Below are 57,671 nucleotides of genomic sequence, written 5' to 3'. Positions count from 1 at the left end.
GATTACAAAGCCCTGCCAACACCCCAGTGGCGACCTGCCCGGTTCCGGCCGCCGTCCACCGCACTCGAGGCCGCCGTCTGCGACGCCTTCGCCCAAACGCTCGGTATCGAGCGAGTCGGCCTCGACGACGGCTTCTTCACCCTCGGCGGCAACTCGCTCGCCGCGGCCACGCTGGTGGCGCGGCTGGCGGAGTCCACCGGTGTCGATGTGCCGGTTTTGTGGATCTTCACCGATCCGACACCCGAGTCGCTGGCCCGCCGCATCGACACCGGCCGCGACGGGCTCGACGAGCAGGACATCGGCGAGGCGCTGTCCGTTGTTCTGCCCTTGCGCGCCGCCGGAACCGAACCGCCGCTGTTCTGCGTCCACCCCGCCATCGGATTGGCTTGGGGTTTCAGCGGACTCGTGCAGCACCTGGATCCCGACCGCCCGGTGTACGGTGTGCAATCTCCGGCATTCAGCGATGCCACCGCGGAGTTCGAGACGCTCGACCAACTGGCCGCCCGCTACGTCCGAGAGATCCGCGCTGTCCAGCCGCACGGCCCGTACCACCTGCTCGGCTACTCGCTCGGCGGCACCATCGCGCACGCGATGGCGGTCCAACTCCGCCGCGACGGCCAGTTCGTCGCCACCCTGGCCATGATGGACACCCGCGTCGTCACCGCCAGTACCGTCCGCGTACCAACTCCTACCATCGGGAAGCTGCTCGCCGAGTTCGCCGGCCTCGACGTGCCACCGGGCCAGGCCGATCTCACCGCCGCCGCCGCGGCCGAGCTGCTGCACCGGCAAGGCGGACTGTTCACCGCGGTGACCCCCGAGCATCTCGTGCTCCTGCACGAGGATTACACCCAGCTCGTCGACCTCACGTCGAACCATAGGCCGACGCCATTCGACGGTGACCTGATCTACTTCAGTGCCGCCGCCCACACAGACGACGGCCCCTCCCCGGCCCTCGCATGGAACAACCTCGTCACCGGTCGGATCGCCGAGCACCACATTTCGGTCCGGCACGAGCGGATGATCGAACCCGAGTCGCTACGCGCGATCGGATTCGTCCTCACCGAGCACTTCCGCTCCAGCCCACACCACCCCAACGGAGTCCCCACCCTTACAAGGACAAGCCGATCATGAACACCTGCCGAATCGTCGGGTCTCGCTCCGGCGTTGAGCCAGTCAACCTGTTCGCTCCCGATCCAGCGACTCCTGACGCCGCGCACCCTCGCGCTGCCGAATTACGTAGGTGGACTCGCGAATACCTGTGTCAGCCGCATCCCGATCTCGGCCGAACCGGTCCGGTCTGTCCTTACACCAGCCGGGCCATCACAAACTGCTTCCTGTGGGCCGCTTTCATCGAGGGTCGTGCCATCGACGCCGAGGTGCTGACCGCGGTCGTCGACGATCTGTACGACCTGTTCCCCGCCCTGCCACCCCGGGACGAACCCGAGTCCAGGCTCAAGGCTGTCCTGGTGGTCTTTCCGGACCTCACCGAATTCGAAGACATCGACGCGGTTCAAATCGAACGCAAGTCCAGGTTCGTCGAAAAGGGTCTGATGCTCGGTCAGTTCTATCCGGGGTGCACCGCCCCGGGGTTACACAACCCGGACTTCCCCGCACTCGACGCGCCATTGCCCATGCTCGCCGTCCGCTGTATGGCCCCCACCGACTTCCCATTCCTCAACACCCGCCATGAATGGATGGACTCCTACCTCAAACTCTTCGCCCCCGCGATCCCCAAATTCATCACCAGCACCATGTCCGACAAACTCACAGAGACAATCGAGGACTCGGACGGAACTCACTGAGATCGAGTCCGAGACAAGCCAACCGAGCCGTGGCGTGATGACAGCCCTGATCAGTGCGACGATCAGCTCGACGTGGCAAGGAAAGGCGTCGTAGATCGTTCCGCGGCGGGCGCGTATCCAGCAGACCGAAAGAAGCCACCGCGCCGAACGGCGTAGCGAATCGCGGTCGACCCGTTCGACGATCACCATCGCGCACGGGTGGGTGTGTTGATGGCTTCGGCCATCCGGACTGCCTGGCGGGTGGGTGCCACGTCGTGAGTGCGGATGACTGCCGCCCCTTTGGTGACCGCGGTGACGGCGACAGCGAGCGAGCCGGCGAGTCGTTCGCCAGGGTCGGAGATGCCGAGGATCTCGCCGAGGAAGGATTTGCGGCTGGCACCGACGACCACCGGATATCCGGTGTCGGCGAGGACATCGATCATTTCGAGGAGTGCCAGATTGTGGGCGGTGGTCTTGCCGAACCCGAGTCCGGGATCGATGAAGACCTCTGGGACGCCGAGGCGCACACCGTTCTCGGCGTGCGCGCGCAGCTGGTGGGTGACCTCGGTGACAACATCGTCGTAGTGGGGTGCCAGTTGCATGGTTGCCGGTGTGCCACGCATGTGCATCGCGATCCAGCCGACCCCGAGATCGGCGGCAACCGGTGCCAGGGTCGCGGAGACGTCGTTGATGAGCCGGGCGCCGGCGTGAACCGCGGCGCGCGCGACCTGCTCATGCCGAGTGTCGATGGAAACGAGGCACTCCCCCGACAGTGCTTCGATGACCGCGCAGACGCGCTCGCATTCGACCTCGACGGGGACTTCGACGGCGCCGGGCCGGGTCGATTCACCCCCGATGTCGATGATGTCGGCCCCTTCCGAGAGCATCCGGTGTCCGTGTCGGATGGCGTCGCAGGGGTGGGTGTATCGACCGCCGTCGTAGAAGGAATCGGGGGTGAGATTGAGTACCCCCATGAGTCGTGCGTGAGCCATCGGTCAACCGGCTTTCTGTGTGGGATGCGTTGCGCGGAGGGCACTGTGGACGGGTAGCGGTGGCCCGATGCTGTTGAGCCGGTCCAGGATTCGCGCCTTCGCTAGGGCCTCGGCGTATTCGCCGTGCGGTGTCGAGTCCCAGGTGACGCCTCCGCCGACGCCGTATTCACTGATGCCGCGGGCACGGTCGTGGACAAGGGTGCGGATGGCGACGCTGAAACGAGCCTCGATACCGTGGTCACCGGTGGGCGCGATGATCCCGATGGCCCCGCAGTACAGTCCGCGTGGTGTGGTCTCGAGCTCGCTGATGATCTCCATGCTGCGGTACTTCGGCGCCCCGGTGATCGATCCGCACGGGAACAACGCGGCGAAGACGGCCTCGAGACTGGTCTGGGCCGGCACATCGGCGGTGATCTGCGATGTCAGCTGCCACACCGTTTCGTAGGGTTCGCTGTCGAACAGGGACCGCACACGAATGTTGCGGGCTCCCGGAATCCGGGCCAGATCGTTACGCAGTAGATCGACGATCATGAGGTTCTCGGCGCGTTCCTTCGCGCTGGACGATAGTTGTGCCTGCAAGGCGGCGTCTTCGGCAAGATCCCGTCCTCGGGGGGAGGTTCCTTTCATCGGGCGGGTTGTGACCCGACCTTCGGTCCAGTGGAAGAACAGCTCCGGGCTGGCACTGAGGATCACATGCTCGCCGGTATCGATGTAGGCACCGTAGGAACAGGTCTGTGCATCGAGCAGATCGGCGTACACGCCGGTGAGGTCACCCGACATCGTGGTGCTGATCCTGGTGGTCAGGTTGGCCTGATAGATCTCGCCCGCGTCGATGTGCTCACGTATCGCCGTGACCGCGGCGTGGTAACGCTCGACGGGATCCGCGATTCGCCAGTCCCCGACGCGGTACCGTCCACCCGCGAGCAGGTGCGAATCAGCGCTCGTGACATGAGCCGGTGGCACCGCGCCGAACCAGCACAGCGGCATTCGGCCTCCCTCTCCAGCGGAGCCTCGGACGTGCAGGGCGGCGTCGAACGCGGGAGCCGCCTCGTAGGACACGAACCCGTAGACCCAATTCCCGCCGCGGGCCAGTTCCTCAGCACGGGCTACCGCAGGTCGGACCGCGTCGAGCGTCTGCGCGCTGATGACGGTTCGCCGATCGTGGAACACCGTGCTTCGTCCGCTCCGGCGGTCGTCGAAACGTGCGACACCGAACGTCGATCGCTCGGGAGTATCAGCCACAGGTTTGTTCCTCATCGTTTCTCTCAGCCCGGATGCGTATCTCCGAGCGTGGCCGCGGGCGACACGGATACGAAGTGCCCGAGTGACGACCCCGACGCCTGGTGTGAACTGACAATGTCGCCGTTGGACCAGGCTGCGCCGGTTCGCCTGATCTCATTGGGCTACAACAGATCCCAGAACTGGCCCTACATGTTGGCGACAACCGACCGGGATCGAGTCCGAATCTGAGGAGCAGCGGTGACCTCGTAACCCAGGTTGGTCAGCACCTGAGTCGTCGCCTTGGCGAAATTGAGGGTGACGAAGTGCAGGCACGGCGCACCTTCATCGATCAGCCGCTGCGCCATCTCGGTAGCAATCTCGATGCCTACCGCGCGCACCGCCTCATGATTCTCCTGCGGGCCGTCGCCAGCGGCTTTGTGTAACCGCTCCAACACCGTCGCGGGCAGGTCACGTCCGGATAGTTCAACCGCACGCCGCACGGTGCGCAGCGAGGTGATCGGCATCAGTTCGGGAATGATCGGTTTCGCGCCCTCGACCGGATCGTAGGCGATGACGCGGTCACGCAAGCGGAGGTAATGCTCGATGTCGAAGAACATCTGAGTGATCGAATAGTCCGCTCCGGCGCGGAGTTTCGCGGCCAGGAAGGCGGTGTCGGTCTCCAGGTCCGGGGAGCGGTGATGGCCCTGTGGGAAGGACGCCACACCGATGTTGAAGTCACCGAGATCGCGCACGATTCGAACCAGTTCCTCGGCATAGGTGACACCGGCCGGGTGCTTGTGCCACTCCCCGAGCGGATCTCCGGGTGGGTCCCCGCGCAGGACGAGGATGTCACGGATACCGTAGTCGGCGTAGGAACCTACCAGCGTGCGCAATTCGGCCACGCTGTGCCCGACCGCCGTGAGATGCGCGACCGGCAGCAGTGTGGTCTGTTGAGCCAGTTGACCGGTGATGCGGGCGGTGCGGTCCTTGGTGGAACCGCCCGCGCCGTAGGTCATCGATACGAATGCCGGATGCATGCGCTCGAACTGCCTGACGGTACGCCACAACCGAGCCTCGCCGTCGGCGTCGCGGGGCGGATTGAACTCCACGGAGAACGGTACGCGCGTCGTGGAATGGGTACGCAGATTCTCCACGACCGATCGAGCTGCGGACGCGGTTCGGATAGTTCGGACGGCTTGGTCGGTCACCGTGCGGTCCCCGGAAAAAAGTGCATATTGGCCTCGGGCTGGTAGGGAAGCGTCGCAATTCGGGGACGCCCGCCACGCGGGCGCCCCGAACCACGTCAGCGCAGCGCTCGGGCCGCCGCGACGAGGTTGCGCAGCGAGGCGATCACCTCGTCATTGCGGCGGGTCTTCAGTCCGCAGTCGGGGTTGACCCACAGGCGTTCGGCCGGAACGGCTTTCAGCGCCTGCGCGAGCGATTTCTCGATCTCCTCGGAGCCGGGCACGCGCGGCGAGTGGATGTCGTAGACACCCGGCCCCACGCCCAAATCGAAGCCCGCCGCGTTGAGGTCGTCGAGCACCTCCATATGCGAGCGCGCCGCCTCGATCGAGGTGACGTCGGCATCCAACCCGGCGATCGCCCCGATGACCTCACCGAACTCCGAGTAGCACAGGTGGGTGTGGATCTGCGTGGCATCGGCGACACCGGAAGTAGCGAGGCGGAACGCGTCGACCGCCCAGTCCAGGTAGGTGGTCTGGTCGGCCTTGCGCAGTGGCAGTAGCTCGCGCAGTGCGGGCTCGTCCACCTGGATGACGCCGATTCCGGCCGCTTCCAGGTCCACCGTCTCGTCCCGTATGGCCAGTGCGATCTGCCTGGCGGTGTCGGAAAGCGGTTGATCATCGCGGATGAACGACCACGCCAGGATGGTGACCGGGCCGGTGAGCATGCCCTTGACCGGTTTACTGGTCAGTGACTGCGCGTAGGTGATCCATTCGACGGTCATGACCGTCGGGCGCGCCACATCGCCGTATACGATCGGCGGGCGCACACACCGGGTGCCGTAGGACTGCACCCAGCCGTTGATCGTCGCGGCGAAACCGTCGAGTTGCTCGGCGAAGTACTGCACCATGTCGTTGCGCTCGGGCTCACCGTGCACCAGCACATCGAGACCGATTTCCTCTTGCAGCGCGATGACTTCGGCGATCTCGGCACACATCCGCTTGTCGTATTCGGCCTGGTCGATCTCGCCACGGCGAAGCTCCGCACGGGCCACCCGGATGCGACTCGTCTGCGGGTAGGAGCCGATCGTGGTGGTCGGCAGCAGCGGCAGCTTCAGCCGTTCCTGCTGCACCGTACGACGCTCGTCGGCCGGAGCGCGGCGGATGGCGTCCGCGCCCAGCCCCGCCAGCCGCTCGCGCACCGAGGCGACGCGTAGACGCGGATCGGCCTTGCGGTCGGCCACTGCGGCGCGAGCGATCGCGAGAGCCTGCGCGACAGGGTTCTCCCCCTCGGCGAGGGCGGTGGCCAGCACCCGGACCTCGGCGATCTTCTCCTGCCCGAACGCCAGCCAGCCACGCAGTCGCTCGTCCAGATCGGTCTCGGAGTCGAGGCTGTACGGGACATGCAACAGCGAGCACGAGCTCGACACGGCCACCGACACACCGGCCTCGCGCAGCCCGGTCAGCAGCGGCAGCGCGTGGTCGGGGTCGACCCGCCAAATGTTGTGACCGTCGACCACGCCCGCCACGATCAGTTTGTCCGTGATCGACCGAGCCACAGCCACATCCGCGTCCTGACCGGCGACCAGGTCGAGCGCGATGCCCTCGATGCCGGTCTCCGCCAGCACCGGCAGCGCCACGCCCAGTCGGCCGAAGTAGGCGGCTACCAGGATCGACGGGCGAGCCGACACCTCCGACAACCGCTGGTATGTGGTGCGCACTGCCGCCAATTCGGTCTCGGTGAGATCGGTGACCAACGACGGCTCATCGATCTGAACCCATTGCGCACCGGCCTCGGCGAGCAGGCCGAGCAACTGCTCGTAGAGCGGCAACAGATCGGGCAGACGGTTCAGCAGATCGCTGCCGTCGACCGACTTGGCCAGTTTCAGGAAGGTGATCGGGCCGACGATCACCGGACGAGCCAGCACGCCGAGCTCCAGCGCCTCCTTCAGTTCGGCCAAGGGCTTGTCCGGATGCAGGGAGAAGGCCGTGTCCGCCGCGAGTTCGGGCACCAGGTAGTGATAGTTGGTGTCGAACCACTTCGTCATCTCGAGCGGAGCGACCTCGGCATTGCCTCGGGCCGCGGCGAAGTAGCGATCCAACTCGTCCGCGATCCCGGACACTCGCTCCGGCAGCGCGCCCAGCAGCACGGCGGTGTCGAGCACCTGGTCGTAGTAGGAGAACGTGCCCACCGGGACCGAATCCAGCCCGGCGTCGCGGGCCGCGGTCAGCTGGGCGGTGCGCAGGTCCGCCGCCACGGCGTGTAGGGCCTCGGCATCGACACGACCGGCCCAGTAGGACTCGGTGGCGCGTTTGAGCTCCCGGTTGGGGCCGATGCGCGGGAGCCCCAGTACGGTTGCGGTAAAAGTCTTGTGCGGGTTCGACATTGATGAGCTCCATGGTCAGCAGCAAGGACCGCCACCCATATGAAGCGCACGCTGATGGAGCCCATGAAGCATCGTTCCCGTGCCCGGGTCCACTCGGCGTAGCGCCCAATCCACGAGGCGACGACCACCGGATACGGCGTATCCGGTACAACGGGCAGGTCTTCGGACTCGTGGGCATCGACCCGAGAATGGGTCTGCCCCGGCGCTTCGTGGCCCGGGCTGGTCCTACCGACCGTCGCTTCCCAGGCATGCGCCCAGTGCGGGTGACGGCTGTCGTTCCCACTTACCGCTGCGGGACAGTCCCGGATTTCCACCGGGTTCCCTCTCACCCGGGCGGTGTGCGAACACCACCGGGCTTCGACGCCGTCGGACGGATCAGGGGCTCCTCGACTCCGCCTCCGGCGAACCAGCTGCACCGACGAATATAGCCACCAAGGATCGGATCGCGAAAGGCAGCCCAGCTCACACCGAGGATCGGGACTTCGGACGACGCTCTTTGGTAAGGGCGAGCGTCACTCGCGCGAGGCGCCCACCGGCCAGACCACGGTGACCGGAATTCCTCGGGCGCGGGCCAGCTCCAACCCCACCTCGAGATCGAAGGTCGCGGCCAACCGCATCAACACCGGGATCGTGAGCGGGCGCTGATCGTTCCGAGCAAGCCGGCCGTTCGGGTCGGTCTGCGTCCATAGGCGGTGAGGTGGCGCGGTGGCCGGTATCGTTCCCCGCATGTCCCCCGTGTCCGTCCTGGCCGCGCGCCTGCGTGGTGCGATGACAGGCGCGGTGGCGGGGGCAGCGGCACTCGCGGCGCACGGCATCGGCGGCGGGATGGTCCCGACAGGTAGTTCGCTGGTGATGTTGGTGGCCGGATGCGCCGCGGTCGGTGTCGTGGGTGCGGGGCAGCCCGGTCCTCGGTTGTCGGTGCTGGTCGGCCAACTCGGTGCCGGCCAATTGATCGGCCATATCGCGTTGACGGTGGCCTCTGGGCACTCCCATCCGATGGTATCGACACCAACGATGTCGGCCTGCCATGTCGTATTCGCGGTCGTCGTCGGTATCACACTGTCGATAGCCGAACGCCTGATGCGGACGGTGTTGTCCTCGGTGTACCGGTGGCTGGCGCTGCTCATCGGCCGGGCCCGGACCTGTACGGGTCGACCGTGCGTCGCGATGTCGGCACGAAATTCGGTTGCCCGTGATCTTCTGCTCGGGTCGGGCTCGGGCAATCGAGGCCCGCCGATGACCGTGGCCGCCGTTCGAGGCGGCTCGGTAGGCCGTGCAGCTCATCCCGATTGGCAGCCGGTCTCCGCTGTCTCCCGCTGATCGAGTCGGTTCGGCCGAAATTCTTCGCGCGCGTTCGGTTGTCGTTGCAGACATCCGAATGTCGGTGTCCGCTACGCATCTCGAATTCCGGTCGACCGGATCCGCCCAGTCGATCAGATGCGGTGCGGACGTGTTCGTCACGGCGGCTGCGTAACACCGCCAGAGTCCGTTCGGCGCGCGACGCCGGAGGACTTCAGTTTCATTCTGCCCGGAGAGGGCTTGGGTTCATGTCTTCCACAACTACCGACTTCGGCGATCCTGCCGAATCACCAGCCGATCGCGATGGTCTCGACGAATCGGCCGATACGGCGACGACCTCCACCGACAATACGGCGACCGATTCCGCCGACGGCTCCACCGCGAAATCGTCCGTGACCGAACGCGCGCTCCCACGCAGCTGGCGACCGCTGGTCCTGCGACTGCATTTCTACGCCGGTGTGCTGGTGGCTCCGTTCATCCTGATCGCGGCCCTCACCGGCGGCCTCTACGCGCTCGCGCCGACGATCGAGAAGTTCGTCTATTCCGATGAGCTCACCGTCGAATCCACGGGCGCCGCCGCGCTGCCGCTATCGCAGCAGGTCGCCGCGGCCCGAGCCGCCTACCCGGATCTGACGGTGAGCGCGGTACTTCCGCCATCCTCCTCGACGACCTCGACACGTGTGCATTTCATCGACCCTGGCTTGGGGGAAGAGCAATTGCGGGCGGTGTTCGTCGACCCCTACACCGGCGCGGTATCGGGTAGTGAGACTTCGTGGTTCGGGTCGCTACCGTTCAGCACCTGGGTCGATGTCCTGCACCGCGACCTGCACCTGGGCGAATTCGGCAACCTCTACAGCGAACTGGCCGCCTCCTGGTTGTGGGTCGTCGTGCTGGGTGGGCTACTGCTGTGGTGGGCCAAATACCGCGGTGACCGGGTCCGTGGCCGACGAGCCCGAATCATCGGCGTCGACAGATCGGTGCGGGGACGAGCGCGCACGCTCAACTGGCACGGCGCGTCCGGACTATGGATCGCGGCAGCCCTGCTGTTCCTTTCCGCCACGGGCATCACCTGGTCGCCCTACGCGGGTGAACATGTGACCGACCTGCGCGCTGCGATGTCGTGGCAGCGACCCCAACTCGACACCGCCCTGGGCCACGACGAGACGAGCACCGACGGTTCGCACAGCGAACACGGTGCCGCGCAACCCGGTTCGGTCGATATCTCCGGTATCGACCTCGATCGAGTCGTCGAGATCGCGGACCGGGCCGGGGTCGCGGCACCGGTCGAGATCACCCTACCCACCGAACCAGGACAGGCTATCGGTGTGGCCGAGGCTGCGAAACCCTACCGGCTCACCACCGACTCCGTCGCGATCGATCCGGGCACATCACAGGTCACCGGCAACGTCGACTACAACCGCGACTATCCACTGTTCGCCAAACTCGCCGACTGGGGAATCCGCGGACATATGGGCATCCTCTTCGGCCTGCTCAACCAACTCCTGCTGCTGGCCATCGCGCTCGTACTGGTCACGGTGATCGTGCGCGGCTACCGCATGTGGTGGCAACGCAGACCCACCCGCGGCTCGGCGTTCGCACTCGGGCGGCCGCCCATACGCGGCGGTATCGCACGAGCCCCCGTGGCTGGCATCGTCGTACTGGCCATCGTCGCGGTCGCGGTCGGCTGGTTCCTGCCACTGCTCGGGATCTCGCTGCTGGTATTCCTGACACTCGACATCGCGATCGGCGCAGTCGGGCGAAGGGCGGCACGATCGGCTCCAACAGCCCAGGTTCGGTAGGGACTTGCCCGGCAGGAGGTTGGCGTATTGGTCGATTCCACCTCCGGACACCTTTTGTCGGTCATCCTCCGCAATTTTGCAAAGGATGCATTCTCTTTGGGTCCGGAGGATGTCCGGACACTGTCGATCTGCGAATTTGCGCAGGTAGCAGCGTCATTGGTGTGCCGACTGTGAAGTGGCGGCGCCGATGTCCGCTGCCGACTCAGAGTGCGGTAGCCAGCCATGCGCGCGGTGAGCATCCCAGTCTTTGTGTGAACGCCCGCGAGAACGCCGGAGGGTTGGCGTAGCCGAGTTCGGTGGCGGTGCGGGCAATCGAGGCGCCGGCGCGAAGCCGGTCCTGGGCGACCGTGATCCTCCATCCGGTCAGGTATTCGGCGGGTGGCTGGCCCACCAACTCTTTGAACCGGGCGGCGAAGGAACTGCGGGACATGCGTGCTTCTTGCGCCATTGTGGCGAGCGTCCATGGCTGCCCCGGTGACTCGTGGATGGCGACGAGTGTGCGGGCGAGGCGTTCATCGGCGAGCCCCGTCAGCAGGCCGGTGGGCAGGGCAAGCTCGTCGGCGTGGTCGAGAATCCAGCGGAAGAGCTGGATGAGGACGACTTCGAAGAGCCGATCGGCCAGCACTCGTTGGCCGCAGCGCAGATTGTCGATCTCGGCGAACAGTAGATCGAGTGCTGGTTCGAGGGTGCTGACGGCGTCCAGCGGGAGCACGATCACGGGAGGGAGCGTGCGGACGAGAGGGTGGGTCGGGCCGCCGTCGAAGTCGAGTGTCGCGCAGGCGAAGTCGGAGTCCTCGGTGGGTGCGTTGTGGAAGGCATGTTCCAGCGGGCGTGGGTAGAACAGCAGGCTGGGCTTGTCGATCCATCGCTTTTCCAGCTGACCGCTGACGCCTCGGTGTGTCACTTCCATCTCGCCGTGTCGGAGTACGTGGAGGAAGCCTCGTCCCGGTTGTGCGTCAAAGGTCGTCACGCCACACAACGGTCCGGTATGGAACAGGCGGGTCCGCACCCGGAACTGTTCGAGCAGAGGCGAGAGCCGGTCGAGGGAGGACACGGAACAAGCATGCCGGACGATATGGTACGAATTCAAGATGATATGCATTAATTCGTCCAAGTGATCCTGACAGTCTGAGAGTGCGTCGCCCGCCGGGAACCTGCGGGAGTCGTCATTGGAATCACGACTGAAGGAATGCCCATGTCTCTTGTCCCCCTTGCCGAGCGCGAGTCCGCGACCGGAACCGTCGAGGACCAGCTCGATCAGATCCATGCCGCGTTCGGCACCGTGCCCGCGATGTTCCGAGCCGTCGCGAACTCGCCTGCCGCTCTGACGAGCATGTGGGCTTCGTTCCGCGCCTTCGGCGGCGGTGCTCTGGGGCCGGCGCTCAGCGAGCAGATCGCCGTGGCCGTCGCCAACCGCAACTCCTGCGAGTACTGCCTGGCCGCGCACACCGCCCTCGGACGCAAGGCCGGGGTGAGTCGTGAGGCGCTGGAGGCCGCGCAGACGGGCGACTCCGATGACCCTCGGACTGCGGCACTCCTGGGCTTCGCGGTGAAACTGGTGGAAGAGCGCGGCCAGGTCACGGCAGAGGACGTGCAGGCGCTGCGTGATCAGGGCTGGAGCGATGAGCATATCGTCGAGGTCATCGGGCAGGTCGCGCTCAACCTGTTCACCAACTACATCAACATCGCCCTCGCAGTCCCGGTCGACTTCCCCACGGTCGGTCTGCGGCGGGCCGGCTGATGTTCCACCTGGTGCCGACGCCGGCCAGGAGCACCCATCCCGCCTACGTCATGGCGTGATGACAGCCCTGATCACGGCGTCGTAGATCAATTCCGCGGCGGGCGCGCATCCACTCGGACGTGCGCCCGCCTCCTCGGGAGTCGCAACCAGCCCGACCGCCCCAGCGGTTTGGGAGTCCCAACTACCAGGAATCCCACATGATTTGAACCGCCGTCGCCACCCGCTGCGTTCCGTTCGAGGACCTCGGCATCCTCCGGCCGCTGCTCACCGACACGGCAATCCGGCACTTACGCCAGTAGCCAGTATGAAGGCGCTGTCGGGAGCTTCGTGGCCGACAAGTATACGGAAACACAGTGGCGCGGAGAGGGTTTCGATGACTTCGCGAGCGTCTACATCATCAGGTATTTCGCTACGCTCGATGGTCCTGAGAGCTTCGCTCGAAGCGATCCTTCCAGAAGCGCTGGCGCGCGGTTTCGGGTTGGCGGTGAGGCCCCTGATGGTCAGCCCGCCGCGCCCGCCATGAGTAGCTGGTGTAGTGCGCCGTCCACATCCTCGCGCTCGCCGAAAAGCCGCACCAGCAGTGCGCGTTCGGCCGCGCCGTGCTCCGCGGCCAGCACCAGTTCCAGTGCGGCGTCCCGCGCTCCGACGCCCGATTCCTCGGCCAGCGACACCACGATGTCGGCTGCGCTCTCCCTGGTCCACACCCCGGGAATCGCGGCCGCGACCTCGCTCGCGGGCGGGGCGGCGCCACGATACCAGTGGGCACCCTCCCACCAGTAGCAGAAGGAGAGCAGCCCAGACCCGGCGCGCGGGTTGAGCAGCGGGTTCGCCACCCACCCCGGCGCGCCCGCGTACAGATCCGGCATGGGAGCGCCGGCGTTGTAGACCGCGTCCAGCACCGGGTCGTTCCATACTCCGCCGGAGAGCACCGCCCGGTCGCCAGGGACCAGCCACAACGAGGAACCGCTGCGCTCGGCGCCCTCGAACAGGCCGAGCGCGGGCAGCACTCGCGGCCCCCACGGAGATCCGGCCGCCACGAACGCCGCGGCGATTGCCGCCCAGCGCATCGCCAGCAACGGCAGCGCGGGCAATGTCGTCTCGATTTCCGGGGTGAGCGTGGCGGTCCGGGCCAATGCCGCCGCCTGCTCGGTGGGCCGGGACTGTCGGTCCTCGTGCCCGATATGGGCCGCCAGCCAGACCGGGAGCCGTGCCCGCGGAAACGCCTCCAGGTCGGCCCGATACACCTCCGGCGGGAAGAGGTGGTCGTCCGGGAAAGGCTCGGCGCCGAAGTCGTGCTCGTCACCGATCTCGCCGGATGCCGACGCCATCACCAGGTAACGCCACCACGGGCCACCGGGCAGGGCGGCCGATGCCTCGCGGTGTCGCCGGACCAGTGCCAGCACCTCCTCGGAGGGCAACACTTGGGCCGGATGGCCTTGCTCGTCGGTGAAGAAGACCGACGCCAGCTCCGATACGGCGGTCAGCGCGAACACCGCCTGCATCTCGTGCCAGCCGGGCGGGGCGAGCGCGATCAATTCCTCGGCGATCCGGCGGCTCGCCACGTCGGCGAGCGGCGACTCGGAATCGGCGGGAAGCGAATCCTCTTCTGCGGTCATGAAAAGCGGCACCTCCTCGATCGGGCCCGCACGCTACCACTCGGGAGCGAACGGCGCCGGTGCGGCGAATTCGTTTGCCCGTCATCGCGAATTCAACTGTCTGCGTTCTAATCCCACGACATCGAACGCCGAGAGGAGAGCTGCGGTGAGCAATCCGGCGGGGCGGTTGGGAGCCGCCGCGGTGCAGCGATGACGATTCACATGCCCGAGGGGTTGCAGTGGCTGGCCTGGGTGGCCGGAACCACCTGGCCGGAGGGCGACGAGGACGCCGCATGGGCGGTGTCGGAAGCATGGAAGACGGCGAGCACGGAGCTGACGGCTCTGCTCGCCGATATCGATGCGGCCAAACTGGCCACCATCGAGGCCTATTCGCAGGGCGAGGGCGGTCCCGCCATGGGCGCGCGCTATGACGCGCTGCGCACCGGCGACCACTCCATCGAGGCGTTGGCGGAGTTCATGAGCACCGTCGGTGACAGCACCTTCGATATGGGCACCGAGATCCAGGCCACCAAGATCACCGTCATCGTGACGCTGGCCTGGCTGGCGCTGGAGATCCTGTGGGCCTGGCTCTTTCCGCCCACCGCGCCCGCGGTTGAGGCGGCCGCGATCACCACCACGCGCTCCTTCCTCAAGGTGTTCGAGGACTTCGTGCAGAAGGCGATCACCAATCTCGCTGCACGCCTGGGTGCTTCGACCGCCAAGCGGCACTTCTGGACCCAGGCCGCGCGGCTGCGGCCGGTCTTTCCCACCGCGAAGGGCTGGGGCGTCTACGGTGCGCGGGCCATAGAGGCGACCGCCATCGTAGGGACCATCAACGGCTCGGTGCAGGTCGGCCAGCTCGCGGCGGGCAAACGACGGCACTTCAACGGCAAGGAGTTCGGGCTGTCCGTCCTCGCCGGTGTCGCGGGCGTGGTGCCTGGACGCGAAGTCGGGCGCTATCTCGGGCACGGTATCGACAAGGTTGCGGGCAAGCAGTTGAACAACATCGCGGGCCGGGTCGGTCGTGGCGCGGTGATCGGCGGCGCCTCCGGTGCGGTCGGCACCACCTTCGGCAACCTGGCCGTGGGCGCGGCGACCGGAGACTGGTCGTCGTTCGCCTCTGGGCCGGGCTGGGTCGGCGGTGTCACGCGGGGTGCGGTGGTGGGCGGTGCGCGCGGTGGTTTCGCCATCGGCAAGCCGATTGCGCCGGGGCACAGCGACATTCGCTCCTATGTCTGGATGCCGAAACCGAATTCCGGCAATGCGGCGCCCCGGCCACCGGTGAGCGACGGTTCGTCCAGCGGGTCGAGTTCCCGGCCGTCCGGCCAGTCGGTCAGCGGATCCGGCGCGAGCGTGTCGTCCTCGGTTCAGCCGGTGCACTCCACCGTCGCGGGCTCGTCGAACCGGCCGCCGTCCTCGCACAGCAGCGCTTCGGGCAACAGCGTCTACTACGACGCCGCGAGCTCGTTCCGGAGCGGCGGGAGCAGTTCGAGCAGTGGCTCGGGCAGCACCGTGTACCACGACGCCCGCACCAATCAACCCCCGACCTCGTGGTCGTCCTCGGTCGACGGCGGCTGGACCCCACCGCCTTCGACCGGCTCGGGATCGTCGCACGCCGCTCCCCCGGCGCCGAGGGGGTCGTCCTCCTCGTCGGGCAGCGGGCATTCCGGCTCCGGCGGTGCGCAGCCACCGCCGCCCCCGCCGTCCGGTGCTCAGGTAACCGGCGCGAATGGCGGGAGCGGCAACGGAAACCCGATCGCCACCCACCACAGCGAACCGTTCCTGGGCGAGGGCAAGGACGTGCGCGGCAAGCCGCGGCCGAAGCAGTGGCCGTGGGTGGAACCGCTGCCCGGCCCGTATTCACCGCCATCGTCGAGTGGCTCCTCCGAGCAGCAGTGGTTGCCGGCCCCGGGCGCCGCGCCCGCGGCGGGTGCGCCACCCGCGAACGCCGGCGATCAGGTCGATGTCCCATTCACCCCGTAATCCGACGACACAGAAGGGAGTGCCATGGCCGCGGATCGGTTGGAGGTCGATCCCCAGAAGCTGCGCCACGCTTCGGATCTGACCCGGGAGTTGTCGAACGACGTCAAGGGGGTCGCCGAGAAGCTGCGCAACACCCTCAGCGGTATCGAGTCCGACAGCACCGTCATGCCGTGGGGGGATGACAAGCGCGGCCACAAGTTCTTCGACGGCGACAAGGGCTACAAGGCGGCGCGGGACAACCTGATCGAGGGCGCCATCGGCGCCGCGACCACGTTGGGCGACATGGCGACCGGTCAGCGTGATGCCGCGGACGCCTTGGCCGATACCGACTCCGGCAATGCCGGCCAGTTCGGGAAGCCGACGGCGTGACCGGGCAGCCCACCGTCAACGAACGCCTGCGCGCCGATATGGCGACGCTGGTGGAGGGTCTCGGTGACCAGTTCCGCGGCATCGCCGAACTGCAGCAGCGGCGTTCGCGGCTCACCGAGACGGTGAGCGTATGCGATCAGCGCATCGAGGTCACGGTGAACGCCGACGGCATACTGATCGACACCAAGTTCGCCGACGACGTCCTGGATCTGACCCTCGAGGAGATCGCGGAGAACGTCACCGCGGCAGTGCAGGCCGCCGCGGCGAAGGCGGCCGAGCGCAGCCGGGAGCTCATGCGCCCGCTGCTGGAACGCAAGAACGCCCTGCCGAAGCTCTCCGAGATCATCGAGGGCGCACCGGATCTGGGCTCGCTCATGCCGACGGCGCCCCCACCGCCGCTGACTTCGCCGGACCGGAACCGCTGGCCCGACGACGACGATTCCGGCGCCCGCGCGCCCCGGTCCATGGTGGCCGACAACGACGACTGACGCGGCGCACGCGGTGCGCCCGTGCAACGAGAAGGGTGAACGGGATGGCTCTCGAACCGGGCACGTGGTCGGGCCTGAAGAACCAGGCGCAGGCCGGGTATCTGAAGTTCGACACGGCCGACGCGCTGGCCGCCGCTCGCGCTTGCGCCGATCTGGTCGACGACCTGCTCGGTATGGCCGCGGCCGTGACGAACCTGCGCCTCGATAATTTCGCGCCAATCGGCACCCTCACCTCCGGCACCCAGCTGGCGATGGCGTTCACCGCCAAGGGAAACCGGCTGCGAACCATCCTCAAAGACCACGCCGACATCGTCACGGATATGGGCGAGACCTACATCGCGGCGGGCAAGGCATACGCGAACGCCGAGGGTGAGTCCGAGAGCAACTTCCAGGCGCTCAACGTCCTGAAGATTCCGACCGAGGCCGGCCCCTACACCCCCGGCGCACGGAAGCCGGGCGGGCCGGACGCCGAATTCGACAAGGCGAACGGCGGATTCGCCTGGAGGGGCAAGGACGGCAGGCCGCACGTCCAGAACGCGAACGCAGAGAGTTTCCCCGCCTCGCTGAAGGACTACCAGGGCGAGAAGGATCCGGGCGTCACCGCCAACATCGAGAACAAGGACAGCCTCGCCTTCAGCGAATTATACGAGCTGGGACGCGATCTCGACCCGGCTCCGGTGCTGGCCGCCGCGGGCACCTGGCACAGCATGGCCAACGACCTGCTCGGCAAGCTCAACACCTTCGTGAACGCCATCAACACCGGCACCGAGGCATGGGAGGGGCAGGGCGCGGCCGCGGCGGCCGCGGCGATCAAAAACTACTCCGACGGAGTGCAACCGCTGGCCACCTCGATGATCGCGATGAGCCAGAACCTGGACTACAGCGCGCAGTGGCTGCACCTGACCAGGCTGAGCATGCCCTCCAGCCCCGATCCCGGTGATTGCTGCCCTGGCCGGGTGACCCGCCGGTACCGCAACGAGTGGCAGAAGCACTACGGCGAGGGCATGAAGAACACCGTCTCGGCGATGCCCGTGGTGAACGGTCCGATTACCCAACCGGTGCCGCAGGGCGGTGAGGGCCAGAACCAGTCCGGGAACAACCAGCCGGGCAACAACGGTCAGTACGGCAACGGCAACGGTCAGTACGGGGACAACCAGGAGGGTTACGGGAACCAGCAGCAGGGTTACCGGAACCAGCAGGATACGAAAGACCATCTGGGCTACGGTCAAGTCGACCCAGCGAACCAGTCCGGTTACGACACAAAGGGTTCCGGCGCAGGAGCGGGCCCTGGCGGCTCCGGGTCGCACGAATGGGGCGGCACGGGATCGGGCGGCGGCGCCCCACTGCCCAATGGCGCCAAAGGTGGTGGCGGCAGCGGCGGGGGTTCCGGGTCGCAGGGTCGGCTCCCACCCGGCTACGAAGCCGCGCGCCGGGATGCCGAGTCCGCGGCGGCCGGCACCGGCGGTGCGGCGACCCCGGTCGGCTCATCCGGTGGTGGTTCGCCGGACGGCGGCGGGGCGCAGGCGCGCCCGTCGAGTTCGGGGAATCCGTTCCCGCGCAGCAGCCTTCCCGGCGAGTCGTCGTCCGACTCGTCCTCGGGAGGCAGCGACACCAGCATGCCCAGCGTCCCGTCGCTCGGGTCCGCTCCGCTGCCCAACGGCGCGAAGGGCAGATCGTCGGGCAGCGGTGGAAGGGGCAGTGGGTCATCGGGGGCGGGTGCGGGTAGATCCGGCGCGAGCGGCCTGGAGGACGCGCTCGCCAAGGCTACCGGTGCCGATCCGGCCCAGGTGCGTTCGATGCTCCGCGATCTGCCGAAGCTGCTGAACGAGGACACGCTGTCCAAGATGAGCGGCCTCTCCCCGGCGCAGGTGCGCTCGGTGCTGAAGAACATTCCGGAGGTGGCGGACGTCGGCGAACTGGCGAAGCTCACCGGTCTCGATCCGGCGCAGGTGCGGTCGGTGCTGAACAATCTGCCGAACGCGCTAGACGAGAAGGCGCTGGCGGCCGCGACCGGAACGAGTAGTGACCACTCGACCTCGGGTGCCGGCCTGCCGGGCCAGTCGTCCTCTGTGGCCGGGCTGCCCGGTCAGACGGCGGGCCCGGCGTCGTTCGCCCAGGCGGGCAAGGAATTCCTCGGCCAGATCAGCACGGCGCTCACCCAGGGACTGGAGTCTCTCGGTCAGCTCGGTGCCACCCTGCCAGGCGCGGACCAGTTGCATGAGATGCTGCGCCGGTTCGACCCGGCCGCGCTCAGCGCCGCCGTGGGCGATCTGTCCGATACGCCGTCCGGCGCGGGCGGCGGTGGCACCGGTTCCGGTAGTGGCAGTGGTGTGGGCAGTCCAGGCGGTCAGTCCGAGCCTGCTTATCAGCAGGCCCGTGCCGGGCAAATGTTTCCACGCGCGTCGCTGCCCGGCGCCGAACAGCCGCTGTACCCGGCCGCAGCGGCCGCGGGCCAGGGCGCGAACGGGATGGGCGGTGCCCCGATGATGGGTCCGCCCGGTGCCGGTGCGGGCGGTGGTGCGCAGGGCAACACCGCGCACAAACCGGCCAAGTACCTGCAGTCCAAGGCGCATCTGGACGACGCCATCGGCACCGTGCCGGACCGGGTGAAGCCGGTGATCGACTCGTGAGCCGAACCTGGGAGTTCACCGACCTGGAGTTCAACCTGCTGTGCGAGGAGGTGCGGCAGGGCGAACTGCCCGCCCCGTTCGTCTTCACCAGCCGCACCCGGCTGGCGGACGACTACGAGCGGGAGAAGCTGGAGGTCCATCAGCAGTTGCGGGCACGGTTCGACCACGAACTGGACGCCATGGCGGGCGCCATCGCCCGACCCGACATCTTCATCGTGGCGCACGCCTGGGACGACCAGGATTTCGACAACCCGCAAGCGCGCACCCGGGTACATGCCGTCCGGCAACGCGCCCGCGGGTACATCATCACCCAGCGCCCCGGCGAAACCCTCATGCACGCGGGTGGTTTCGACGCTGTCGAATGCGACCCGCACACCCTGGCCCAGACCGTGCTCGGGCTGCTGCCCCAATGCAATGCAGGCAGCCTGGACGATATCCAGCTCGCCCTGCCCACCTCGGAGCCCACGATCGTCGACCAAGGCCCGTCGTCCGGCGTCTCGGACAACGACGACACAGACGACGACACGATCCGCAGCGACGCCTTCTTCGCGACCCCCGCGGTGAGCACCGGCATCGTCAAGGTCCTGCAGGGCCGTTCCAAGTACGGCCCGCGCGGCCGGATCGAAGCCGGCATGCTCTGGCGCGACCTCCCCGACGACGGCCGCTACGTCATGCCGCTGGACCACCCGGCCCCGGTCGCCACCGCCATGAGCAGTGACCGCCTCACCGAGTGGGTGCGCGAACAGATCGACCACATTCTGGCGCGCATGGAATCGCATATGGAAACGGAGGACTGACGCCGCTTGATCGTGCCCCGCGCCGGGGCGGTGCGGGATCTCGTGGACGATCTTTTCGTTCGCGAAAAGAGAACGCCCCCCGGAGGTCAGCACCTGCGGGGCGATGTCGATCAGGCCGTAGATCAGGCTCGGACGAACAGTCGCGGCGCGCACCGCTTCGTCCCGACCGGGCATGCGGGCGGCGCGTGGGACACCAGCGAGCAACACTTCAGTCCCTTGGGCGGGCTGATCGTCCACGAAATCGAACGAGTACGGGCGCGCGAACACGCCCAGCCCTCGCGATGAGCCGCATCAGTTTCGACATCCTCGGCCGAATCGCGTTCGAGGAGTTCGACATTCACGTCGAAACCATCCGGCCAGGCCGCACCGTCGAACTCGCCCAGGCGACGGTCGTCATCGCGGGCCGCCCCACCGTGACCGCGCGCGCATGGTTCCTGAACACCGACGACACCGACAGCGTCGCAGGCGGCGAACCCGACCGGCTCCCGGAACCCGAAACCCTGCCCTCCTGGCCACTGACCTCCGTATGGCCCGGCGGATACGTGGCCTCGCTCGACACCCGGACAGGGCCTGACCACCACCGTCCTGCACGACACCCGAGGACCCATCGGATACGCCCAGCAGATCCTCACCATCCGCCCCCAACCGCAACACCAGCGATAGCGACTTCCGAGCCGCAGCGGCAGCGCCTGGATCAATCGCGGAACGGTGTCGGTTATGCGACGGATCGGTGGAGATTCCGCCCGTTGCTGTCTCAGCAAGCGTGTAGCTACCACATGCTGGCGGACGAAGGTCGGCCCAGCACCCCAGCGAAGGGAGACACACGGTGGCATTGGGACGTCGTCGGCTACTGATCAGCTTCGCCGGTGCGAGTGGCCTCGCCCTGGCGGGATGCGGGCGAGAACCCGCGCCCCCCAAACCCGCCACACTCCGATTCGATCCCCTACCCGGCACCCATGACGTCGATGCGCGCAGCCCCGGCACGGTGACGGTCACCGACGGGACGCTGCGGTCGGTCGAATGGATCGACGAAACGGGCAGATTACTACCGGGCGCACCGGCACCCGATCATCGAACCTGGACCAGCGCCGAACCGCTCGGCTACGGACACACCTACACTGCGAAAGCCGTAGCACACGGCGAAACCGGCGACGTCACCGCGACGACAACCTGCACCACCGTGCGACCGCAACAGCTCATCGATGTCTCCCTGCGCTCCGCCAATCTCGTCGAGCTGGCCGAAAACGACATCTACGGAGTAGGTTTCGTGCTCGTCGCCCATTTCGACGAACCCGTCGACCGGGCCGCAGCGCAACGCCACCTGAAGGTCACCACTCAGCCCGCCATCACCGGCGCCTGGTACTGGCTCGACGATCAGAATGCGCACTGGCGACCCGAGCACTACCACCTACCGGGATCAAGGATCACGATCGAGGCCGAACTGTTCGGCCGCGCGCTCGGCGAGGGACGCTACGGCCTGCGCGATCAACGGGTTTCGGTGAGCATCGGCCCCGCGCACGTCGCGATCGCCGACGACGACACCAAACAGATCGAGGTCTTCGACAGCGGAAACCTGGTGCGCACCATGCCCACATCGATGGGCAAGGGCGGCACCACGGCAGTCGGCGGCAGATACCTGTCGTTCTGGACCCGCCCCGGCATCTACACCGTGCTGGACCGAAACGACCCGGTGATCATGGACTCCGCCAGCTACGGCCTGCCCACCAGCGCCGGCGGCTACCGCACGAGCATCAACCACGCGGTCCGCATCAGCCACGACGGAATCTTCGTGCACGAACTGGCCTCAACCATGTGGGCCCAAGGCAACACCAACGTCTCACACGGCTGCCTCAATATCTCCCCCGACGACGCGGCATGGTTCTACGACTTCGTCATCCCCGGCGACGTCGTCGAGGTCCGCAACACCGGCGGCGACCCCCTCGACATCTGGCACAACGGCGATTGGAGCATCCCCTGGGCCGACTGGCTTCACGGCGGCGCCCACACATGACGCATGGCCTCGATTGCGTCGCGGTGTACGCGGCTGCCCGCCACCGTTTTCGATAGTGGCCGTCGACACCTCGGCGAGATCAACCCGCGCCGCAAGGGCGTCCGCTCGACTCGTCGGGGACACCGACCGCCCGCCCGCTTTCGGTGGGAAGGCCGGCGGCGATGCCGTTGAGCACATGGGCGAGCCCGTATCGGAAGCGCTTCTCGGGTGGTAGATGCGGAACCCGTGCCTGTTCGATCGACCGAGTGAACATCGGATACTGCCCGGAAACGACGATCTGGGCGACATATGGTCCGACGTAACCACTCATCCATTGGGTCATGTCCATCCCGGTGCGCCGGGCCTGTTCCAGCCATCCGATCTCCCGATGGACGGCGCTGTGGGCGTAGTCGCTCAGCATTCCGACCAGGCTGGCGATTTCATCGACGTCCAGCCCGAAGCCGTCTAGTGCGGACATGGCGAATTCCTGCACGCGCAGGGAGTTCGGGCCCAGGGTCGGGCGTCTGTTGGCCAGGGCGATTTGCCAGGGGTGGCGCAAACCCGCCGCGCGTGTCTGCTCGGCGACGAGTGACAAGTCTTGGCGCCAGTCTCCACTCGGTCGCGCGGGAAGGGCGATCTCGCCCACGACGGCGTCGATCATGAGATCGATCAGGTCGTCTCTGCTGGCGACATACCGGTACAGCGACATCGCTCCGGTGCCGAGTTCCGCGGCGATCCGCCGCATGGTCACGGCATCCATGCCCTCCTCGTCGGCGACCTCGACGGCGGCCTGCGTGATCTGGGCCCTGCTGTAGCCGGGCCGGCGCCCCCGCCCCGAGCGTTCCAGCTCCTCCGGGCGCATCCAGATCGTGGTGTTGTCCTGGCTCGACATGGGCCTCCTCGTTCTCGCGTACATCGTACTTGAATTCGTGCGGTTATATCGAGTACGTTGTACTCGAATTGCTCCGCGGTAGAAGATAGGACCAAAGATGAATGCTCGACCTACAGTGAGCGATCCCGAGCGTGCCGACCGGGCCCACCGGGTGGCGACCGAGTTCGCCGAAGGGTTACAACGAGCCGGCGACGCCGACGAATACGATTCCGCCTTCGCGGCAGATATCTTGTGGGGCAGCCCTTTTGGGGCAAGTTTGACGGGATACGCCGAGCTGAACGCGATCCATCACCGCCTGATGGCAGCAAAGGTGGCTCCGCCGTCACGATTCGAGGTGGTTGCCGCACTCGCTCCCGCATCCGGCGTGGTGGTGACACAGATTCGCAGACAGGCGGCCGACGGCGAGGGGTTCTCCGAGATGGCGATGTACGTGCTGGTCGAACGCGATGGCCGGTGGTGGCTGGCGGCCGCGCAGAACACTCCCGTCGGAGTGTCACCGCTGCAGAGTGCGGACACCGACCGTACCCGGCCCGAGCCGAAGGGCTGATCACCATGCCATTGAGCGGAGAATACCAACGCGGCACCACGGCACGGGCTGCCGATCAAGCCGAGCGGATCATGAAATCCGGTGGCGCGGAAGGCACGACAATCATGGACATGCCGGTGGTTCTGTTGACGACCATCGGCAACAAGACGGGCAAACTCCGCAAGACCCCCTTGATGCGCGTTGAGCACAATGGCGAATACGCCGTGGTCGCCTCGCTGGCCGGAGCACCCGATCACCCGGTCTGGTACTACAACATCATCGCTGACCCCCACGTCGAGTTGCAGGACGGCACCGTCGCCGACGACTACACCGCACGCGAGGTCTTCGGCGAGGAAAAGGCGTTGTGGTGGGAGCGCGCCATAGCCGCCTTCCCCCTCTACGCCGACTACCAGCGCAAAACCGCCCGCCAGATCCCGGTCATCGTCCTGACCCCACGCTAGCGAATCTCCGCTCATCTCGAGGCTTTGCGAGGGCCTCGACCATCCAAATGTTGGTCGAGTATGCGCGCGATGATCGGCAGCACGTGGGGTGCGGTCAGTCCGTCGTGGGTGACTTCGATGTCGTGGTTGATGATTTCGCCGGTCACGTAGGGCTGCCAGCCGACCGGGCCGAAGTCGTCGGAGGTGTCGACGGTTGCGCTGAAATACACGATGTCGCCGTCGAATACGGGACGCTGGTATCCCGTTCTGGTCTGCGCCGCCGCGTTGTACGACCGGGCGATCCGCTCGATGGTGCTTGCGTCGATGAGCGAAACACCGCCCAGCCGTGCACGTATCAGATCGGCGGCCTCCTGTGCGGACGCCTCGGCAGGCACATCGTGAATACCGAGGATCGGGCCGAAGGTGTTGACGAAAGCGCCGGCGGTGAGCTGCTCGGCGCTGTCACCGTCGGTGTCAGCGGTATCGGCGTCGAGCAGCGCGAGGACGCCTACGGTGTCGCTCGCGTCCTTCAGCTTCGCCGCGATCGCGTGCGCGATGAGTCCGCCGAATGACCACCCGAGCAGGTGGTACGGCCCGGTGGGCTGCAGGGCTCGGATTTCGCGGATGTATCGATCGGCGAACTCCTCGATCGAGCCTGCCGGGGCTTCGTCGCCGCCCAGATCCGGTGCCTGCAGTCCATAGATCGGTCTGCCCGGCGCCAGCGCATCGGCGAATCCCAGATAGGTCCACGACATTCCGGACGACGGGTGGATGCAGAACAGCGCCGGTTCGGTGCCGCCGAGCCGGATCGGCAACACCACGTCGAGCCCGAGGCCGCCGGGTACGGTGTCGACCGCCGATTGCGTGGCGAGGGCCGCGGCGTCGGCGGCCGCTGCCAGTGCGGCCACGGTGCGGTGCTCGAACACCTGCAGCGGGGTGCAGTAGACGCCACGCTGCCTTGCCCTGGACACGAGCTGGATGGCGACGATGCTGTCGCCGCCGAGGGCGAAGAAGGAATCGTCGGCGCCGACCCTGTCGAGGCCGAGCAGCCCCGCGTAGATGGCGGCGAGGGTTTTCTCGGTCGGTGTCGAGGGTGCTCGGTACTCGGTCTGCCCGGCCGTGAATTCCGGCAGTGGCAACGCTGCTCGGTCGAGCTTGCCGACCGCGCTGAGCGGGATCGCGTCCAGCACGACGAAGGCGGATGGGACCATATACGCGGGCAGGGTGTCGGCCGCGACGGCGCGCAAGTGTGCGACGTCGAGCTCGACGCCCTCGGCGGGAAGTACATACGACACCAGTGCGGTCTCCCCCGCGGGTCCGGTGCGGCCGATCGTCACCGCATAGTCGACCTGTTCGTCGCGGGACAGCACTGCATCTATCTCGCCGAGTTCGATCCGCAATCCGCGGATCTTTACCTGGAAGTCGCTGCGGCCCAGATACTCCAGCTCGTATGCGCCATCGTGCCCGCTGACCCAGCGCACGATGTCGCCGGTGCGGTACATACGCTCGCCCTGCTCGCCGTAAGGGTCGGCGACGAATCGTCCCGCGGTCAGCGCGAATCGGTTGAAGTAGCCGCATGCGAGCGCGGGACCGGCCAGATACAGTTCACCGGCGACGCCGACCGGCACGGGGCGCAGCCAGGTGTCGAGCACCATGGTTGCGGCACCGCGGATCGGCCCACCGATGGTGATCGGCTCGCCCGCGACGAGCGGGCCGAGGCTGGTCGCCCAGGTGCTGAACTCAGTCGGACCGTACAGGTTCACCATTCGCCGCCCGGCCGACCACTGCTCGATCAGTTCCGGTCTCACGGCCTCGCCCCCGACAGCGAGCACCCGCAGCTGGTCGAGGCCGGTGGGCTCCATCGTGGCCAGCGCCGACGGCGTGACTGCCGCATGGGTGACTCTTTCGGTGCGCAGCAGCCGATCCAGGTCGGCGCCGCCGTAGATATCCGGCGGCGAGATCACCAGCTTGCCGCCCGCGCCGTGCGCGGTCAGCAGCTCGAAGACCGACGCGTCGAAGCTCGGTGAGGCCACATGCAACACCCTGGCGGTCGGATCCAGCTCTAGTGACTCCTTCTGAGCCGCTACCAGATTCGCCACGCCGCGATGGCTGAGCAGCACAGCCTTCGGCTTGCCGGTGGAGCCCGAGGTGTAGATCAGGTAGGCCGTCTGGTCGATATGGATGGGGCCGCCGCGCTCCCCGTCGGTAATCGGCGCATCGGACACCGTCATGATCTGACGGTTTGTATCGAAGTCATCGAGCAGCAGCCAGTCGAGGGTGTCCGGCAGCGTCTCGCGGGTCGCACTCACCGTCACGCCTATCGGGGCCATGGAGTCGCTGAGCATGTGCTCGATGCGCTCCGCAGGGTAGTTCGGGTCCAGCGGGGCGAACGCCGCCCCGGTCTTGGCCACCGCCCACGCCGCGACCACCGATTCCAGTGATCGGGTGAGCGCCAGCACGACGACCACCTCGCGCCCGACGCCCCGGCGCAGCAGTATCCGGGCGAGGCGGTTGGACCAGGCGTCGAGTTCGCCGTAGGACATCGTCAGTTCGCCCGCGCTCACCGCGATGGCGTCGGGGTCGATCCGCGCTGCGGCGCACAGGATCTCGGGCAGAGTCTGCGGCGGCGCGGACTTCGGCCCGCGGACCGGCAGCAGAGCCGCGTGTTCCGCGTCGTCGCAGTACTGTAGCCGGGACACCAGGGCGTGCGGGTTATCGGCGAACTGCGTCAGCAGCCGGACGAAGCGATCCAGCAGAGGGCGCGCCGATTCGGGTGCGAGCTGGTCGGTCAGGAACTTCAGGGTAATCCGCAGCGTGTGCTGCCCATCGCTGCCGCGGAGTGGAATAACCATGAGGTTCAACGGGTATGGCGTCGCATCGGTACCGGCGACGTCGAGTACCCGCATGCCCGCAATGTCCAGCGTCGGCGACAAAGCTTCCCGATCGATCGGGTACGACTCGAAAACGGTAAGAGTGTCGAACAATTCGGCGAGGCCTACGGCCTTGTGGATGGCGGCGAGCCCGACATGCTGGTGATCCATCAGGCGCGCCTGCTCGCTCTGCAGGCGGGCCAGCATGTCGACCACCTTCTCGGCGGGATCGAAGCGCACGCGCACCGGCACCGTATTGATGAACAGCCCGACCATTTCTTCGACACCGGCAAGTTCCGGGGGCCTGCCGGATACGGTTGCGCCGAACACCACATCGGTTCGGCCGGTGAGCATGGCCAGCAGCATCGCCCAGCCCGCCTGCACCATTGTGTTGGTCGTGATGCCCATATCGCGGGCGACCGTTTCCAGCCGGTTGGTCGTGTCCCAGGACAGGTCGGCGGACACCATCCCGGTCTCGATCGATCCGGTCCCGGCCAAGGTCGGGATCGCCCGCGTAGAGGTGTCGATGCCGGCCAGGGATCGCGCCCATGCGGCGGTCGACGCCGCATGGTCCTGCTCGCGCAGCCAGGAGAGAAACTCGCGGTAGGAGTGGGCGGGTGGGAGCGCCGAAGCGTCGCCCGAGGTGACATACAGGGTCAGCAACTCGCGCACAAGCAGTGAGGTCGACCAGCCGTCGAGCACCAGGTGGTGGTTGGTCAGCACGAACTGGTATCGGTCGGGGGCGGTACGCACGAGCGTGAAGCGGATCAGCGGCGGACGTGCCGGCTCGAATCGGGTCCTCGCGTCCAGGGCGATCACCTGGTCGAGTTCTCGCTGCCGTTCCTCGGCATCGCTGATTCCGGTCAGGTCGATCTCCTGCCAGGGGATGTCGGCATTGGTCAGGACGAGTTGGAGCGGCCCATCGTCGGTTTCCACGAAGGCGACTCGCAGGTTGTCGTGCCGCGTCACCACTGCCTCCGCGGCGGTGCGTAGTCGCGCGGCGTCGATGGTGCCCGCAAGGGTGAGCAGCGCCTGCACCGTGTATCCGTCGGCGGTATCGGGGTCGTACATCGCGTGGAAGAACAGGCCGTACTGCAATGGTGAGAGCGGCCATATGTCAGCGAGATTCGGATAAGTGTGCTCCCACGTATCGATCTGCCGCTGGGTCACCGTGACGAGATCGAAGTCGCACGGCGTGCGTCCGCCCGCGCTCGCTGTCGCGGCGTGGCCGGCCAGAGCCCGTAACGCGTCCGCCCAGAGATCGGCGAGCGCTGCGACGTCGGCCGCATCGAGCAGGCGAGTAGCGTAGGCCCAGGTCACTTTCAAACCGGAATCGGTCAGCACGGCGTTGATGTCGACGACCGCGGCCAACGGCGCTCGGTCGTCCTGCGTCGCCGCGAAGCGTCGCGGCAGCCAAGGGCCGGCTTCGCCGCCGGTCGGCGCCCTGCCGAGATAGTTGAAGTTGAGCTGCGGGGTTGGCTTGTCGGCGAGCGCCGCCACGGTGTCGGCGTTCAGGTAGCGCAGCATGCCGAACCCGATGCCCTTGTCCGGCACGGCCCGCAGCTGTTCCTTGGCGGTCTTGATCGCGACGCCCGCCGCTGGGCCGCCTGTGAACGCATTGTCGAGGTCGATGCCCGTCAGATCGACGGCCACCGGATACACACTGGTGAACCAGCCCACCGTCCGGGCGAGATCGGCGCCGGGCAAGACGGCCTCCGCGCGCCCGTGGCCCTCCAGCGTGAACAGCGATGTATTTCGGTCGCGCCAGCGGCTCACCGCCATCGCGAGCCCTGTCACCAGGACATCGTCGGCGCTGCAATGGAATCGGTCCGGCACCATGGTGAGTACCGTGGCTGCGACGTCCGACGCGATGGTGGTCTGCCGGGTCGCCATGGTGGCGGCGACGTCGACGGCCGGATCCAGGGTGCCGCTGCCGATCGGCGGATCAGGCGTGGCCAGGATCTGTTGCCAGACCGGCAGTTCGGTATCGCGTCCGGCCGCGTGCTCGAGCTGTCCGTGCGCCCAACGCCGGAACGAGGTGCCGACGGGAGCGAGGGTGCCGCCCATTGCCGCGGTCGCCAGATCCAGCAGCAGGTTGCGCCACGACACGGTGTCGGTCACGAGGTGGTGCAGCACGAGCCAGCACAGCGGAGCTGCGTCCGCTCGTTCGATCAGCACGAAGCGCGCGACGATTCCTGCCGCGGGGTCGAGCAGGTCTGCGGCACGTTCCAGTTCGTGTTCGCAGGTCTGGTCCACGTCACGACAGGTTGTCACGACGTCCACCAGAGTGTCTGCCTCGACCGAACCAGGTAGGGCGACAGTCCATTCCCAGCCGTGGTCGGAGTTACGCAACGAGCAGCGCAGCAGGTCGTGGTGGTCGAGGAGTGCTTGCACGGCCGCGACCAGCCGGGCGCGGTCGACGTCGGATGGAAGGCCGATCAATACGGCCTGGGCGAGCCGGCGCCAGGTATCTCCCTGATCCAGCATCGCGGACACGATCGGCGTGAGCTCGACGGCCCCGACGCCTCCACCGGGCAGTTCGTGTACCACCTGGGCACGCACCTCGGTTGCCACCACCGCCAGCGCGGCAACCGTCTTGCGCTCGAACACATCCCGTGCGCTGAAGCCGATCCCGGCAGTCTTCGCCCTCGAGACCAGTTGGATGGACAAGATGCTGTCGCCGCCGAGCGCGAAGAAGCTCTGGTCCACGCCCACCGACTCCAGCCCGAGAACCTCGGCGAATAACGCGGCCAGTGCCTTCTCACGCGGAGTCGAGGGCGGTCGGCTCATGTGCGCATGGGCACCGAAATCGGGTTCGGGCAGCGCCTTACGATCCACCTTGCCCAGCGGTGTCAGCGGGATGTTATCCAGCACCACAACCGTGGCGGGCACCATGTAGGACGGAAGCGATTCGCCGACAGCCGCTTTCAGCGCTTCCGGATGCACATCGGCACCCGGCTCGGGCAGGACGTAGGACACCAATGCGGTGGCGCCGGAATCGGTCTCGGCGCCGACAGTGATCGCGAAGTCGATGTCGGGATGCCGTTGCAGGGCGGCATCGACCTCGCCGAGCTCGATGCGGAAGCCGCGCACCTTCACCTGGAAGTCGCTGCGGCCCTGGTAGTCCAGCTCCAACGTGCCGGAGCTCCTGGTCCAGCGCGCCAGATCTCCGGTGCGGTACATCCGCTCGCCGCACGTGTACGGGTTCGCGACGAATCGGCGCGCGGTGAGGCCGCTGCGCTGATGGTAGCCGCGCGCCACGCCGGCACCGGCCAGGTAGAGCTCACCGATGGTGCCCGGAGCTACGGGTCGCAGCCATGGATCGAGCACGACAGCGGAGACACCGTGAACGAGGCCACCGATGGTGACCGGCCCAGCTGGTGTCAACGCGTCGCTCAATGTCGCCGTGACGGTGGTTTCGGTGGGCCCGTATCCGTTGAGAAGAACACGGCCGGACCACTTGGTGACCAGGTCGGCTGGGCACGAATCGCCACCGACAATGACGGTGCGCAGGTCGGGCAGTGTCGCCGGGTCGAGAGATCCCACGACTGCCGGCGTGGCATCGAGATGGGTGACGCGGTGCGCACGTAGGACTTCCGCCATCTCCTCCCCCGCGTAAGCCGATGGCGGGACGACAACAAGCGTCGCACCGGCGGCGAAGGTAACCAGGATCTCCTCGACCGAGATGTCGAAACTCGGCGAAACAGCGTGTGCCATTACGGAATCGGCACCGATGCCGAAGCCGCGACCGGAACTCGCCACCAGATTTGCCAATCCCCGATGCGTGACCAGCACGCCTTTGGGCAATCCGGTCGATCCCGAGGTGTAGATGATGTACGCGACCTGATCCAGGTGCACCGCGGCATGCCGTATGGTGTCGTCGACCGGTGCCGCGTCCTGTTCGGCGATGCTCCGGTCGATCGCCTCCTCGTCGAGGATCAACCAGTTCACCTTGTCCGGCAACGACGTTCGTGCGGCCGCCACGGTCACGCCGAGGATGACACCGCTGTCGCGGACCATATACTCGATCCGGTCGGCGGGATAGGTCGGATCGATCGGCACGAAGGCGGCGCCCGTCTTGGCCACCGCGAGCATCGCCAGCTCGGACTCGACCGAGCGCGGAATCGATATCGCCACACTGCGTTCCGGCCCGGCACCGGAGGCGATCAGGACGCGCGCAAGCCGGTTGGTGTATTCATCGGCCCGGCGGTAGGTCAGACAGGTCGCGCCGCAGCGGACAGCGATCGCGTCGGGGTCGATTTCCGCACCGGCGGAGAGGATTTGGGGCAGCGTCCGCGGCGCGACGTCCGCCGGTCCACGTGCCGGCGCCAGCTCGGACAGCTCGTTATCGGATACGACAGGCACCGTGGACAGCGCCGCGTCCGGGCCGGCAGTGAGGAAGCGGTGCAGGAATCGCAGGAACCGGCCGTGGTGCGCGGCCAATTCGGTGTCGCTGTAAAGGTTTGCGTTGCCTTGGAAATCGATGTGGGTGCTCTCACCTCCCACGCCGGGATACAGATTGACGTACAGGTCCTCGATCAGTCCAGCGGTCAGCACATGCGCTCGTCCCGTGACCGTGCCGAGCTGGACCCTGGTGTCCATCATCATCAGGTTCACCGACGGACCGAACGACGCGACCTCATCCATCGGCCAGCCGAGGTCGCGGAAGATGTCCTCCTGACGGTAGCGCTGCCGCCGCAGCGCACCGGTCAGCTCACCCTGCGCGGCCCCGATCATCTCGCCGACGGTCGTGGTCGGATCCAGGGTGAGTCGTAGCGGGACGACGTTGGCGACCATGCCGCCGGAGCGCCGCATGGTCGCCGTCGTGCGCGCGGAAACCGGCAGGCTCAAAACCACCTCTGGTGAGCCGGTCGTCGCGGCGAGATAGGCGCTGAACGCGGCGACCACCGTAGGCGCCACACCCGACGAGGCCGCCTTCGCGACCGTCTCCAGCAACTCCGCCGTGTCCTGCGCCAGCGCACCCTCGACGCGGCTCGGGTGCGCGTCGACGTCGGCGGTGCGGCCCGCGAGGCTAACCGGATCGGCCATCCCGTCGAGGTGCCGGAGCCAGTACTCCCGGTCGGCCGCGAAGCGGTCGGAGCTGCGGTACGCCAGATCGGCTTCGACGATTTTCCTGAGGTCCTCGGATTGTGCGGCGGGAGGCTGCCGCCCCTCGATCGCTGCGGTGTAGAGCTCACCGGTGCGCCGCGCCATGGACGACACGCCCGTGCCGTCCAGCGCGATGTGATGAATCCGCCAGTAACCGAACCAACGGTCGTCGGCGATCCGCAGCATGACGACGCAGGCCAGCCGATCGCTCATAAGATCAAGGGGCGCCGAGTATTCATCGCGCATCCAGGCGTGCGCGGCGGCCACCGGATCGGGCTCGGGCCGGAAGTCGATGATGCGCGCACTATCGTCCAGGGTGGTGTCGACACACTGGAATGGGTGGCCATCGAGCTCTATCAGGCGCAGATAGCCGGTGCCGAACTCGCGCCCGGCCTGGCGCGCTGCGGGTGCCAGCAGGTCGAGGTCGATGGGTCCGGTCAGGTCGACGTACTGGGCGATGGAGATCGGAATGTCGCCCGCGATGTGTTGGGCAAACCAAATTCCGCGCTGCGCTGCCGACAGGGGGAACGCCCAGTCAGGCCGCCCGATACCGGTGTCGGTTAATGGAGCGGAAGACTGTTGCATAACGAGACCTTCATCCTGACCGTGCCCGTAGCCAACGGGGCCAGTTGGCTACTGCGGTTGCGGTAGTGCCGAGTTTCGTTTCGAGCTGGCATAACGCGCGCTGACGTCGAATCGCCGACTTTGCGCGAACCGAACATTTCGGGATCCGGGTCGCGCGACGGGACCGAGCGGGGCGAGGATCAGGCCGAGGGCCGCAGCATCCTCACAGCCACTCCGGGCGGGGTACTCAGGGTGAGCGACCGGTCGGGATCGGTAGGAACCGACTTACCGCCGATCTCGGCGATAGCCTGCTCGGCGACGACCGACGCGGTTTGCGGAGCGATTGCGAGCGTGACCCGAATCGTCCGGTCGGCACCGGTCCGAAGCGGCGGTCGCACCGGGCAACCCGGCCAGTGATCCGGTTTGCCGTAGGTGAGTTCGCGATCCGCCGCGATGGACATCGATCGTCCGCAGCGACCTGCTCCGTCAGCGGCTGCATGCGGAGGGTGTCGGCGAGCGACTCGGTCAGTGCGTGCATGTCGTGTGACCCGAGGCCTTGTTCGAGCGGCACCTTGTGTGCCTCTCGATCTCGACCTCCAGCGGGAACTTCAACGATAGCTCCAAGTCGCTCGGAGCGGGCAGCGGCATCCGATATGACCAGGTCAGGCCGATCGGCGTGCGGTGACCAAGAGGTACTCCCACTCCATCCGCCCGTTGCCCAGGTCGTGCTGGGAAGCGAGATCCGCGAGTTCACGGTCCAACTGCGCGATCCGGTCGGGTTCGGCGGCAATGGCCTTGTACACGGTGACCGTCGGTCCGTAGTGGGTCTTGAAGAAGTCGCGAAACTCCGCGCCGTCGCCGAAACGATCGATGACCGCGTTCTCGCGCCGCAATTCCAGGTCGGCGACGCGATCGCCCAATAGTGACCGGACATGCGTCTCGTCGCCCCACAGCGGTGGCGGCAGCGCGCCGGGCGGGGGCGGCGGAGCGAACGGTTTCATCGTGGCGAACATTTGCCCGATGAATCCGGTGGGTGTCCAATTGATCAGCCCGATTGTGCCGCCCGGCTTGGTAACGCGCACAATTTCGTCCGCGGCCGCCTGGTGGAACGGCGCGAACATGACACCTACGCATGAGATTACGACGTCGAACTCGGCGTCGGCGTAGGGCAATGCCTCGGCGTCGGCTTCCCGCCACTGCAGGTCGACGCCCCGTTCGGCGGCGATACGCCGGCCAGCCTCGAACAGTTCCGGCGTGAGATCGCTCGCCACGACGTTCGCACCGGTCTCCGCGGCCGGGATTGCGGCATTCCCGGATCCGGCCGCGATGTCCAGTACACGCTGGCCCGGGCTGATGCGGCAGGCGTCGACGAGACGCCGCCCCAGTCCGGGGATGACTTCGGTGGCGACGGCCGGATAGTCGCCCAGTGCCCACATTGCGCGATGCCGCGCCTTGAGATCAGCGGGGCCGGATTCGGTCATCGGATGCTCCCTCTGCAGTTGGGCCGGTAAACATTGCCGAAGACGGCTTTTGAGCCCTGCCGCGCCGGCAACCAAGTGCGGGTACAGTGGCTCGGCGGGCGTCGCTTTCTTGCAGACTATTTGGTACATCCGCTACGGCTGCCCTCCCGCAGGTGAGGGCTGGCTCGCCGTAGCGTGCGCCGAGCATAAGTCCTGCCGAGCAGGTGTTTACCCGGCAAAGATCATGGCAAACGTACCACCGGCGCGACAGATTTTCGACGAGCTGCGCGAGGGGCTGGGCTCGCTCGATCGAACCTGTCGGCCCGCTCGGCTACATTCCCCGACCAGTGAGGCCGCCTGGCCGAGATCCGGTGGCGCCGTTCTTCGAGGGAGTGGGAATCCGATGGGCGTGATCCTGTCCTTTACAAAAATCACCGGCGAACAGCTGGACCAGTTGTCGGCCGCGGGCGCGGAGGCGCACGAACTGCTGTGGGAGCTCGAACCCGATGTCGACAGCACCGGTTACCTGGACAAGTCGTGGGACGGGCTGCGGTACCTGCTCGATTCGGCCGAGGTGGGTGTCGACCTGTTCTTCGACGGAGACCTTATCGACGATGAGTATTACGGGTGGCCGGTGGATCGGGTGCGCGCGACGGCCCAGCGGCTGGTGGCGACGCCGTTCGACCGGCTGGCCGCGCACTACGACCCCGCCGCGATGGACGGTGCCGACATCTACCCGCGCATCTGGACCCGCGACGGCGACGAGGGCCTGAACTACCTGCGCTACCACTACGGCGTCCTCGTGACCTTCTTCGACAATGCCGCCCGCTCGGGCGCGGCGGCGGTCATGCACTTCGGATGATCCGCGCTGTCGGCTGTATGTGCGGCGGTTGCCCACATCGCGCTCGCGCTGGTGCGGCGGGTCAGTGGGCGGCGAAGAACCGCCAGATGGTCTCGGACGCATCGATTTGGTGGCTGACGGGGCCGACCAGGACTTGGGGAAGGTACTGGTCGCCGCCGGGCCAGGTGTGGCCGCCGTTGGTGACCGTGTAGAGAATGACGTCGACGTTGTCGGTGCACCGCGATGTTTCGATCGTGATGGAGGTTCCGTCGTCGGTCCGTGACGGCGGTGCGCTGGTGACAGGTTGCCGGCAGTCGTTCTTCGAGCGCCACAGCTGTTGGGTGGCTGCCACCGACAGGACGGGGTTGGTACCGGTGCGGCCATGATTCCCCGATGTGACGCGCACTACTCCCCCCTGGTACGGGACGATCGGGTCGGCGGTTCCGTGGATCTCGAGTACCGGAAGTGGTTGGGCCAGCACGCAATTCGACTCATCCGCAGCGGGAAGCGGGCCCGCCACCGGCGCGATTGCCGCGAGTTTGGCGCTCAGGTGGCAGCCCAGATGTTGGGTGAACATGCCGCCGTTGGACATTCCGGTGGCATAGACCCGGGCCGGGTCGACATCGTCGGTGGCGATCAGCTGGTCGATCAGTGCCGAGACGAACCCGATATCGTCGATCCCCGCAGCGCCGGCACGTGTGTCGGCGCCCCTGCCGTCGTTCCACGATCTGTCGATGCCCTCGGGATAGACCGCGACGAAGCCATAGGCGTCGGCCAGCCGGTCGAAACCGCTGTTGTCCGCCATGTCGCTCGGGCTGCCGCCACCGCCGTGGAAGACCAGAACCGCCGGAAGTCTGCCCTGAGTCGGCGCTGTCGGACGGTGGATGAGGTAGTGGCGTTGGGTGCCCGCGTAGTCGAGGGTGCGGTAAGGGTCGTCGGAGCTGCCTGCCGATGAACGCCCGCAGGCGGCGGTCAGTACCAGGGCCGTGCAGATAAGGGTCGTGGCAAACGATCTCGGCACAGGATTGATGGTAAGGAGTCCTGTCTTCGTGGCGCCACCCGCGCTTTCGCGATTGGCGCCGAGTTCGACTCCTGGCGTCACCGATTCCGTGTCGGCAGTCATCGATCAGGCCGGGTCGATGCCCCGCGGCGAATCGGCCGGAACTCCAGGATATTCATTTGCGGGCGAAGGGAATTCAGGTGGACTCGGCGCGGCTGGAGATCTGGATCCGGTCTCCCGGCCGGATCGGGTAGCCGGACGGCGATGACCGCTGTGCCGACGACAACCGCTTCGGCGGCGAACCGGCCGGCGGCGACACAGCGGGACATCGTCGACGCGCACCCTGCCGTTCAGCCCGCCGACGGTGGATCGAGCGGTGCGTTCCAGCCTTCCACCGCGCCCACGCCCGCGCCGATCACCGCGCCCGCGATAATGGCCGGGACGGCGACGAACACGCCGACCATGGTCGCGCCGACGACCGGCCCCACGACCAGGCCCGTGGGCAGGAACGGGATGCCGAGGACGAACCCGCCCACCCCGCCGACGACTGCGCCCACCGCGGCGGCGACGGGAGAGACAGCCACGCCGCCGACGACCGCGCCGATCGCCGCGTCACCGACCATCCGCGCGGCGACCTCGTCGGAGCGAGCTTGCTCCACGCCGGAGCTGTCGAGCACATCGGACAGCGCGTCCTCGACTTCCGCCGCGCCCGCGTTGATCTGTGCCGCCTGCTCCGGCGCCACGATGCTCGGGCGGTCGAGTTCGACATTGCCGATACGGATCTGGTTCGTCTGCGGCGGCGCGCCCGGCTCGGGATCGGCGACCGACGCTGCGGCGGACTCGCTCCCGGCCATCGGTGCGAGGGACGGGACGGTGGGCGTCAGGCCCCGCGCCGCGGTGATGGTGCGCGCGAACTCGGCGCCCGGCGAGCTCGGCTGTTCGTCATCGGTTGATGGAACGCCGAAACGGACGGAGCCGAGTGGGCCCGCGCCGGAAACCGTTGCCTCCGAGAGTGCGAGGGTGACGGGGAGCTGTCCGACCGGCGCGATGATCGGCGTGTCGTCGGCGAGGGTGGGTGCGGTCCCGGCCACCGCCGCGCACATGGCACCGCCCAGCAGGATGATGGCCGGGCGCAGAGCGGTGGGGCGGCGTGAAGCGGCGGGCTTGCTGTGTTTGCCCATTGGCTACCTCATTCATTCCTGAGTAAGGACCTACAGATCTGATTCGAAGCTGCTCGACACGCGGATGAGCAGCGACCGGCGGATCCCGTCGGATCGCGGTTGGACCTGCGTCCGCCATTCGGTATTACGCGGCGGGACGGCAGGTTACAAGGTCCATATACTTTAGGACATACCGGCCGAGAATTCGGTGCGGTCAGCGACGCGAGATACGGCTTTCCCGGCCTACCTCGGGACGGCTTATTTCCGGTCGTGCGCCACCGGGTCGCGGCGCGTCACAATCCTCGTTCGCGCGGCTGCCCAGAAGACGGTTCAGGTGACGGGTTTCGAATACGACCGCGGCCGAACAATCTACGCTCTGTGTGGAGCGGTAAAGCATCGGACCAAGTGTCGTGATCTTGCCGCCTCCACAGTATTCGGCCGGTCAAAGGCCGTTGCGGACCGCGTTCCTCCTCGTTATGATTACCCTTTCAAGCAGGTCATCGACATCGCGAATTCGATTCGACGACTGCCGATCGGTGCGTATTCGGCGGCGAGTCGGAAAGGAGTAACCCTCCCATTTGTCGGCGTTGCGGCTAGTTCATGGCACGAAGTCTGCGACCGTGTGGTCGTTCGATTTTGATACAACGAAACTGGTACAACGAGGACGCAAGCGTCCCATACGGCTATGCGGTGCAACCGATGAACCCAAACGATATGCGCTTCCTGCTCGCCGAAACCGACTCCAGGTCGAGCAAATTGAATTATTTCGAGATCCTTGTCCGTGCAGTGTCGGCCGGACGCCGACTCCGAAAACGCCGAAATCGACTTAGACGCCCGGATCTCATATGCGTGCGACGGCCCCCTCGTGACCCGAGATTGCGGGCAGTCGCTCACACGGTTTCACCACCGTCACGCCTGATCGCCCCCATGTCGGCGTTTGCGTGCCGGGAATCGTGCTGTCTTCATGGCGATTACCAATTGCTCCTTTGAACGGCATATGGAGCCATTCGAATGGAATCCGGGTAGACATCGCTGAGCGATGTGCGAAACCCTGCGCAAGTGCGTCCCAGTGACGCCGGGCGGCTTCTGAAATCTACGCATTCCCTGGAGGTCAGGTGACCCAGTCCCAGCGCGACTTCGATAGCGATTCGAAGGGGTCGCCTTCATCGCAGATCGGCTCATCCCCTTTTCCCGGGAATCAGGTTTCCGGTATTGGTTCCGGTACTCACGACAGCGGCCAGGACTTCGCGAGCCCGACACCCTTCGACGTTCTGCGGCTGTCCGCGGCACAGCGGGGTATATGGTTCGCCCAGCACCTCGCCGGCTCGTCACCGATATCTGTGGCCCAGTACGTCGAAATCGTTGGTGAATTGAAACAAGAATTGCTTGTCAAAGCATGCGAAACCGCCGCTTGCGAGTTCGGATGCGGACATCTGCATCTGAACGAAATCGACGGCGAACCATGCCAGTTCATCAATGAAGCGGACGGCGCCCATGCGTCGGTCATGGACTTGCGCCGGTATGTCGATCCTGTCGCGACCGCCCACCGGATGATGGTCGAGGACTACTCCGCCCCGCTGGACCTGCTGAACGACTTTCTCATGAAGTGCATTGTGTTCCAGGTCGGCTCGGATCACTTTCTGTGGTACCAGCGCGCCCATCATATCGCGCTGGATGGATACGCCGCCGTAACGATGATGCACCGCGTAACCGAGTTGTACAACGCCTGGGTCGATTTCGAACAAGCCCCGCCTTCGACGGCGAACAGCCTGGCAGACATCATCGACCAGGATCTGGCGTATCGAGGTTCGGCTCGTTTCGATAATGACCGCAAATACTGGATCGAACACCTGACCGGCGCGCCGCCCGTCGTCAGCCTGGCCGGTCGAGTGAGTAAGCCAACCATTCATCCGGCGCTCGTCAGCGCGCCCTTGCCGGACGAGACCGCGCGCCTGCTGGACAGCGTCGTGCGCGAGCGCGGCACCAGCGTAGCTCCGGTCATCGTCGCGGCCTTCGCGGCCTACCTTGCCCGGATGACCCGAAGCGACGAAGTGCTTCTGAGCCTGCCGGTTTCGGGTCGGCACTCCGCTGCCCTGCGACGTTCGGGGGGAATGGTGGCGAATGTGGTGCCGCTGCGAGTGCGGGTCGCCTCCAGCAGCGTCGGTGAGCTGATCGCCGCCACTCAAAGTGAGTTGACCAGTGCCCTTCGGCGGCAGCGCTACCGCCAGGAGGACATATTCCACGACATGGGGATCGCGCGCGATGAGGCCGCGTCCTTCGGACCTGCCGTGAACCTCATGATGATCGAGAACGAAGTAGTACTCGGTGAGACGACAGGACGCCTGAATGTCTTGACGTCAGGACCTACCGCGGACCTGTTTGTGAATATCTACCCGGGAGCGGGTAAGAGCAGTACTCATATCGACTTCCAGGGGAATCCGAACGTCTACAGCCCCGCGGAACTCGCTGGTCACCACAAGCGGTTCCTCATGTTCGTGCACGAGTTCCTTGCCGGGGGAACGGCATATCCGGTCAGCAGACTGCCTCTACTCGAGGCACAGGAACGATCCGCGCTGCTGCCCGTGCGGGGACCGAGCAGTGCCGCAACACGGTTGCTACCCGACATCCTGGCCGACAGCGCAGACCGCCACCGCAATGCGAGCGCGATCGCCTCGGCCGGCCGGACGGTGACATATGACGAGTTGGACACCAGATCCTCCCAATTGGCCCGTCGGCTGATAGCTCTGGGTTGCGGTCCGGACACGGCGGTAGCGATCGTGTTGCGACGCTCGGTCGAGTCGATCATCGCGGCATGGGCGGTCGCGAAGTGCGGGGCCGCGATCGTGCAGGTGGACCCGGAGTACCCGCTCAAGCGGATCGAGCACATGATCGCCGACAGTGGCGCGATAGTGGGAATCACCGTCTGTGCCTATGGTGAACGGCTTCCGACGGACGTGCGCCGAGTGGTTCTCGATGATGCGGCGACGCTGCGGGAATGCGATGACGCTGCGGACCGGCCGATTACCGATGATGAGCGGATCCGCCCGCTGCGACCCTCCAACCTCGCGTACGTGACTTACACGTCGGGCTCCACCGGATTGCCGAAAGGTGTTCAGGTCACACATACCGGACTGGCGAATCTCATCGCCGACCGGAGCGAGGCCTACGGCATCGACACGACCGCCCGCGTGTCGTACGCGCTTTCGCCGAGTTTCGACGCCTCCCTGGAACAGTTCCTGACCTGCTTCGCGAACGGATCCACGCTGGTGATCGCTCCGCCGGATGTCATCGGCGGAGAGCAGCTCACTCGACTACTAGCCGAGGAGGGCGTGACCCACCTGACGCTGACGCCGGCGATGTTGGCAACCGTGGACCCGAACCTACTGACCGACTTGCGCGTGGTCGTGGTCGGTGGCGATGTGTGTCCACCGCATGTCATCGAGCGATGGTCGCAAACCTGGTCGATGTACAACGAATACGGGCCCACCGAAACCACCGTGACGGCCGCGGCCGCCGCGATGAGACCCCAGGACGATGTCACCGTCGGCGGCCCTCTACGCGGCGTATCGGCTATGGTTCTCGATTCCACTCTGCAACCGGTGCCGAAGGGCACCCCGGGTGAGCTGTATCTGGCCGGGCCGGGCCTGGCGCGAGGCTACAGTCATCTTCTGGGCGAGACCGCGTCCCGGTTCGTCGCCGATCCCTACGGCCGTCCAGGTGAGCGGATCTATCGGACCGGCGATATCGCGCGGTGGACGGGCGAAGACTCGGCTATGAGTCTGGAGTTGTTGGGGCGCAGCGATTTCCAGGTCAAGATTCGCGGGTACCGGATCGAACCGGGTGAGATCGACGCGGCGCTCACCGGACACGATGACGTGGATCTTTCCGTCACGGTGCCGGTACGTAACAACGCCGGCGCGACCGTTCTTGCGTCCTATGTCGTCCCCGTTCGAGGTCGTCGGGTCGATTCATTCGAACTCGAGCGCTTCGCCCGCGAATCCCTTCCGCCCCATATGGTCCCGGCGGTGATCGTGCCGCTGGACAGCCTGCCGGTGAACGCGTTCGGCAAGCTCGATCGCAGCGCTCTGCCCGCCCCGGTTTTCGGGACAGCACCGGCGGGTCGGCCTCCGGCTACACCCCGGGAAAGCCTTTTGGCGGGACTGTTCGCCGAGGTACTCGGCGTGCGGCAGGTCGGGGCGGACGACAGCTTCTTCGCTCTCGGCGGCGACAGCATTCTGTCGATTCAGCTGGTGGCCCGGGCCAAGGCCGCCGGCTTGGCGTTCTCTACGCAGGATGTGTTCGAGTGCAAGTCCGTCGCGGGCTTGGCTGTCAAGGCGACGGAAGCCGGCGATGACCCCCAGCTGGCCGAATTGCCCGGCGGCGGTGTCGGATCTATACCGCTGTCGCCGATCATGTACGCGATGCTCGAGCGAGGTCATTTCGATCGGTTCGCGCAGGCTGCGCTGATTCAGCTTCCACCGCAAGTCGATCGAGCGCTGCTCGTACGCGCACTGCAAGCGCTACTGGACCGCCACGATATGTTGCGCGCGGCGTTGCGCGGCGCCGGGTCGGTCGATCGGTATCTCGACGTACCCGATCCGGGAGCGGTCGACGCCGACGCCGCCCTTGTTCGGGTTCGGCTCGATCGGCGCGATGCCGCGGAGGTCGACCGGCATCTGCAAGCAGCCGCAGATCGCTTGGACCCGAACAAGGGTGTACTCGTTCGATTCGTCTGGATGGAGGATGGCACGGGCGCGGGCCCCGACCTGATGTGGCTGGTCGTTCACCATCTCGCCGTCGACGCTGTGTCGTGGCGGATCCTCCTCGGCGACCTCGCGCGGGCATGGCAGCAGATCTGCGAAGGGAACGACCCGCAGCTCGACTCGGGCACGAACTCGGTCCGGCGCTGGGTGCACGGTCTGGTCGAGCAGGCGCCGGACCGGCGTTCGATCGAACTCCACTGGTGGAAAGATGTTGTCGCGCACGACGATCAGCTACTCGGATCGCGATATCTGGATCCGGATCGTGATGTCACGGCAACCGCGGGCCGGATACGGACGCGCATCCCCGCAGACATCGCCGAGTCGATTCTCACGACCATTCCGGCTCGCTTTCACGGCAGTGCCAATGACCCGTTGCTGGCGGCGGTGGCACTGGCGCTGGGAATGTGGCGGCGAAGGCGCGGCACGGTGGCCGAGGGGCAGTTGATCTCGCTGGAGGGTCACGGCCGCGAGGAACAGGCAGTGCCGGGCGCCGAACTCGGCGCCACCGTGGGCTGGTTCACCACACGATTCCCGGTGTGGATCGCACTGCAAGGCATTGATCTCGACGAGGCGTTCGCCGGCGGAGCGGCCGCGGGACTTGCGATAAAGCAGGTGAAGGAGCAGCTGCGGGCGGTGCCGGACAACGGTATCGGCTACGGAATGCTGCGCCGACTCGACCCCGTGGGCCGCGCCGAGCTCGGGAGTGCGCGAGAACCTCAGATCAGCGTCAACTATTTGGGGCGGGTGGGTGCTCGCGAACGCTCGGGGCCGTGGACCCCAACGACCGAATTCACCGCCCTGACCGCGACGAACGACCCGGGGATGGCGTTGCCGGCCGTGCTCGATCTCAATGTGATCGCCGAGCAGGGCTCCGACGGGATCGAACTCGACGCGACATGGGATTTCGCCGCTCAGGTGCTATCCACCGCAGATGTCGATGAACTCGCCGGGCTGTGGGAGCGGGCGCTACGGGCGCTTGCCGGACATGTCCGATCCGAAACCGCTGGCGGTTTCACTGCCTCCGACTTCCCGCTGGTGGCGGCATCGCAGCCCGAAATCGACCGCTGGCTGCGGGAATACCCGTCGATGACCGATGTCTGGCCACTTACCGCGTTGCAATCCGGACTGCTGTTCCACGCGATCTACGACAATGACGGCGTCGACGGCTATATCGTGCAGGCCGCGCTGACACTGGCCGGCAAGGTGCACGCCGAACGGATGCGGCAGGCCGCGCAGGCGCTCATCGGCCGGCACGACAGCCTCCGAACCGCTTTTGTCGAGAGCGCCGACGGGCTACGCCAGATCGTCCTCAGCGACACCCGGATCGATTGGCGTCAATCGGATATCACCGATATCCGCGATGCCGGTGATCGCGAGCGCGAACTTCAGCGACTCGCCGCGGAAGCTTCGGAGCCGTTCGACCCGGCTCGTCCTCCGCTGGTGCGTTTCCACCTCGTCCGCATCGACGCCGATGAGTTCCAACTGCTCATCACCAATCACCACATCGTGCTGGACGGCTGGTCGATGCCCTTGCTGATCCACGAATTGCTCTCGCTGTACATATCCGAAGGCGATACAGCCGAACTCGCGCCCCCTCGGTCCTACCGGGACTACCTACAGTGGCTGCACACCCGAGATCGTGACGCCGCGACAAACGCGTGGCGGCAGGCGCTGGCCGGAATCGAGAGTCCGACGCGGGTCACGGGCAAGCCGGATCGAACGGTCACCGCACACAACGGCGAAGTCGGCCTGAACCTCGATGTCGCGACCACCGACGCCGTTTTCGGTCTCGCCCGCTCCCATGGCGTTACCGCCAACACGACCCTGCAGGTTGCGTGGGCATTACTGCTCACGGCGTTGACCGGCCGGTCCGACGTGGTGTTCGGCAATACGGTGTCGGACCGCCCGCCGCAGATACCGGATGTGGAGCGCATGGTCGGCCTATTCATCAACACACTGCCGGTGCGAGTCCGCCTCGACCCCGACGAGGCCGTCGCCGACCTGCTCGTTCGGGTGCAGGCCGAGCAGGCCGCACTGCTCGATCACCGCCACATCGGCCTGGCGGAGTTGCAACGGGCGACCGGGATCGCCGACATGTTCGATACGGTGACGGTGCTCGAGTCCTACCCGCTCGATCGGGAGGGGCTGACACGCGCTCTCGGCGACGCCGGTTTGCGGTTCGTCGATATCGATGCGCACGATGCGACGCCGTATCCGCTGAGTCTCCAGGTGACTCCGCCGCGGTCGACTCGCGACGGGCGATCCGACACCGGCGAGCCGGGCGCCTACACGGTGACATTGAGATTCACCACCGACCGGCTCGGCTCCGAGGATGCCCGCACGCTGCTCGAACGATTCGAATTGATCCTTACGCAGATCGTTACCGATCCCGCCGGGAAAGTGGCTGCGATCTCGTCGTGCTGGGATTCCGAACGCGCCGAACTACTTTCGGTCCGAGGCGAATCGCCGATCGCGGAGCTCACGCTGCGCGAGATCCTGTCGAGGACCGCGCGCCGGTATCCGGACGCGGCGGCCGTCCGCTGCGGTGACAGCACGTTGACCTATCGCGAACTCGACCTTCGCGCAGACCGGATCGCCGGCCTGCTGATCGGTCGCGGCGCCCGCCCCGAGGCGTTCGTCGCACTGGCTGTTCCGCGTTCGATCGAGCTGGTCGTGGCGATGTGGGCGGTAGCGAAGACGGGGGCCGCCTTCGTCGCACTGGATCCCGGCAATCCCGCCGAGCGGATCGCGGAGTTGCTGTCCGACTGCGGAAGCAGGCTGGGGGTGACGACCGGAGTTGTCGCACCGCGTCTTCCCGACACCGTCGACTGGCTGCTCCTCGACGCCGAGTGTGATCCGCCTCTCTCGACCCCGTCCCCCGCTGTGGCGGGCAGGCTGCTGGCCGACAATGCGGCATATGTGATCTATACGTCCGGATCGACCGGCAAGCCGAAGGCGGTTCAACTCAGCCATCGAGGCCTGGCCGACCTGGTCGCCGCGCAGGCCGAAGCCTTCGGCGCGGATGCCGGCTCGGCGGTGTTGCAGGTCGCCTCGCCGGGGTTCGACGCCTGCTTGTCGGAGTTGCTGCTGGCACACAGCAGCGGCGCCTGCCTCGTGGTGGCGCCGCCGGAGGTATACGGCGGCAGTGATCTCGCGGATTTGCTGCGGTCGGAGCAGGTTTCGCATGCGATCATCACTCCGTCCGCACTGAACACGATGGACCCGTCCGGACTTCCATCCCTGGAAACGGTTGCGGTCGTGGGTGAGGCGACCGGATCGGACATCGTGAACCGGTGGGGACCGAAGCGCCGGCTGATGAATCACTACGGGCCGACCGAATGCACGATCTGGGCAACGGGCTCGGATGTCCTGAGGCCTGGCGAACCGGTGTCGATCGGTAGCCCGATCCGAGGTGTGTCGGTGGCGGTTCTCGATATGTGGCTGCGGCCGGTGCCGGTGGGGGTCGCCGGCGAACTCTATATCGGCGGGCCCGGACTTGCCCGAGGCTACTTCGATCGACCGGGTGCGACCGCATTCCGCTTCGTCGCTGACCCGAAGTCCCAACGCGGGCAGCGGATGTACCGCACCGGCGATTCCGTGCGGTGGGTGCGGGGTCGCACAGGGTTGGAGCTGGAGTACCAGGGACGTAATGATCAACAGGTCAAGATTCACGGCCTGCGGATCGAGCCGGGTGACATCGATGCCCATTTGGCACGGCACGCCGCTGTGGCGAGTGTCGCCACCGTCGCGCAAGAAGGACCCGCAGGCGAACCGGTTCTGGTGTCCTATGTGGTTTCCGCCCCGGGTATGACTCTCGATGTGCGGGCACTGCGCGATGATCTCGCGAGCACGCTGACCTACTACATGAATCCCACCGCGATCATCGAACTCGACTCGATGCCGCTCACTTCCACCGGCAAGATCGACCGTAATGCGCTGCGGCAGCGCGCCTTCGAATCGGAGAGCGTCGGTGGCAGGCCGCCGTCCACGCCCGCGGAGAAGGTCATGGCGCGACTTTTCGCCGATGTCCTGCATCTGGACAGTGTCTCGGCGGAGAGCAACTTCTTCACCCTCGGCGGCGACAGCATCGTCTCGATGCGGCTGGTGGCCCTGGCCAAATCCGCCGGGCTCGAGATCACCCCGCGAAACGTGTTCGAGGGCAAGACGGTTGCCGCCCTGGCCGCGGTAGCGCGCGGCGGGTCGGCTCCCGTGCCGATCGACGAACAACCCCGGCTCCAGACGGGGCGCCGAGCCGAGGGAGGCGCGTATCGGCCTTCGGACTTCCCGCTCGTCGCGCTCACGCAGACGGATATCGAGCGACTCGAGCAGCGGTATCATGCCTTGTCCGACGTGTGGCCACTGTCGCCGATGCAATCCGGTATCCACTTCCATTCGATATTCGATCCGGACACCGCGGACAACTACACAGTCCAGACGATGATCGGGTTGTCCGGCGAGGTCGACGGCGAGCGTCTGCGGCGTGCCGCTCAGGCCCTGGTCGACCGGCACGACATCCTGCGTGCCGCATTCGCGGAAACGGCTGCCGGGCCGTGCCAGATCGTGCTGAACCACGCCGACGTCCGGTTCCGGGAGGTCGATCTCGCCGACAGCGGCGATGCGGAATCCCCCACCGATATAGACGCTTTCGCCGCGGCCGACGCGGCGGCGGGATTCGACCTGTCGGCTCCCCCGCTGATCCGGTTCACACTGGTCCATATCGATTCGGGTGCTTTCCGGCTGCTCGTCACGAACCACCACGTGATTCTGGACGGCTGGTCGATGCCGTTGCTGATGCGAGAACTGCTCGAGTACTACGGATCACCGTCGGATATCGAGGCCGCCGGATCCGCTCCCTCCTACCGCGACTATCTGGCGTGGCTGGGCCAACAGGATCTCGCCGCATCCAAAGCCGCGTGGGCGCAGGCCTATTCGGATGTGGACGCACCCACCCGGGTCGCCCGCGGCTCCGGCTCTTCGGGTTCCACGTCGGCCGCCGAGATCAACGCGGAGCTGTCGGCGGACCGGTTCGGGGAACTACGGGCGGCGGCGGCGGACGCGGCCGTCACCATCAATACGGCTCTGGCAGCGGCCTGGGCACTGAATCTGCGCGTGCTGACCGGTGAGACAGAGGTGATCTTCGGCTCCGCCGTGTCGGGCCGTCCACCGGAGTTGCCGATGGTCGACCAGACGCTCGGCATGTTCCTGAATACGATTCCCGTTCGCGTCCAACTCGACCCCACGGAATCGTTGCGGCAGTTGCTGACCCGGATTCAGGCGCAGCACGCCCGCATGCTGGACCACCACTACGTCGGTCTCCCCGATATTCACCGCAGTGTCGGGGTGTCGGGACTTTTCGACACCGCACTCGCTTACCAGTCGTTTCCGCTGCACCGGTCCGCATTGCAGCACCTCGTCGATTCGGCGGGCCTGCGCGTCGATGACATCGCCGGTATCGACGCCACCCCGTATCCGCTGAGCCTGGTCGTCGCGCCGAAGCACGCCGAACGGGGTGATGCGCAGGGATTGCAGATCACCCTTCGATTCCTCGAGGCCGAATTCGACCACGCGCGGGCGCGTGAAGTCCTCGACCGCTTCGTCGAATTACTGAGTCTTATCGGCGGGAATCCGGCCACCCGGCTCGGCGCGATCTCGCTGAACGATGAACCGGGTCCTTCGTGGCCCGCCGCGGGAGACGACCAGATGATCCCGGGCACATTGCACGAGATCTTCGCGGCCTCCGCTGCCCGCGAACCCGATGCGATCGCGGCGACATGCGGCGGGGAGACCCTGAGCTACCGTCGGCTCGACGAGCGGTCCAATCGTCTCGCTCGGGTGCTGCTGCGGCGCGCCGGTCGACAGCAGGCCGTCCTGGCCTGCGCGCTCCCGCGTTCCCTGGAAGCGATCGTCACGATATGGGCTGCCGCGAAAGCGGGCACCGCGTTCGTGCCGATCGATCCGGGCCTCCCGCCCGAACGTATCGAATTCCTGCTGTCGGACTCGAACGCCTCGCTCGGGCTGACCGTCGCCGGCGCCAGGAAGTATCTGCCCGATGTCGTCGACTGGCTGATTCTCGACGACGAACAGACCCTCCACGGTATGGACTCGGTTTCCGCCGCGCCGATCACCGATACCGAACGCGGGAGACCGATTCGGCGAGATCAGGCAGCGTATGTGATCTACACGTCCGGGTCGACGGGAACACCCAAGGGCGTGCTGGTCAGTCATCGCGGCCTGGCCGATCTCATCACTGCGCAGCGTCGGGTGCTCGGCGTCGATCGGACGTCGACGGTACTTCAGGTGGCTTCGCCGAGCTTCGACGCCTCGGTGTTCGAACTGTTGATGGCGCACGGCTCGGGTGGACGGCTGGTCGTCTCGCCACCAGATGTGTTCGGTGGCCACGATCTGGCGGATCTGATGCGGCGCGAACATATCTCGCACGCGATACTGACGCCGTCGGCGCTGGTGACAGTTCCGCGAGACGGCCTCGACGAGCTGCGTGTGCTGGCGACGGGCGGTGAACCGGTCGGGCCGGAATTGGTCGACCGGTGGGCGCCGGATCGGACCATGGTCAACCTCTATGGGCCGACCGAAAGCACGATCTGGGCGACCGGAAGCGATGCACTGACGCCCGGTGCCGCGATCACGATCGGCACGCCCATCGGCCCCGTCGCGGCCGCGGTTCTCGATACCTGGTTGCGGCCGGTGCCGCTGGGTATCGCGGGCGAACTCTATCTGTTCGGGCCGGGCCTGGCCGACGGGTATATCGGCAATACGGGCTCGAGCGCGGCACGATTCGTCGCATGCCCATGCGGGGAACCGGGCCGCCGGATGTATCGCACCGGCGATATGGTGCGGCGGAACGCCGATGATCGTTTGGAATTTTTGGGGCGCAACGATTTTCAGGTGAAGGTGCGCGGCACCCGGGTCGAGCTGGGTGAGATCGACGCAGCGCTCGGTGCGCGTTCGGACGTGGCATTCGCGGTCACCGTGCCGCGTCGCGACGGTCGGCGTCCGGTGATATTGGTGTCCTATGTGGTGCCGACGCCGGGGACGAGCGTATCGGGTGCGGAGTTGCGTGCGGCGCTGCCCGAGGTGCTGCCCGCGTACATGGTCCCGGCCGCGGTGATGGTGCTCGACGACGTTCCGCTGACCTCGAACGGCAAACTGGATCGCGAGCGGCTACCGGAGCCGGTATTCGCCGCCCGAGAGTTCAGGGTGCCGTCGACATGGGTGGAGGCAGTTGTCGCGACGGCGTTCGAGCAGGTGCTCGACGTGGACCGGGTCGGGGTCGATGACGACTTCTTTACGCTGGGTGGTGATTCGCTGAGCGCGTCGCTGGTCGTGGCGCGAGTGGGGGCCGCCCTGGATGTCCGGGTGCCGGTGCGGTCGTTGTTCGAAGCGCCCACCGTTGGGGGCCTCGCGGAACTCGCGGGATCGCTCAGCGGTGGGGGCCGGGTGCCGTTGACGGCGGCAGTGCGTCCCGAGCCGGTGCCCCTCTCACTGGCCCAGCAACGAATGTGGTTCCTGAACCGGTTCGAGCCGGAGTCGGCCGCATACAACATCCCGGTGATGCTGCGGTTGTCCGGGCGATTGGATATCGCGGCTCTCGGGGCAGCGCTTTCGGACGTCATCGGACGCCACGAGGTGTTACGGACGGTATACCCGGAGACCGACGGCGAGCCACGGCAGGCGATTCTGGAAGAGTCAGGGGTCACGGTCGAACCGGTACGGGTGCAGGCGAGTTCGGTCCGGGATGTGGTGGGAGAATTCGTCCGGGCCGGGTTCGATGTGACCGCGCAGGTACCGATGCGCGTGGGATTGTTCGAGGTCGAACCGGAAGCCGACGATGGCATCGAACAGTTCGTGCTCGCGTTGGTTGTCCATCACATCGCCGCTGATGGACAGTCCATGGGGCCGCTGGCTCGTGACGTGATGTCGGCGTACGCGGCGCGGGTGACCGGACATGCGCCGATATGGCAACCCTTGGCAGTGCAGTACGCGGATTTCGCATTGTGGCAGCGGCAGGTTCTTGGGGTGGCGGACGATCCGGCGTCGTTGATGTCGGTGCAGTTGGCATTCTGGCGGTCGACCTTGGCCGACGCGCCGGAGCGGCTGGATCTGCCCGCGGACCGCGCCCGCCCGGCGGTGGCCTCGCTCGCGGGCGGGCAGGTGCCGGTCGAGATCGGGCCGGAATTGCACGGGCGGCTACTGGATCTGGCGCGAGCGCGGGGGACGTCGCTGTTCATGGTCGTGCATGCCGCACTGGCAGTGGTACTGGCACGGTTGAGCGGCAGCGATGACGTGGTGATAGGAACCCCGGTCGCGGGTCGTGGCGAGCCAGGTCTGGATGATCTGGTGGGGATGTTCGTGAACACACTGGCACTGCGAACTCCGGTTGACGGGGGCGAGCCGTTTGCGGACCTGCTGAAGCGGACTCGCGAGGTGGACCTGCAGGCATTCGAGTATGCGGATGTGCCGTTCGAGCGTGTCGTGGAGGAACTGAATCCGGAGCGATCAGCGGCGCAACATCCCCTGTTCCAGGTCGCGCTCGCGTTCCAGAACATGTCGGCGGTTGAGGTCGTGCTGCCCGATGTCGCGGTGTCACGGGTGGATCCGGATACCGGGACAAGCCAGTTCGACCTGCAACTGGTGATATCCGATTCGTATGGGAAAGCCGGTGTGACACACGGTATCTCGGGAATGATGATGTATGCGCGGGATCTCTTCGACGAGGTGACGGTAGTGGGGTTCGTCCGCCGATTGGTGCGGGTCCTGGAAGCGGTCGCCGAGGACCCGGCGGTAGTGACCGGGGATATCGACTGGCTGGACGCGGACGAGCGCGTGGAGCTGCTCTCACGGGTCGGGTCACAAGCCGCGGCGTCGCCGGTGCTGTTGCCGGAGGTGTTCACCGCGGCCGTCCGGGACAACGGCGACGGTGTGGCCGTGGTGTCGGGGGATACCGAGTTGTCGTATACGGAGCTCGATGAACGGTCGAATCGGCTGGCGCGACACCTGATCCGCCTGGGGGCTGGACCGGAGAGTGCGGTTGTCATGGCGGCACCGCGGTCGGTGGAGTCCATCGTCGCCTGGTGGGCGGTGGTGAAATCGGGGGCGGCATATGTGCCGGTGGATCCCAGCTATCCTGCGGGCCGGATCGAGCAGATGGTGTCGGATTCGGGTGCGGCACTGGGGGTTACGGTTTCATCCGCGCGCGCCGCATTGCCCGATTCTGTGCACTGGATCGTGCTCGACGACACCGGGGTGGCAGCGCGGATCGATGCGCTGGCCGGAGCGGCGATCGGTGATGGGGAGCGGCTGCGGCCGCTGCGGACCTCGAATGTGGCCTGGATTCTGTTCACCTCCGGATCCACCGGAGTGCCGAAGGGCGTCGCTGTCACGCATTCCGGCCTCATCGGTTGCCTCGCGGCGCAGCGCGCCGACCGTGACCTCGGGCCCACGTCCCGGGTACTACATTTCGCGTCGCCCTCATTCGACGCCTCACTGCTGGAGATCCTGCTGGCAGCCAGCCGTGCGTCCGCACTGGTGGTGGCGCAGACGGGAATCCGCGGCGGGAACGAGCTGGCCGAGTTCCTCCGCGTGGAGCGGATCACGCACGCATTCGTCACCCCTGCCGCATTGGCTTCGGTGGATCCGGAGGGGCTGGACGACTTGCGCGTGGTGATGTCCGGCGGTGACGAGGTCCCGGCGGACCTGGTGAATCGTTGGGCGGGTACCGATATCGCCGGGACCAGGGAGTTCCGAGTGTTGTACGGACCGACGGAGACAACGATCGTCGCCACCGCGGCGGAGCGGCTGCGACCGGGTGACCCGCCGACGATCGGCACTCCGCTGCCCGGAATCCAGGCTCTGGTGTTGGATGCCCGGTTGCGGCCGGTGCCGGTCGGGGTGAGCGGGGAGTTGTACCTGGCCGGACCCGCGCTGGCCCGCGGTTACCTGAACAGGGCGGGCACGTCCGCGGCGCGGTTCGTGGCGCACCCGTTCGGGGAACCGGGCGCCCGCGTGTACCGCACCGGGGATGTGGTGCGGTGGAATGCCGTCGGTGCTTTGGAGTTCTTGGGCCGTAACGATTTTCAGGTGAAGATCCGCGGTTTCCGGGTCGAACTGGGAGAGATCGATGCGGTGTTGGGGGCCCGCGCGGAGGTCGCGTTCGCTGTGACCCTGCCGCATCGTGAGGGTGCCGGTCCCGTGCGGTTGGTGTCTTACGTTGTGCCGGTGGCGGAGACGACTGTGTCGGCCGAGGAGTTGCGTGCGGAACTGGCCGAGGTGTTGCCATCGTATATGGTGCCCGCCGCCGTGATGGTCCTCGATGAAATCCCTCTGTCGCCGAGTGGAAAACTCGACCGCAAGGCACTGCCCTCCCCCATCGCCCGGACCAAGCGATTCCGGCCCCCGGCTTCACCGGTGCAGGAGATCGTGGCCGGTGTATTCGCCGAGGTGCTCGGCATCAACGGCACCGTGGGCGCCGACGACGACTTCTTCGAACTGGGCGGCAACAGCCTGGTAGCCACCCGGGCAGCCGCGCGGATCGGCGCTGCGCTCGATACGAGCGTCCCGGTAGCGATGATCTTCGAGGCACCCACCGTCGACAGATTGGCGGCGCGCGCCGAATCCCACACCGACACCGGCCGCGTGGCATTGACCGCACAGCCGCGTCCGCGCCATATCCCATTGTCCTACGCGCAGCAGCGAATGTGGTTCCTGAACCGGTTCGAGCCCGACTCGCCCGCTTACAGCATTCCGATCGTGATACGCCTGTCCGGACAGCTGAATGTCGACGCGCTGCATGCGGCGATCGGCGATGTGGTGACCCGGCACGAAGTGCTGCGGACGGTGTATCCGCACGTGGCAGGCGATCCGGAGCAGGTTGTTCTGCCCGCCGCGCAGGCGATTCCGCCGATGGCCGTGACCTCGATCGCGGAACCCGAACTGGCCGAGTCGGTGTCGGCTCTCGTTTCGACGCCGTTCGATGTGGCGGTCGAGGTACCGTTCCGGGTTCGCCTGTTCGAGCTCCAGCCCGACGAGTGGGTGCTAGCCGTTGTGATGCACCACATCTGCGGCGACGGGTCGTCACTGGGCACACTCGCGCGGGACATGATGATCGCCTACGTGGCACGGCTACAGGACGAGGCGCCGGTCTGGCCACCGCTTGCGGTGCAGTACGCGGACTACTCGATCTGGCAGCGAACGGTGCTGGGGACCGAAGACGATCCCGAATCGTTGCTGCGTGCGCAGATCGACTACTGGACGACGCAGCTGGCGGACCTGCCGGCGTTGCTGGAACTGCCGACCGACCGACCGCGTCCGCCTGCACAGTCCTATGCGGGTGCGAGCGTTCCGTTGACTGTCGACGCCGATCTCCACGCGGGACTGCAGCGGATCGCGCGATCGCACAATACGACGCTGTTCATGGTCTTCCATGCGGCACTGGCTGCCACGCTGGCTCGTCTGGCCGGTACCGACGATATCGCGATCGGTACCCCCTACGCGGGCCGCGGCGAGCCCGAACTCGATGATCTGGTCGGCATGTTCGTCAACACCCTCGTATTGCGGACCCGTCTGACCTCCGGAATGTCGTTCACACAGTTGCTCGAGCAGGCTCGGGACGCCGATCTGGCCGCGTTCGGGCACGCGGATGTGCCCTTCGAACGGCTGGTGCAGGAGCTGAACCCGGTGCGCTCCCACGAGCACCACCCCTTGTTCCAAGTGATGCTGGCGTTCCAGAATCTCGCCAGGACCGGCTTCGAGTTGCCGGGGCTGTCGATGTCGGCCGTGGAAGCCGATACCGGTACCTCACTGTTCGACCTGCAGGTCACGGTATCGGATACCTACGACGCCACCGGCGCCCCGGCGGGCATCACCGGTGGGGTGACCTACGCGACCGACCTTTTCGACCCGGCGACTGTGACCGCCATGGTCGATCGTCTGCTCCGGTTGCTCGACGCGCTGGTGGCAGACCCCACGCAACCGGTCGGCGACGTGGACCTGCTCGACCCCGCCGAACGGGAAGACGTTCTGGTGCGGTGGAATTCGACCGATCACGCACTGATTCCGGACGAGACACTCGCGTCGGTATTCGTCTCCGCGGCACAGGTGCATGCGAACCGGCCCGCGACGATATTCGGTGAACAGTCGCTGACCTACGCGGAGTTCGCGTCACGCGTATTCCGGCTGGCACGATGGTTGATCTCCCGAGGAGTGGGGCCGGATTCGCTGGTAGCGATATGCATGCGGCGTTCACTGGACCAGGTCACCGCCATCTATGCGGTACTCGTGGCGGGTGGCGGGTACGTACCGGTCGATCCGGATTATCCGGCCGAGCGCATCGAATACATGCTGACGACCGCCGGCCCGGTGCTGGTGCTGTCGTCCCTGGAAGGGATAGCGTTGTCCGGATTCGACGACGCGCCCGTCACCGACAGCGATCGGCTCGTACCGCTGCGACCGGACAACATCGCGTATGTGCTGTTCACCTCCGGATCGACCGGGCGGCCGAAAGGCGTAGCCGTGCCGCATCGTTCGGTGATGAACCAAGTGCGCTGGATCGACGAGACATACGCGTTGACACCCGCAGATGTGGTGCTGCACAAGACCCCGGCTACATTCGACGTCTCGGTGTGGGAACTCTTCGTGACCCTGGCGGTAGGTGCCCGGCTGGTGATCGCGCGGTACGACGGACATACCGATCCGGCTTACCTCGCCGAAACCATTGCCGCCCATCGGGTCACGATCACCTCCTTCGTGCCGTCGATGCTGGCGGTGTTCGCGGACGCCGGGCCCGCGGAATCACTGGATTCATTGCGGGCGGTGCTGGTGGGCGGTGAGGCGTTCGGCGCAGAGGTGGTGGCCGCAGCGCGGCGGGTGATGCCCGAGACCGAGTTGCACAATGTGTACGGGCCGACCGAGTTCACCATGCACACAACCGCGCACCGAGTGAGCGAGTCCGACACGGGGAGTATGCCGATCGGCAGACTGGTATGGAATGCGCGGGCATATGTGCTCGACTCCCGGCTGCATCCGGTACCGCCCGGTGCCACCGGGGAGCTGTACGTGGCGGGCATCCAGGTCGCACGCGGCTATCAGGCACGTCCAGGCCTGACCGCGGAACGGTTCGTACCCGACCCATACGCCGACGGTCAACGTATGTACCGCACCGGCGACTTGGTGCGCTGGCGTCGCCCCGGCGAATTGGAATACCTGGGCCGCCGCGATTTCCAGGTAAAGCTGCGTGGCCTGCGGATCGAACTCGGTGAAATCGAGGCGGTCTTCGCCGAGCATCACACCGTGTCCAGAGCCATCGCCGCGGTGTTCTGCCACGGCGCCGTGGACCAACTCGTCGCCTACCTCGTCCCCGCCGCCGGTTCCACGGTCGACATCGGTGAGGTTCTGGCACACGCGGCTACCGAACTGCCTGGATACATGGTGCCCACCACGGTGATGGTGCTCGATACGGTGCCGCTCACCGCGTCCGGCAAGCTGGACCGCGCACGACTGCCGGAGCCGGCGCCCGTGGTAGCGGAGTTCCGGGAGCCCTCTTCATGGCTCGAAGGGGAGGTAGCACGAGCCTTCGAACAGGTGCTCGGCGTGGAGCGGGTGGGGGCCGACGACGATTTCTATGCCTTGGGTGGCAACTCACTGCGGTCGGTGCAGGTGGTGAGCGAGTTGAAGAAAGAACTCGACTACGAGGTTCCGGTCCGCTGGGTGTTGTCGGACCCGAATCCCGCCGACCTCGCGAAGCGGATCGAATCCGGCATGCGCTCCGGTCACCGCGTCACCGACCGGACCACCCTCGGATTCGACGTACTTCTACCGATTCGGACCGGCGGTCAGCAACCACCGCTGTTCTGTATCCATCCCGCCTCCGGCCTGGCGTGGTGCTATTACACACTCGACCAGCACATATCCGCCGGTCGACCGATTTACGGCATCCAGGCCCCCCAGATCGGCGGCGAAGACCCCGGTCCGACGTCGATCGGCGAAATCGCCCACCGCTACTACGACGAGATCCGAACGGTCCAGCCGCACGGCCCCTATCACCTCCTCGGCTGGTCGCTGGGTGGGCTGATCGCCCATGCCGTTGCCGTCGAGATGCGGGCCGCCGGTGAGGAGGTCGCTCTATTGGCAATGCTGGACTCCGAAGCCAACGGAATCGACGCCTCGACCACCCGCTCGGTCACACCGGGGGAGCTGATAAGCAACCTCGGCCCGGTCATGGGAATCGATTTCGTGAGTCCGGACGCGACAGCCGAACAAGCCTCCGAGCTGATCCGAGAGCGCCTGGGAGACGGCGTAGATATCGACGCCGCGACGATCCGACGCCTGACCGACGCCTACAACCTATCGATCCGGGCCGCCGGCGACTGGCAGCCCCCGGTCTTGGACAGCGACCTGCTGTACTTCACCGCGACAATCGAAAGGCGATCCGACGCCGCCGGTCACCGGGGCTGGGAGTCCTTTGTCCGCGGCCAGATTTCGAACTTTCACATCAATTCGACGCACCTGGCCATGACCGAGCCTGCGGCGGCCGCTCAGATCGCCCGAATTCTCAATGAGCGACTCGAATGATCCGTCACGCTGTGACAGCGAGCATCGTCGCGCGGCCACTCCCCTGGCCTCGCGTCTACCGTGCGAGGCCGGGACCGACTCGGAGACAGCGGGTTCGGCACGCGAAGGGCCGCGATTTTCGGCGATCCACTCGGTCCGGGGTGATGATCTCGGGGATTGTTCAGTGAAGGACTGCGGTGGCTTCGACCTCGACCAAATGCTCGGGGCTGGACAGCGCTGCGACGCCGATCAAGGTGCCCGGTGCATTGGGAGTGATGCCGAGCTTCGACGCGGCGCGGGTGACACCCTCGGAGAACTGAGTCATCTTGTCCGGAGTCCAGTCGACGACGTAGACGGTCAGCTTGGCCACGTCGGCGAAGGTCGCGCCGACCTCGGCGAGAGCGATGCCGACGTTGAGGTAGCTCTGCTCGACCTGTGTGGCCAAATCGCCTACGCCGATTGTGTTTCCGTCGACGTCCCAGGAGACCTGACCGGCTACGAAGATCAGCTTCGAGCCGGTCGCGACCGATACCTGATGGTAGGCATCGAGTTGGGGTAGCTCGTTCGGGTTCAACAGGGTGATGGACATCCGGTCTACTCTCTCGTAGTCACTTGTGGTTACTCGGTAACCGTAGAAGAGTGGCCGTTGACGTGGAAGAACGCACTTTTCAGTGACTGGGGTACTTGATGGTTACCAAGCAGGTCGATGGTTTATCCGAGGATTCGGACCTGACACGAGCGGATTCGCTGGCCCGAGAGATCTTCTCCGACATCGCCAACAAGTGGGCACTGTTGATCATCGAGACGATCGGTGACGACACACTGCGGTTCAGCCAGCTACGCGACGGCATCGACGGCATCAGTCACAAGATGCTCACCCAGAACCTGCGCATGATGGAGCGCAACGGCCTGGTCGAGCGCACGGTGTATCCGACGGTTCCGCCGCGGGTGGAGTACCGCCTCACCGAGTCGGGCCGGGCTCTCCGTGCGACAGTCGACGCGATGTGCGACTGGACGCACCGATACCTCGGCGATATCGAGGAATCCCGCCGCCGGTTCGATACCTGACACGCAGGGACCTCGGGCCGCGGATGTTCGCGCGGTCCGGCGAAAAAGGGGTGCGCGGACCGGTCAGAAATCGAGAAGCGCTGCTCACCGGGCAGCGCTTAGCGTGATTGCCATGAACATCACCACTGATCAGACCGCTATCGACTCCGTCATCCTCGAGGTC

At 66.4% G+C, this 57,671-nt stretch carries 29 protein-coding genes and 1 riboswitch (1 of these 30 running past the window's edge); of the genes, 17 read left to right on the top strand and 12 right to left on the bottom strand.

Annotation, left to right across the window (positions count from 1 at the left end):
• On the top strand, positions 1–1,131 hold the 3' end of the coding sequence (locus AB0H61_RS36805; RefSeq protein WP_357313001.1) for an amino acid adenylation domain-containing protein. It extends 9,231 nt beyond the left edge of the window; the window shows 1,131 of its 10,362 coding nt (coding positions 9,232–10,362); its start codon lies beyond the left edge, outside the window; its stop codon occupies positions 1,129–1,131.
• Positions 1,128–1,802, top strand: a complete 675-nt coding sequence (locus tag AB0H61_RS36800; RefSeq protein WP_357312992.1) for a DUF6875 domain-containing protein — start codon at positions 1,128–1,130, stop codon at positions 1,800–1,802. The genes AB0H61_RS36805 and AB0H61_RS36800 overlap by 4 nt, the downstream gene beginning before the upstream one ends.
• A 182-nt stretch (positions 1,803–1,984) precedes the next feature.
• On the opposite strand, the gene folP is transcribed toward AB0H61_RS36800, so the two are convergent.
• From folP to metE, 4 genes are all read right to left on the bottom strand, one after another.
• Complete coding sequence (gene folP, locus AB0H61_RS36795) at positions 1,985–2,773, bottom strand: dihydropteroate synthase (protein WP_357312990.1); 789 nt, start codon at positions 2,771–2,773, stop codon at positions 1,985–1,987.
• 3 nt (positions 2,774–2,776) lie between these two features.
• Complete coding sequence (gene pabB / locus AB0H61_RS36790) at positions 2,777–4,015, bottom strand: aminodeoxychorismate synthase component I (RefSeq protein ID WP_357312987.1); 1,239 nt, start codon at positions 4,013–4,015, stop codon at positions 2,777–2,779.
• Positions 4,016–4,200: 185 nt separating this feature from the next.
• Entirely contained in the window at positions 4,201–5,148 is a 948-nt protein-coding gene (locus AB0H61_RS36785; protein WP_357312984.1) for a methylenetetrahydrofolate reductase, read from the bottom strand.
• 149 nt (positions 5,149–5,297) lie between these two features.
• Entirely contained in the window at positions 5,298–7,562 is a 2,265-nt protein-coding gene (gene metE / locus AB0H61_RS36780) for a 5-methyltetrahydropteroyltriglutamate--homocysteine S-methyltransferase (protein WP_357312981.1), read from the bottom strand.
• Between the two features lie 135 nt (positions 7,563–7,697).
• Positions 7,698–7,910: riboswitch (cobalamin riboswitch) on the bottom strand.
• 378 nt (positions 7,911–8,288) lie between these two features.
• Here metE and AB0H61_RS36775 point away from each other — a divergent pair.
• On the top strand, positions 8,289–8,882 hold the full coding sequence (locus tag AB0H61_RS36775) for a hypothetical protein (RefSeq protein ID WP_357312979.1): 594 nt from the start codon (positions 8,289–8,291) through the stop codon (positions 8,880–8,882).
• Positions 8,883–9,109: 227 nt separating this feature from the next.
• On the top strand, positions 9,110–10,660 hold the full coding sequence (locus tag AB0H61_RS36770; protein ID WP_357312976.1) for a PepSY domain-containing protein: 1,551 nt from the start codon (positions 9,110–9,112) through the stop codon (positions 10,658–10,660).
• Between the two features lie 202 nt (positions 10,661–10,862).
• Here the strand turns inward: AB0H61_RS36770 and AB0H61_RS36765 are convergent, their stop codons facing one another.
• The gene (locus tag AB0H61_RS36765; protein ID WP_357312973.1) at positions 10,863–11,714 is read right to left on the bottom strand and encodes an AraC family transcriptional regulator; all 852 of its coding nucleotides are present in this window, start codon (positions 11,712–11,714) and stop codon (positions 10,863–10,865) included.
• 141 nt (positions 11,715–11,855) lie between these two features.
• On the opposite strand from AB0H61_RS36765, the gene AB0H61_RS36760 reads away from it, so the two are divergent.
• On the top strand, positions 11,856–12,401 hold the full coding sequence (locus AB0H61_RS36760) for a peroxidase-related enzyme (protein WP_357312971.1): 546 nt from the start codon (positions 11,856–11,858) through the stop codon (positions 12,399–12,401).
• 500 nt (positions 12,402–12,901) lie between these two features.
• Here the strand turns inward: AB0H61_RS36760 and AB0H61_RS36755 are convergent, their stop codons facing one another.
• Positions 12,902–14,017 carry a hypothetical protein gene (locus AB0H61_RS36755; protein WP_357312968.1) on the bottom strand — a complete coding sequence of 372 codons (1,116 nt, stop codon included), beginning with the start codon at positions 14,015–14,017 and terminating at the stop codon, positions 12,902–12,904.
• 189 nt (positions 14,018–14,206) lie between these two features.
• Between AB0H61_RS36755 and AB0H61_RS36750 the strand changes: the two genes are divergently transcribed.
• From AB0H61_RS36750 to AB0H61_RS36720, 7 genes are all read left to right on the top strand, one after another.
• Entirely contained in the window at positions 14,207–15,979 is a 1,773-nt protein-coding gene (locus AB0H61_RS36750; RefSeq protein ID WP_357312967.1) for a hypothetical protein, read from the top strand.
• A 24-nt stretch (positions 15,980–16,003) separates the two neighbouring features.
• Positions 16,004–16,348: a hypothetical protein gene (locus AB0H61_RS36745; protein WP_357312965.1), complete on the top strand. Its 345-nt coding sequence runs from the start codon at positions 16,004–16,006 to the stop codon at positions 16,346–16,348.
• Positions 16,345–16,836, top strand: a complete 492-nt coding sequence (locus tag AB0H61_RS36740) for a YbaB/EbfC family nucleoid-associated protein (RefSeq protein ID WP_357312962.1) — start codon at positions 16,345–16,347, stop codon at positions 16,834–16,836. The genes AB0H61_RS36745 and AB0H61_RS36740 overlap by 4 nt, the downstream gene beginning before the upstream one ends.
• 44 nt (positions 16,837–16,880) lie before the next feature.
• Positions 16,881–19,466, top strand: coding sequence for a hypothetical protein (locus AB0H61_RS36735; RefSeq protein ID WP_357312960.1), 2,586 nt, complete (start codon positions 16,881–16,883; stop codon positions 19,464–19,466).
• Positions 19,463–20,263: an ESX secretion-associated protein EspG gene (locus AB0H61_RS36730; RefSeq protein ID WP_357312957.1), complete on the top strand. Its 801-nt coding sequence runs from the start codon at positions 19,463–19,465 to the stop codon at positions 20,261–20,263. Before AB0H61_RS36735 ends, AB0H61_RS36730 begins: the two co-directional genes overlap by 4 nt.
• 281 nt (positions 20,264–20,544) lie before the next feature.
• Positions 20,545–21,117 carry an acyl-CoA thioesterase domain-containing protein gene (locus AB0H61_RS36725; protein ID WP_357312956.1) on the top strand — a complete coding sequence of 191 codons (573 nt, stop codon included), beginning with the start codon at positions 20,545–20,547 and terminating at the stop codon, positions 21,115–21,117.
• Entirely contained in the window at positions 21,090–22,274 is a 1,185-nt protein-coding gene (locus AB0H61_RS36720) for an Ig-like domain-containing protein (protein WP_357312953.1), read from the top strand. The genes AB0H61_RS36725 and AB0H61_RS36720 overlap by 28 nt, the downstream gene beginning before the upstream one ends.
• 79 nt (positions 22,275–22,353) lie before the next feature.
• Here the strand turns inward: AB0H61_RS36720 and AB0H61_RS36715 are convergent, their stop codons facing one another.
• Positions 22,354–23,145, bottom strand: a complete 792-nt coding sequence (locus AB0H61_RS36715) for a TetR/AcrR family transcriptional regulator (protein WP_357312950.1) — start codon at positions 23,143–23,145, stop codon at positions 22,354–22,356.
• A 151-nt stretch (positions 23,146–23,296) separates the two neighbouring features.
• Between AB0H61_RS36715 and AB0H61_RS36710 the strand changes: the two genes are divergently transcribed.
• Together AB0H61_RS36710 and AB0H61_RS36705 are read left to right on the top strand one after the other, a co-directional pair.
• Complete coding sequence (locus AB0H61_RS36710) at positions 23,297–23,692, top strand: nuclear transport factor 2 family protein (RefSeq protein WP_357312947.1); 396 nt, start codon at positions 23,297–23,299, stop codon at positions 23,690–23,692.
• Between the two features lie 5 nt (positions 23,693–23,697).
• Positions 23,698–24,132 carry a nitroreductase family deazaflavin-dependent oxidoreductase gene (locus AB0H61_RS36705; RefSeq protein WP_357312945.1) on the top strand — a complete coding sequence of 145 codons (435 nt, stop codon included), beginning with the start codon at positions 23,698–23,700 and terminating at the stop codon, positions 24,130–24,132.
• Positions 24,133–24,143: 11 nt separating this feature from the next.
• On the opposite strand, the gene AB0H61_RS36700 is transcribed toward AB0H61_RS36705, so the two are convergent.
• Both AB0H61_RS36700 and AB0H61_RS36695 read right to left on the bottom strand, forming a co-directional pair.
• A complete protein-coding gene (locus AB0H61_RS36700) occupies positions 24,144–32,675 on the bottom strand; it encodes an amino acid adenylation domain-containing protein (protein ID WP_357312942.1) in 8,532 nt (2,843 codons plus the stop codon).
• A gap of 641 nt (positions 32,676–33,316) precedes the next feature.
• Positions 33,317–34,135 (bottom strand): class I SAM-dependent methyltransferase, encoded by an 819-nt coding sequence (locus tag AB0H61_RS36695; RefSeq protein WP_357312998.1) that lies wholly within the window; start codon positions 34,133–34,135, stop codon positions 33,317–33,319.
• A gap of 382 nt (positions 34,136–34,517) precedes the next feature.
• Between AB0H61_RS36695 and AB0H61_RS36690 the strand changes: the two genes are divergently transcribed.
• Positions 34,518–34,976 (top strand): YfbM family protein, encoded by a 459-nt coding sequence (locus AB0H61_RS36690; protein ID WP_357312940.1) that lies wholly within the window; start codon positions 34,518–34,520, stop codon positions 34,974–34,976.
• Between the two features lie 61 nt (positions 34,977–35,037).
• Here the strand turns inward: AB0H61_RS36690 and AB0H61_RS36685 are convergent, their stop codons facing one another.
• The gene (locus AB0H61_RS36685; protein WP_357312937.1) at positions 35,038–35,976 is read right to left on the bottom strand and encodes a PHB depolymerase family esterase; all 939 of its coding nucleotides are present in this window, start codon (positions 35,974–35,976) and stop codon (positions 35,038–35,040) included.
• A gap of 329 nt (positions 35,977–36,305) precedes the next feature.
• Positions 36,306–37,136, bottom strand: coding sequence for a hypothetical protein (locus AB0H61_RS36680; RefSeq protein WP_357312934.1), 831 nt, complete (start codon positions 37,134–37,136; stop codon positions 36,306–36,308).
• 1,190 nt (positions 37,137–38,326) lie between these two features.
• Here AB0H61_RS36680 and AB0H61_RS36675 point away from each other — a divergent pair.
• Entirely contained in the window at positions 38,327–56,461 is an 18,135-nt protein-coding gene (locus AB0H61_RS36675) for an amino acid adenylation domain-containing protein (RefSeq protein ID WP_357312995.1), read from the top strand.
• Between the two features lie 160 nt (positions 56,462–56,621).
• Here AB0H61_RS36675 and AB0H61_RS36670 read toward each other — a convergent pair whose 3' ends face one another.
• Positions 56,622–57,029 (bottom strand): RidA family protein, encoded by a 408-nt coding sequence (locus AB0H61_RS36670; protein WP_357312932.1) that lies wholly within the window; start codon positions 57,027–57,029, stop codon positions 56,622–56,624.
• A 98-nt stretch (positions 57,030–57,127) separates the two neighbouring features.
• On the opposite strand from AB0H61_RS36670, the gene AB0H61_RS36665 reads away from it, so the two are divergent.
• Complete coding sequence (locus AB0H61_RS36665) at positions 57,128–57,508, top strand: helix-turn-helix domain-containing protein (protein WP_357312930.1); 381 nt, start codon at positions 57,128–57,130, stop codon at positions 57,506–57,508.
• Positions 57,509–57,671 lie beyond the last annotated feature (163 nt).

The sequence above is a fragment of the Nocardia sp. NPDC050710 genome (genome assembly GCF_040654375.1).
Classification (GTDB): Bacteria; Actinomycetota; Actinomycetes; order Mycobacteriales; family Mycobacteriaceae; genus Nocardia.
Note: the sequence above shows the minus strand (reverse complement) of the source record. Positions and strands in the feature narration are given on the sequence as shown.

Bases quoted from the DNA above. Each gene is read 5' to 3' on its own strand.
- AB0H61_RS36800 (WP_357312992.1), top strand. From the start codon at position 1,128: ATGAACACCTGCCGAATCGTCGGGTCTCGCTCCGGCGTTGAGCCAGTC.
- folP (WP_357312990.1), bottom strand. From the start codon at position 2,773: ATGGCTCACGCACGACTCATGGGGGTACTCAATCTCACCCCCGATTCC.
- metE (WP_357312981.1), bottom strand. From the start codon at position 7,562: ATGTCGAACCCGCACAAGACTTTTACCGCAACCGTACTGGGGCTCCCG.
- AB0H61_RS36775 (WP_357312979.1), top strand. From the start codon at position 8,289: ATGTCCCCCGTGTCCGTCCTGGCCGCGCGCCTGCGTGGTGCGATGACA.
- AB0H61_RS36770 (WP_357312976.1), top strand. From the start codon at position 9,110: ATGTCTTCCACAACTACCGACTTCGGCGATCCTGCCGAATCACCAGCC.
- AB0H61_RS36760 (WP_357312971.1), top strand. From the start codon at position 11,856: ATGTCTCTTGTCCCCCTTGCCGAGCGCGAGTCCGCGACCGGAACCGTC.
- AB0H61_RS36755 (WP_357312968.1), bottom strand. From the start codon at position 14,017: ATGACCGCAGAAGAGGATTCGCTTCCCGCCGATTCCGAGTCGCCGCTC.
- AB0H61_RS36750 (WP_357312967.1), top strand. From the start codon at position 14,207: ATGACGATTCACATGCCCGAGGGGTTGCAGTGGCTGGCCTGGGTGGCC.
- AB0H61_RS36745 (WP_357312965.1), top strand. From the start codon at position 16,004: ATGGCCGCGGATCGGTTGGAGGTCGATCCCCAGAAGCTGCGCCACGCT.
- AB0H61_RS36735 (WP_357312960.1), top strand. From the start codon at position 16,881: ATGGCTCTCGAACCGGGCACGTGGTCGGGCCTGAAGAACCAGGCGCAG.
- AB0H61_RS36725 (WP_357312956.1), top strand. From the start codon at position 20,545: ATGAGCCGCATCAGTTTCGACATCCTCGGCCGAATCGCGTTCGAGGAG.
- AB0H61_RS36715 (WP_357312950.1), bottom strand. From the start codon at position 23,145: ATGTCGAGCCAGGACAACACCACGATCTGGATGCGCCCGGAGGAGCTG.
- AB0H61_RS36705 (WP_357312945.1), top strand. From the start codon at position 23,698: ATGCCATTGAGCGGAGAATACCAACGCGGCACCACGGCACGGGCTGCC.
- AB0H61_RS36700 (WP_357312942.1), bottom strand. From the start codon at position 32,675: ATGCAACAGTCTTCCGCTCCATTAACCGACACCGGTATCGGGCGGCCT.
- AB0H61_RS36695 (WP_357312998.1), bottom strand. From the start codon at position 34,135: ATGACCGAATCCGGCCCCGCTGATCTCAAGGCGCGGCATCGCGCAATG.
- AB0H61_RS36690 (WP_357312940.1), top strand. From the start codon at position 34,518: ATGGGCGTGATCCTGTCCTTTACAAAAATCACCGGCGAACAGCTGGAC.
- AB0H61_RS36680 (WP_357312934.1), bottom strand. From the start codon at position 37,136: ATGGGCAAACACAGCAAGCCCGCCGCTTCACGCCGCCCCACCGCTCTG.
- AB0H61_RS36670 (WP_357312932.1), bottom strand. From the start codon at position 57,029: ATGTCCATCACCCTGTTGAACCCGAACGAGCTACCCCAACTCGATGCC.
- AB0H61_RS36665 (WP_357312930.1), top strand. From the start codon at position 57,128: ATGGTTACCAAGCAGGTCGATGGTTTATCCGAGGATTCGGACCTGACA.